We start from the raw sequence: 57,268 nt of genomic DNA on the forward strand, positions 1-57,268 counted from the left end.
CACCAGGTCGCCGCGCAGGTAGGTGTCCGCGGGCGTGGCGCCCGGCAGTCGTATCGCGCTGTCGGCCACGCGCGTGTGGAGCGCGTTCTCGTCGGCGTCCGAGTGCACGGCGACGGTCTTGATGCCGAGTTCGGCACAGGTGCGGAAGATCCGGCAGGCGATCTCGCCCCGGTTGGCGACCAGCAGAGTCGAAATCATGTGATCCCTCACATCCGGAAGACGCCGAAGCCGCCCCGCGCGCCCTCGTAGGGGGCGGTGTGGATGGCGGACAGGCACAGGCCGAGGACGGTGCGGGTGTCGCGCGGGTCGATGACGCCGTCGTCGTACAGCCGCCCGGACAGGAACATCGGCAGCGACTCGGACTCGATCTGCTGCTCGACCATGGCGCGCAGGGCGGCGTCGCCGTCCTCGTCGTACGGCTGTCCCTTCGCGACGGCCGACTGGCGGGCGACGATCGAGAGCACGCCGGCGAGCTGCTGCGGGCCCATGACGGCGGACTTGGCGCTGGGCCAGGCGAACAGGAAACGGGGGTCGTAGGCGCGCCCGCACATGCCGTAGTGGCCGGCGCCGTAGGAGGCGCCCATGAGGACGGAGAGGTGCGGTACGCGGCTGTTGCTGACCGCGTTGATCATCATCGCGCCGTGCTTGATGATGCCGCCCTGCTCGTACTCCTTGCCGACCATGTAGCCGGTGGTGTTGTGCAGGAAGAGGAGCGGGATGTCGCGCTGGTTGGCGAGCTGGATGAACTGGGCCGCCTTCTGCGACTCCGCGGAGAACAGGACGCCCTGGGCGTTCGCGAGCACCCCCACGGGATAGCCGTGCAGGGTGGCCCAGCCCGTGGTCAGGCTGGTCCCGTACAGCGGCTTGAACTCGTCGAAGTCGGAGGCGTCGACGAGCCGGGCGATCACCTCGCGCGGGTCGAAGGGGATCTTGAGGTCGCCGGGGACGATGCCCAGGAGTTCGTCGGCTGCGTACTTGGGGGGCGCGGCCGGGCCCGGATCCTGGTGCGCCTTGCGGTGGTTGAGGCGGGCGACCACGCGGCGTGCCTGGCGCAGGGCGTCCGGTTCGTCGACGGCGAAGTAGTCGGCGAGACCCGACACGCGCGCGTGCATCTCCGCGCCGCCGAGCGACTCGTCGTCGCTCTCCTCGCCGGTGGCCATCTTCACCAGGGGCGGTCCGCCGAGGAAGACCTTCGCGCGCTCCTTGACCATGATCACGTGGTCGGACATGCCGGGGATGTAGGCGCCGCCGGCGGTGGAGTTGCCGAAGACGACGGCGACGGTCGGGATTCCGGCGGCCGAGAGCCGGGTCAGGTCGCGGAAGATGGCCCCGCCCGGGATGAAGATCTCCTTCTGCGAGGGCAGGTCGGCGCCGCCGGACTCGACCAGGCTGATGCAGGGCAGCCGGTTGGCGAGGGCGATGTCGTTGGCGCGCAGGGCCTTCTTCAGCGACCAGGGGTTGCTGGCGCCGCCGCGCACGGTGGGGTCGTTGGCGGTGATCAGGCACTCCACGCCTTCGACGACGCCGATCCCGGTGACGAGCGAGGCGCCGACGGCGTAGTCGCTGCCCCAGGCCGCCAGCGGCGACAGCTCCAGGAAGGGGGTGTCGGGGTCGAGGAGGAGTTCGATGCGCTCGCGGGCGAGGAGTTTGCCGCGCCCCCGGTGGCGTGCGACGTACTTCTCGCCGCCGCCCGCGAGGGCCTTGGCGTGCTCGGCCTCCAGGTCGGTGAGCTTGGCGAGCATGGTGTCGCGGTTCGCCCGGTAGCCGGGGTCGCGGGTGTCGAGCGTGGTCTCGATGACCGTCACAGCAGGGCCTCCGGGATGTCCAGGTGCCGGGAGCGAAGCCATTCGCCGAGGGCCTTGGCCTGGGGGTCGAAACGGTGTTGGGCGGCCACACCCCGGCCGAGGATGCCTTCGACGGTGAAGTTGACGGCGCGGAGGTTGGGCAGGAGGTGCCGGGTGACGGTCAACTCGCGGCTCTCGGGTATGAGGTGCCGGAAGGCGTCGACGGTCAGGGTGTGCGCGAGCCAGCGCCAGGCCTCGTCCGAGCGCACCCAGACGCCGACGTTGGCGTTCCCGCCCTTGTCGCCGCTGCGGGCCCCGGCCACCAGCCCGAGGGGGGCCCGCCGGGTGGGACCGGCCGGAAGCGGCTCGGGCAGCGGCGGCTCGGGCAGGTCCTGGAGTACGAGGGTGTCCTGGGCCGGGGGCACAGGGATCCGTCGCCCGTCGTGGAGGACGGCCCTATGGGGCACCTCGCCCTGGGGGACGTACACATCCTCGAAGACCCCATAGGGCGCGCCCTTCCCAGGTGGTGCGAGCACATGGAAGCCGGGGTAGCTGGCGAGCGCCAGTTCCACGGCGGCTCCGCTCAGCGCCCGCCCGACGGCCTCCTGGTCCCGGTCCCGTACGACGAGCCGGAGCAGCGCGCTGGCCGTCTCCTCGGTGGCCGCGTCGGCCCGGTCGGTGCGCACCAGCTCCCACCGCACCTCCTGCGGAGGCGACTTGGCGAGGGCGTCGGCCATCTGCTCGCGTACCAGTGCCGCCTTGGCCTCGATGTCGAGGCCGGTGAGGACGAAGACGACCTCGTTACGGAAGCCGCCGAGCCGGTTGCGGCCGACCTTGAGGGTCGGGGGCGGAGCCTCGCCCCGCACGCCCTCGATCCGTACCCGGTCCGGGCCGTCCTGGCTCAGCCGTACGGTGTCGAGGCGGGCGGTGACGTCGGGGCCCGCGTAGCGGGCGCCGCCGGTCTCGTACAGGAGCTGGGCGGTCACCGTGCCGACGTCGACGAAGCCGCCGGTGCCGGGGTGCTTGGTGATGACGCAGCCGCCGTCCTCGTGGAGTTCGGCGAGCGGGAAGCCGGGGCGGCGGACGTCGCGGCCGGCCCCCGCCTCGGCTCCGGCTCCGGCTCCGGCCTCGGCCTCGGCCTCGGCGAAGAAGGCGTAGTTGCCGCCGGTGGCCTGGGTCCCGCACTCCAGGACGTGCCCGGCGACGACGGCGCCCGCGAGCCGGTCGTACTCCCCCGGCTGCCAGCCGAAGTGGGCGGCGGCGGGTCCGGTGACGAGGGCGGCGTCGGTGACCCGGCCGGTGACCACGATGTCGGCGCCGGACCGCAGGCACTCGGCGATCCCGAAGCCGCCGAGGTAGGCGTGCGCGGCGAGGCTGCCGGGGTGGGCGGCGGTGAGGTCGTCGCCGTCCACATGTGCGACGCGCACAGGGATGCCGAGCCGGTCGGCCAACGTCCGTACCGCGTCGGCGAGTCCGGCCGGGTTGAGGCCGCCGGCGTTGGTGACGATCCGTACGCCGCGTTCGTGGGCGAGGCCCAGGCAGTCCTCCAGTTGGCGGAGGAAGGTGCGGGCGTATCCCGCGCCGGGGTCCTTCAGCCGGTCGCGGCCCAGGATGAGCATGGTCAGCTCGGCGAGGTAGTCGCCGGTGAGGACGTCGAGTTCGCCGCCGGTGAGCATCTCGCGCAGGGCGTCGAAACGGTCGCCGTAGAAGCCGGAGGCGTTGCCTATGCGCAGGGTCACGCGGCACCGCCCTTCGGGGCGCGGCCGGTGCCGGGCGGGCCCGCGAAGGCCTGGGCGATGTCGAGCCAGCGGTCGGCGCCGGGGCCGACGGCCCGCACGGCGAGGTCGGTGCGGTGGGCGCGCTGGGTGACCAGGAGACAGAAGTCGAGGGCCGGGCCGGTGACGCGGTCGTCGGCGTCCTCGGGGCCGTATGTCCACAGGTCGCCGGACGGGGCGGTCAGTTCGACGCGGAACTCCTCGAAGGGCACGGGCTGTCCGTGCACGCCGAAGGCGAAGTCGCGGGTGCGGACGCCGAGTCGGGCGATGTGCCGGAGCCGGTCGGTGGGGGTGCGGGTCACGCCCAGCGCGTCGGCGATGTCCAGGCCGTGTGCCCAGGTCTCCATCAGCCGGGCGGTGGCCATGGAGGCGACCGACATAGGGGGGCCGTACCAGGGGAACCGTGCCCGTACGGGCGCCGCGCGCAGCGCCTGGTCCAGGGCCTCGCGTCCGGCCCGCCAGTCCGCCAGCAACCGGGCGGGGGGCTTGGCGGCGCCTTCCTCCGCCCCGTTGTCCACGAAGTCCCCGGGCTGGGCCAGCGCCTTCTCGACCTCGCGGGAGAAGGCGTCCTGATCGGTCACGGCCAGCAGCGAGGAGTGGTCGGTCCAGGCGAGGTGGGCGATCTGGTGGGCGACGGTCCAGCGGGGCGCGGGGGTGGCGAGAGCCCACTGCTCGGCTCCCGACTCGGCTACCAGCCGGTCGAGTTCCGCACTCTCCTCACGCAGGTCGTCGATGACGGGCGTCGGATCGGACATGGGGGGAGCATGGCAGCGACCCCGGAAACAATCAAGCACGCTTGCATGAATTTGAGCCGTGGCCGGGTGCACAGGACCGTTGACGCTTCGGGCCGGCGCTCCTTGGCGACATCTGGAGTCACCCTGGGGCAATCCTTGGCACAAGCCGTCGCGGCGGGGGGACCGGCATGCCCTATGTTCGATGCGAACATCCGGCGATGGAGTGATGTGTGAGGCGTGCTGGGCGTGCGGAGGACAGATGAACTCGCTGTAGGGGCGCGGACGACCGCCGTCGTGACACCCCCGGCAGGCGGGACAGGCGGCTACCCGGTGGACACGGGCATCGAGGACCCGCCCCCGCGCGAACCTCCCCGCTTCTGGCCCCTCCTCCTCGTGGCCGCCGCCGTCCTGCCCGGTACCGCCCTCTTCCTCGTGGGTCAGGGCGTCAGCAAGGCCGCGCTGCAGGCCTGGCAGACGGTGTGTCTCGCCGTGATCGTGCAGGCGACGCCGTTCCTGCTGCTCGGTACGGCGCTGTCGGGGGCGATCAACGCGTTCGTGCCGGAGCGGGTGTTCACCCGGCTGCTGCCGAAGCGGCCCGCGCTGGCCGTGCCGGTCGCCGGGCTGGCCGGGGTGGTGCTGCCGGGCTGCGAGTGTGCGTCGGTGCCGGTGGCGAACAGCCTGATCGGGCGCGGGGTCACCCCGGCCGCCGCGTTCGCGTTCCTGCTCTCCGCGCCCGCCATCAACCCGGTGGTGCTGACCGCCACCGCCATCGCCTTCCCCGGCACCCCCCTCATGGTGCTGGCCCGGCTGCTCGCCTCGCTGGTGACCGCCGCCGTGATGGGCTGGCTGTGGCTCTGGCTTGGCCGCGAGGAGTGGCTGCGGCCCGCCGTACGGCACACCGGGCACCAGCCGGGGCACAACCGCTGGACGGAGTTCCGGCGCGGCTTCCAGCACGACTTCCTCCAGGCCGGCGGTTTCCTGGTGGTCGGCGCGATGGCCGCGGCCACCTTCAACGTCGCCGTACCGCGCTCGGTCCTCGACGCCTTCTCCGGTTCGCCCTGGCTGTCGGTGCTGTTCCTGGCCGCGCTGGCGATCATCCTCGCGGTGTGTTCGGAGGCGGACGCGTTCGTGGCGTCGTCGCTCACGGGCTTCTCGCCCACTGCCCGGCTGGCGTTCATGGTGGTCGGGCCCATGGTCGACCTCAAGCTGATCGCGTTGCAGACGGGCACGTTCGGCCGGGCCTTCGCGGCCCGCTTCTCGGCCGCCACGACGGTCGTCGCGATCCTGTGCAGTGTGCTGGTCGGAGGGGTGCTGCTGTGAGACGTCCGCTTCAGGTGACCCTGCTGGTCCTCAGCGGCCTCGGCCTGCTGCACGCCTCCCTCTTCACCGACGTGTGCCTGCGCTACGTCAAGCCCGGGATGCGCCCGCTGCTGATCGTGTCCGGGTTCGTGCTGCTGGTGCTGGGCATCGCGGAGGCGGCGACGCGGGAGGGACAGGAGGCACGCACCGGACGGAAGGGGCACGGCAGGCATGGTGACCACGCACATGGCGCCCACGCACATGTCGCCGGCCCACACGACGAGCCGGAACAGCATCACGGTCACGAACCACACCCCGGTGACAACGACGGCCACGGCGCCACCCACCACGGTCACGACCACTCGACCGTCCCCCGGGTCGCCTGGCTGCTCCTGCTCCCGGCTCTGAGCCTGCTCTTCTACGCCCCGCCGGCACTCGGCGCGTACACCGCGTCCCGGCAGCCCGCCAAGGTCGTGGCGGAGCAGGACGACTTCGACGCGCTGCCCAGGACCTCACCGCTGCCCATCACCCTCACCGACTTCACCACCCGCGTGCAGCAGGACCGCTCGCTGGCCATCAAGGGGCGGACCGTGGAGATGAGCGGGCTGGTCACGCCCGTTCCGGGGGGCGGGAGCTGGGACCTGACCCGGATCATCATCTCCTGCTGCGCGGCCGACGCGCAGTCCGTGAAGGTGCGGATCTACAGCGACAGCATCCCGCCCGCCAACACCTGGGTGTCCGTCACCGGGAACTGGCATCCCGGCGGAAAGCTGGGCACGAAGTCCGCGCCGGTCGCGCTGGACGCCCAGACCGTGAAGAAGATCCAGCGGCCCTCGAACGGCTATCAGGACGCGCTGCCGTTCCCCTCCGGCTGAGCGCCGACGACCGGCTCCGGCTGGGCCACGACCACCGGGTCCGGCTGCACACCAACCGCCGCCTGCCGGCCGCGTCCCACCTGGGAGCGGACCGCGCCGATGCTCGCCGCGATGACGAGGGCGACGGCGGCCGCCTGGGTGGCCGACAGGGCCTGGCCGAGGACGAGGAAGCCGGCGGTGGCGGCGATGGCAGGTTCCAGGCTCATGAGGACGGCGAAGGTGTGGGCCGGAAGGCGGCGCAGGGCGAGGAGTTCGAGGGTGTAGGGCAGGACCGAGGAGAGGACCGCGACCGACGAGCCCAGGGCGACGGTGGTCGGGTCCAGGAGCCTGCTGCCGGCTCCGGCGATGCCCAGCGGGAGGAACAACAGAGCGGCGACCGCCATGGCCAGGGCCAGACCGTCGGCCTGCGGGAAACGGCGGCCGGTGCGGGCGCTGAAGATGATGTAGGTGGCCCACATGGCACCGGCGCCCAGGGCCAGGCCGACACCCACGGGGTCGAGGCCGCTGAAGTCTCCGCCGCCGAGCAGGAACACACCGCCCAGCGCGAGTCCCGCCCAGAGGGCGTTGATCAGGCGCCGGGAGGCCAGTACGGACAGGGCGAGCGGTCCGAGCACTTCGAGGGTGACGGCGAGGCCCAGCGGGATGCGGTCGACGGCCTCGTAGAAGAGGCCGTTCATCGCGCCCATGGTGATACCGAAGACAATCACCGTGCCCCAGTCGCTGCGGGAGTGGCCGCGCAGCCGTGGCCGGCAGACGACGAGCAGGATCACCGCGGCCGCGAGCAGCCGCAGGGTCACCACGCCGAGCGCACCCGCCCTGGGCATTAGGGTCACCGCCAGGGCACCGCCGAACTGCACGGAGATCCCGCCGGCCAGGACCAGCCCGACGGGCCCGAGCGAGCCGAGCCGGCCCGGAGCGCCGGTGGCGGCAGGTGCGGCCACCGAAGCGACCGTGGGCGTCGACGTCGGCTGTGAGGTGCTGGGGGTGATCACGGGCGGTCCATGGGATTCGTCGTTCATTACGATGCACTAACCAGTCCAGGGTAGTGGACTCAGGCAGGCGCGTGAACCCTTTATGGAGCTGTCCTGGATGGTGAGATGTCGACTGCGCCTATGTCACGGCCGGGACAACGTGGAGATAGCCTTCCTCGACCAGGTCCGGGTAGCCGAACCGTTCGCCGACCGCGAGGAACGCCTGGTGCTCACGCGGGCCGATGGGCAGCGCCGAGGACTTCAGCACCCGCAGAAAGAGCCGGAAACCCAGGTCCGCGTCGACCTTCTCGACCACCTCGGCCAGAGCGGGCACCAAGCCGGGGAGCTTGGGAGGCCAGACGCGGTTCTGCGTCGCGGCCGCCAGCCGGGCCGCCACGCCGTCGATGACTTCCAGCACCGCCGCGCGCAGACCTAGATCAGACGCCGACGCCGACGGAGGCGGGACGAAACCCGGGTCCGTCAGCCGTTCGGCGTCCAGCCAGGCCGCCTCGATCCCGGCCAGCCAGTCCCGCATGCTCTCCTAGTCCCATCGGGGATCGAAGGCATGGTCCGCGCCGCCGACCCACACCGTGCGCAGCACCGCGTCGTCGAGGGCGACTCCAGCAGGCGTCGTACGTCCCGGCCGAGCAGGGTGTGGCGCAGCGCGGGAACGTCGGTCACCGAACGCGCGGCGATCAGGTGCAGGGCGCTCTTGCTGCTGCTTGAAGCGAGCGGTACCGCCGTCCTCCCAGTGACCACGACGGCCAGCCCGCCCATCGGTCCCCTGTCGGCCTTCACCGTCTTCACCCTGCGCCACTGGCCCTCGTAACCGATCACGTCACCAAGAACGACCACAGCCGCGCGCTTCGTCGGAACGCCTAATCGGTCTCGACGCGCCGGACTTGATCCAAAGGGGTGTCCCAGGTGGTGACCTCCTCGCTGTCCGAGTCCCAGGCCCGGGCCGAGACCCGGCGCGGCGGCCCTTAGGAATGGTCTGGGGCCGCGAGCCACGGCGAGAGGAGGGTGGAGAACTCTTCGTCGGAGATGTTCCCTGCTCCCCAGCCGAACCGGTGCCATGCCTGAGCGCGCTGCAGGACAGTCACCGGGATGTGGAAGGCGAGGCGGAAGCAGGCGATGAAGGCTATCGCGCCGAACCCCGCACCCAGTCTCTCCCGGGCCAGCAACGCCAGCTCCACCGAATCTTGGCCTGCACTTTGTGCTGCCTTCAGCTCTTCCGCCACCTTTTCGATATTTTCCATTTTGTTCTGTCTTTCATCGTCCATCGTGAATGATCCTTCGGAGGGAGGTGGGCCCACCGGTACGTGTGGGCCCACCGTAGTACGCGCCGCAGTCATGGGACTTCGCGAGCCTGGCTGCTAGCGGAATAGCGCCGCAACATTGGTGTAGGCGCCGGGCATTCCGCGCAGCTCGGTGATTTCAACGGTCGAATATCCCGCCCTGGAGGCCATCTTCCCGGTGAACGTGGCCAGTGCCGCCTCCTCCACTGTGGCGCCGCCCCGTACGGCCGCGTTGAAGGAGTCCAGGTTGTCAATGAGGGTGCCGCCGTCCTGCCAGTACCCCTTGACTCCCTTGACCGCGTCGCCGAAGTGGGCGAGTGCGGCGTTGAACATCTCCCCGCCCCTGGGCGTGTCCGAGCCCGCCTCGATCGCGAGCGTCATGATTCCATCGCTGTCGAGGCTTGCGACGATGCCGCGCCCACTCGCGTAGACGTCGATGTAGTCGCTGCAGCCGACGTTGTGGACGAGTACCGGAGTCTCGTCGGCCAGCACGTAGAAGGTGTGCAGATTGGCAACGCTCAGGTCCCAGACGTTCTGACGTTTGGTCACCGGGCGAACGCTGGACACGTCCACCGCGCCGGACGAGGTGCGCAGAGAGTCGCTCACCCGAAGTACGGAGGCCTTGACCCAGCCCCGGTCCGGCACGAACACACGGTGGCCAGGTGTGGTCCGGATCTGTCCGCCGTCAGCGAGTGTGATCTCGAGGAGCTTGTCCGCCGCATGCTCGTACGTCGCAGTGACCGGTGCCGAGCGCGTGATGTCCGTGGCCGGGTCGGCGGCTAGGACCGCGTCGCCGACGCCGATCTCGTCGATGGGCTTCGTTGTGCCGTCTGCCAGCAGTACGGGCGTTCCGGCAGGGAAACTGTCCTTCAGGCAGAGCGCCTTCAGCTGCTGGAACGCCCTGCTGACAACACCCGTGACGGCGTCCTCGGACAGGCCGAGCGCCCGTAGTCCCTGCCACGCCTCGACGAAACCGATGCCGGTCCTGGCGGAGGCGTCCACCGCGCGGATCGCGTCCGCGATGGGGCGCAGGATCTTGCCGGCGAAGAGGCTCGCCACGTCTACGGCGGCCCAGGCGCAGCCGCCCAGACTTCCGCTCGCGCCGCCGGGGGTTACCTTCTGGGCGCATCGGATCCAGCTGCCGAAGAGAATGTCGATCGGGTCGACGTCCTCTTGGAACTCGGCGATCGTGATGGTGTGGCTGACCTCGGTGAACTGTTCATCGGTCGAGTACTCGCCGAGGTAGACCGTCGCGTCGGAAGGACACGTGTACTGCGAAGCGGTCGCGGCGTCGGAGGTGCACAGGTAGAGATCGAGGACGGCCTTGTACCCGATCTTTGCCTTGATGGTGCAGTCGCCGTCGTAGAAGAGCTGGTCGAACCAGCCCTCACAGCCGTCGGTCTCCGACAGGATCTGCGGTTCGCCGACCTTGTCGTAGTGATCGACGACGTAGAACATGCCGCCGATCAACGAACCGGTCTCGTCGGGAACGGTGCCCGTATCGATCTGCTGGGCGTTCGCCGCCTTTTCGGCCTCGTCCGCCGCCTGCTGGGCGGATTCGGCGTACTTCTGGGCGTTCTTGGCGGCTTCTTCGGCGGCGGTGGCCTGGGCCTCGGCGTCCTTGGCGGCGGCCCGGGCGTCCGCGGCTGCCTGTTCCGCCTGGCTGGCGGCAGTGCGGGCGGCTTCGGCATCGAGGGCGGCGGCGTCGGCGGAGTCGCGGGCCTGCGTGGCGTAGCCGTCGGCGCGGCCGGCGGCGTCGTCGGCGGCCTGGGCGTCGGCGGTGGCTTGGTTGTCGTAGGCGATGGTGCGGGCGACGGACTGGGAGGCCTGGGAGGCGTATCCGGCGGCTTCGGCGGAGTAGTCCAGGGCCTCCTTGGCGGAGGCGCGGGCGTCGGCGGCGTATCCGGCGGCTTCGGCGGCCAGGGTGTAGGCGGCCTTGGCGTCGCCGGTGGCCGCGTTGGCGGTGCTCGCTGCCTGGGCGGCGGCCTCCTGGGCGTTCTGGGCGTGGGCCTCGGCGACGGCCTGCTGCTGCTCGGCGATCGTCTTGGCCGACTGCCCGGTCAGTACGGCGAGGCCGGCGGCGGAATCGGTGGTGACGTAGGGGGCGCCGAGCTGGACGGCGTCGTTGGCGGGAGCGGCCACCTGGAGGGCGGCGTTGCCGGCGTCGACGGCGGCCTGGGCGGCGGCGTAGGCGTGGCCGGAAGCGACGTTGGCGCCGGCGATCGCGGTCTGGGCGGCCGTGCTGGCCGCGTCGGCCTGTGACTTGGCGTCGGCGGCGTGGGCCTCCGCCTCGTCGGCGAGTTTCACCGCGGCGCTCGCGGCGGTGGCGGCCGTCTTGGACGCGGCGATGGCATCGGCGGCGGCGCTGGTCGCGGTGGCGACGGCGGCGTCCGCGTCCTCCTTGGCGGCCTTTGCGGCGTCGGCGTCGGAGTGGGCCCGCTTGGCCGCGGACTCCGCACGGGTGGCGGCCGCGTCGGCGTCGGCCGCGGCCTGGGTGGCCGCGTCCGCCTCCGAGCGGGCCGAGGCGGCGGCGCTCTCCGCGTCGTCGGCGGCGGCGTCCGCGGTGTCGGCGGCGTCCCGGGCCGCCTGGGCGTCGTCCTCGCTTTCCTCGGCGTCGGCGTATGCGTCCTTGGCGTCGGCCTTGGCGCGCGAAGCGTCCGCTTTCTGCTTGGCGTCCCAGGCGTCGTCGCGCAGGTCCTTGGCCTTGTCGGAGGCGGTCTCGGCGGCCTGCCGCTTCTCGGTGGCGGTGGCGTCGGCCGCCTCCGCCCTGTCCTTGGCGTCCTCCGCCTGGCTCGCGTAGTCCTGGGCGTTGGTCTTGTGTTCGGCTGCCTCGGCCTGCTTCTGGGCGGCGGTCTCCTTCTCCGCCTTCGCGGTGGCCTCCTCGGCCTCCGCGTCCAGCCGACGGGCGTGCGCGGTGGCCGCGGCGGCCTTCGCGTCCGCCTCCGCCTGTACGGCCACGGCCAGCTTGGCCTTGGCGGTGTCCCGGGCGGCCTTGGCGTTGCCGGCCTGGACGGCGGCGGCGTCGGCGGCGGCCTTCGCCTGCTCCTTCGCCGCCTCAGCGGCCGCGTTACGGAACGCCGCCGTCGAGGCCGCGGCCTGGGTCACGGCGCGGGCGGCGATGGTCGCGCTGTCCGCCGCGGACGCCTTGGTCGCCGAGAGCGCGGTCTGGGCGGCGGCCTGCATCGCGTTGATCGCGGCCGCCGACGCCTTGGTCACCTGTGCCTTCTGCAGACCGACCAGCAGACCCCGGCCCCGGGACTCGCCCGCCTGGTCGGCGATCGCGTAGGCGGCGTTGAGAGAGGTGTCGGTGCTGGTGACGGCGGAGGTGGCGGCCTGTGCTTGCTTCTGGATCAGCGTCAGCTGGGTCTGCGCGGCGGACTGGGCGGTGGCGATGCCCTTGGATGCCTGGAGGAACTGGGCCGAGGTCGGGTAGCCGAGGTCGTCGGTGCCGTTGTGCCCGACAGGGACGATGTCCAGCTTCTGGAAGGCACCGCCGGAGCAGGCCGCCAGAGTGGCGTCCTGGCTGTTGGCGTAGGACGGCAGGTTCAGGCACTTGCCGTTGGCGAGGTTCATCAGCGGCGTGGTGGCGTGCGGGTTGTACTTCCACCGGTTGGCACTGGTGCTGCTGACGGTGCAGGAGCCCTGCACCAGCGCCGTGCCGTCCGCGCTCGCGGAGGCCTTCGGCACCAGGCACTTGCCGGAGTTGACGTTGACCAGCGTGTTGCCGGAGATCTGCCACTGCTGGCCGGCGCCGCCGTTGCAGGTGTAGATCTGCACGATGGCGGCGTTGGCGGTCGAGTTCCCGCCGACCTCCAGGCACTTGTCGGAGGACCCGTGGACGTGGATGGCCATCGGGCTGTCACCGATCCAGCCGGCGCCCCCCGCGGACCAGTAGTCCTGCCAGCGGGCCAGGTGGTCGGCGATCCAGGACTGGCCGAGCATCTCACCGAGCGCCTGCGCGGTCGTGGTGAGCGCCTTGGTGGCCGCGGTGTTGGCGTCGAGGATCTGGTTGCGCTGGACGGCCTGGGCGGCCAGTTCCTGCTGCCACTCCGCCGACGCGGTGGCGACCTCCTGCCCCAGGACCTTGTTCGGGTCGACCGGATTGCGCCAGGCACAGGCCGAGAACCGGGCCTTCAGGTCCTCAACAGCGATCCGGAAGTCCAGGCTGCCCGGTTCGGCAGCGGTACGCGGGAAACCACCGGAGGACAGGAACATCCGGGCGTCGTCCGCGCCCGTCGGCTGCGTGGACCAGTTCACCAGCCTGTCGAACGCCTGGTGCTCGGCATACGCCTGCTGCCACTCCTGCGTGGGCAGCGACGGGTCAACGCTCCCGTACAGGGGTGTCCCCAGATCCTTCACCGCCTGGACGGTGGCGTCGTCGGCCTGCGCGGTGGGGTCCTTGTAGAGGTCGCCCTCGGACTTCCACCACTGCTCGCCGAGCCACTTCCCGTAGCCCACCTGGTTGAAGAAGTCGTCGGTGGTGTCGGGGACCCCCGGCGGCCAGTAGAACTCGGCGTCGGTGGCGAAGTTGCCGGGGAAGGACAGGCCGCTGAGCGGTGCCTGCCAGGCCGCGAGCCGGGTGGGCAGCACATCGCTCGCCCCGTCGATGGCGTCCCGGTCCTGCTGGAACGCGGTCGACAGCGGCGTGCCGTCCCAGTAGTCCCGGTCGGCGGCGGTGTGCAGTTGATCGGCGTTCTGGTTCAGCGCGTTCTGCGCCAGCGGCACCGTGGAGGTGCCGCCGATCCGCAGCGCGTCGGCCATCAGGCACTGGTCCTGGCGCAGTTGCTCGGCCGCCGCGGCGTCGAAGCCGTCGTAGCTGTCCGCCACCTCCGACAGGGCGGACACCTTCGGTGCGGGGCTGCCGCCCAGCAGTCCCCCGAGAACCGCGGTGATGACGACCAGCGGAACGAGAGAGCTGTTGACGCGGCGGCGGCGCGCGCGCCGGCTACCGGGTGAGGCGCCCGAAGTCGGCTCCGGCTCCGCTGCCGGAGAGCGGTGAAAGGGTCTGTACGGACGTCTGAATCGCAAGGAAGTGCCCTTCTCCATGACGGAGGCGGACAAGAGGCCCGTGCGGGCGCGCGGCACGAGACCAACACGTGTCACGCAAGACGAAATCCCCCCACCTGCGGCAACAAGCCCCCCGTCGCCCACTTGGCAACCCAGGAGGGTTCTGCCGCAGCCGAACTCGAACCAAGGTTCTAATCATGGTCACGACAGAATGTGGAGTTCAGGTGAAAGAACGGCAACTGAGAGGAGTCCGGAAGACGGCTTGCAGGCGGTGGTCCCGCCCTGACCGGCCAGTTCGCGTCACCATGCCGCATTCAGGCCACGGCGCGCCGGACGACGTCTTCACTCACCAGAGTCGCGGGGTGTCCGGGGCGGCGGCTCAGATCCCCGGCCACGGCTCCTCGTCGCGGAACAGGGGGCGGCCGTCGGGGAGTGTGGTGGGCACGTTCGTCCCGTAGTCGGCCTCCGCGTACGTCTCCATGTGGGCCTCGTACATGGGTTGGGGCCATAGTCCCGCGGCCGCGTACACGTCGTGGTCGTACACGTTCCCGTACGGCTGCTGGTAGGCGTACCCGTCGCCTTGCGCGCCCGTGTAGGAGGCCTGGGGCGGCACCCCCACCCCCACTCCCACCCCCACGGCCCCTGCCGCCGGTGCGGCGCCGCCCTGTTCCGCGAACAGCGGCAGTCGTAGTTCGCCGGTGTCCATCACCGCGTTGTTCTGGGAGCGGTGCAGCCGGGAGTAGGCGCCGCCGCGGGCGAGGAGTTCGTCGTGGCGGCCGGTCTCGACGATGCGGCCGCGGTCGACGACGAGGATGCGGTCGGCGTCGGGGGCGAGGTTGAGGTCGTGGGTGATCATGATGGTCGTACGGCCGGTCATCAGGCGCCGCAGTGGCTTGACGACGCGGCGCGCGGCCATCGCGTCCAGGCCGGTGGTCGGCTCGTCGAGGACGAGGACGGGCGCGTCGCGCAGGATCGCCCGGGCGATGGCCAGGCGCTGGAGCTGACCGCCGGAGAGCCGGGCCGAGTTGGGGTCGACCTTGGTGTCGTAGCCGTCGGGGAGCCGGACGATGAAGTCGTGCGCGTCGGCGGCCCTGGCGGCCTCCTCGATGGCCTGCTCGCTGGCTCCGGGGCGGCCGCAGGCGATGTTGGCGCGGACGGTGTCGTGCAGGACGAGGGTCTCCTGCGGGAGCAGGGTGATGTACTCGCGCAGCCTGGCGAGGGGGAAGTCGCGGATCGGGACGCCGTCGAGGAGGATCTCGCCGCTGTCGGGGTCGTAGAAGCGGAGCAGCATCTTGGAGACGGTGGACTTGCCGGCGCCGCTGGGCCCGGTGATGATCACGAGTTCGCCGGGGCTGACCGTGCAGGAGAGGCCCTCCAGGGCGGCCTTGTCGGCTCCGGGGTAGCGGAAGCCGACGTCGCGGAGTTCGACGGTGCCGTCGGGGCGGCCGGTGTCGGTGCCGGTGCCGCGGCGGGGGTCGGTGACCGACGGCCGCACGTCGAGGATCTCGATCAGCCGTTCCGCGCCGGCCGTGGCGGCGGTGACGGTGAGGCCGAGCTGGGCGAGGCCGCGCACGGGCGGGTAGAGGTAGCCGAGGAAGGCGGAGAAGGCGAGGAGCTGACCGAGGGTCATCCGGCCGGTGGAGATCTCCCAGGCGCCGATGCCGATCACGGCGAGGACGCAGATCGTCTCGATGACCTGGACGAGCTGCTCGTAGGCCTCGTTGAGGCGGGTGGAGCGGACGGAGGCGCGGAACCAGGCGCTCGCCTCCTCGTTCAGGCGGCGGCGCTCGGCGTCACGGCGGTCGTACGCCTGGGTCAGCACGATGTTGCCGAGGGACTCCTCGACCACGGAGGTGATCGCGCCGTCGGCGACCCGGCCCTCCCGGGACACGTCCTTGATGGAGCCGGAGAACCGGCGGGCGGCCAGCCAGAACAGCGGGGCGAGGACGAAGGTGGCGGCGGCCAGGTCCCAGCGCAGCCAGAACGCGGCGGCCGCGTAGAACAGGGCGCTGAACAGGGCCGACGCGGCGCCGACGAGCCCGGACACCACCATGGTCTCGATGGCCTCGACGTCGCTGGTCAGGCGGGAGAGCAGGTCGCCCTGGCGGTGGCGCTGGAAGAAGTGCGGGGGCAGCTGCTGGACGTGGTCGAAGACGTGCTCGCGCAGCCGCATGACGAAACGTTCGGTGACCCAGGCGGCGATGGAGTTGCCGGCGTACGCGACGATCGCGCCGACGATCGCGATGCCCAGCCACTGTCCGGCCGGGCTCCAGAAGGCGCTCAGCGAACCCTTCTGCAGAGCGTGGTCGGTGAGGTCGCTGAAGAGCAGGATGGCCTCGGTCTCGGCGAGCGCGGCGATCACCGTGCACACCCAGACGATCACCAGCCAGCCGCGCAGGCCCCGGGTCAGCGGCCAGAAGCGGCGGAAGGCGGTGCGGGCCGGGATGACGGGCGTGTACTCGTCGTCCTCGTCGTACGCGTCCTCGTCGTACTCGCCTTCGCCCTCGTATTTCGAGGCGCCGGCTTCGTACTCGTATTCCGTGCCTTCACTCTCCTTTGCGCGCATTTCTCACTACTCCGCTCTCCGACGCTTGAATTACGGGAATTCAGGAGCGAAAAAGGACCGACGGCGAACCGTCGGTCCTCTTTACTGCTGACTCAGTCGTCCTGGCCGGGGATCGGCTTCGGAAGCGGCTTGTGGGCCTTCTTCTTCGGCTTCGGCGGGGGCGGCGGGGGCAGCTGCTTCTTGTGCTTGGGGGGCAGCGGGGCGAGCTTCTTGAGGCTCATTCCGACTCCTTGAGAGTTCGAAGTGCAAGTGGTGCAGGATGGCGCGAGAATTCTCTTGGGCAACGTACGGGGATTTCGGATCGTCATCCTCGGCAATCCCCGCCGCCCGACACCGATGAACTTACACGGCCCGGATCTCAAGGAACAGCAAAGTCGGCTTCCGAACGGCAAACAGGTGCTGTGAATACCTGGGTAACAGCTGTATAACGACCCCGAACCTGAGAGTTCTCTTATGAACCTGAGAGCCGGCTTATGAAGCGCGGCAGCCGCGCCGCCGCGGAGGCGTCACCGGCGGGCCATGTACACGTCGAACGCCTTGTGGAGCAGCTTGTTGAGCGGAAAGTCCCACTCGCCCAGGTACTCGACGGCCTCCCCGCCGGTGCCGACCTTGAAGCGGAGCAGCCCCAGCAGGTGGTCGGACTCCTCCAGGGTGTCGGTGATGCCCCTGAAGTCGTATACGGCGGCGCCGAGTTCGTGGGCGTCGCACATCATCCGCCACTGGATGGCGTTGTTGGGCTGGACCTCGCGCCTGCGGCCGGTGGAGGCGCCGTAGGAGTACCAGACGTGCCGGCCGACGGTGAGCATGGTCGCGGCGGCGAGGACCTCGCCCTCGTGGTGGGCGAGGTAGAGGCGCATACGGTCGGGGTGTTCGGCGGTGAGGGCGGTCCACATGCGCTGGAAGTAGGAGAGCGGGCGCGCGATGAAGCGGTCGCGCTCGGCGGTCTCGGCGTACAGCGTGTAGAAGGCGGGCAGGTCCTCGTAGCCGCCCCGGACCACCTTGACCCCCGCCTTCTCGGCCTTCTTCACATTGCGCCGCCACTGCTGGTTGAGCCCGCGCTGGATGTCCTCCAACGGCCGTCCGGCGAACGGCACCTGGAACACGTACCGGGGCTGCCCGGCCGCGAACCCCTCCTCCCCGCCGGCCTCCGCCTGCCGCCACCCCATCCGGCGCAGCCGGTCGCCGAGTTCGAGGGCGCGGGGTTCCTCCGAGGTCGCCCCGGCGTCCCGCAGCCGCCGGGCGGCGGGGTCGGCGATCGCCTCCTTCACCGCCTCCGCGCTCCACCGTCGTACGACGACCGGCGGCCCCATCTTCACCGTGAAGGCCCCGCGCCCCTTCAGGTACGCCGGCAGCGGATCGAGCCAGCGCTCCAGCGCCGGGTCGTGCCAGTCGATGACGGGCCCCTCCGGCAGATAGGCGAGATACCGCCTCACCTTGGGCAACGCCCGCAACAACACCAGCCCGGCCCCGACGATCCGCCCCTCCGCGTCGAACCAGCCCAGGCTCTCCGCCCGCCAGTCGGGCTTCACGTCCCCCCAGGACGGCACCTGCATATGGCTGACGGACGGCCGGGAACCCACGAAGGCGAGGTGTTCGGCACGGGTGATCGTCCGAAGGTGAAGGGCTGCTGTCATCGGCGGAAATCTCCTCGGACTGCGAAACCGGTCATTCCGTCAAGGACAACAGACGCACCCCGAGCGGTCGCTTTCCCCACGCCGCCCGGGGACCGCGTGTCGCGGAAACCCGCACCACCGCTCCGGCACGGGCGGCCCGGCCGCGCCCTGAGCCGCGCCCGCCGCTACGGTGCCCCGGTGGCCGCCGCCCTCCCGTCACCCGGCCCGAACACCGTGAGCGCCTCCGTGTCGGTCACCCGGGAGTTGAGGTAGCAGTCCGCCCACTCCTCGATGTCCGGGTACGCGCACTCGGCGCGCAGCCGGGCCACCGCCGCCGGGATGTCGTACGACGTCACGCGCAGGTCGGTCCCGGGGCCCAGGAGGCACCAGTGCGCGCCCGGACGGCCGTAGGGCATGCCCACGCTGCCGGGGTTGACGACCAGACGGCCGTGGGCGAGGCGGGTGTACGGCATGTGGGTGTGGCCGCAGACGACTGTGGTGACGGCGGGGTCGATGCCGGTGAACACCTCCGCCCAGCGGTCCGACGAGGAGTCGACCAGGACGATCTCCTCGTCGTCACGGGGCGTCGCGTGACAGAACAGGACCCGGCCCAGGCCTCGGACCGTGAGGGTGGCCGTCCTGGGGAGCGCGGCGAGGAAGTCGACCTGTTCGGAGGTGAGCGCGTTCGCCGCGAACGGGCCGATCGGGTCCGGGATTCCGGCGCGTTCGCCCCTGCGGTACTCCACCAGCTCCCGGTCCGCGTTTCCCGACACCCACACCACCCGGTCGCCCAGCTCGCGCAGTACCTCGATCACCCGGCCCGGTTGCGGGCCCGCCGTGATGTCGCCGGTGAGGACGATGCGGTCGGCCGCGCACACGTCCGGCTCCGCGAGGACCGCCTCCAGCGCCGGCAACACCCCGTGGATGTCGGAGAGGACCGCCACCCGGTTCAACTCGGCCTCACTCACGGTCACTTCCCGCCCCTCTCCTCGTCCTGCTTCCAGTCCTACGTCTCGTCCCACTTCTCGTGCCTCTTCCCGGCCCTCTTCCCGGTCCTCCTCCCAGTCCTCTTCTCCTCCCCTTCCGATTCCAGCCCCCCTTCCGATTCCAGCCCCTCAGCCAGCACCTCCGCCAGATGCCTCCCCCGCACCCCCGCCAGCTGTTCCAGCTGGGTGCGGCAGGAGTAGCCGTCCGCCAGGATCACCGTGTCCTTCGGCGCCTCGGCCACCGCCGGCAGCAGCTGCTCCTCCGCGCACGCCCTCGACACCTCGAAGTGGCCTTTCTCGAAGCCGAAGTTGCCCGCCAGGCCGCAGCAACCGCCAGCCAGCTCTCCGGTGAGGGCGGCGGCCTCGCGGAGCCGCCGGTCGGCGGTGTCGCCCAGTACCGCGTGCTGGTGGCAGTGGGTCTGGCCGGTGACCTGGCGGTTCAGGCGGGGAGGGGTCCAGCCGGGGGCCAGGCGGTCCAGGGCCTCCGCGAAGGTGATCACCGACCCCGCCAGACGGGCCGCGCGCGGGTCGTCCGGGAGGAGTTCCGGCAGGTCCGCGCGGAGGGCCGCGGCGCAGCTGGGTTCCAGGACGACGAAGAGGGGCGAGTCCTCCACGTCGGCCAGTTCCGGCAGTACGAAGGGGCCCAGCAGGTCGAGCGTGCGCCGCAACACCGCACGTGCCTCGTCCAGTTGGCCCGTCGAGATGTATGTCAACCCGCAGCACGCGCGGGAGGGCCGGCGGGGCCGGCGAGCGGACATGCCGACGCTCGCCACCTCACCGTCGGCCGACCGCCGCAGCCGCCACGGCCGCGCCGGGAGTTCCGCCACGCCCACTCCCGCCGCCTCCAGCACCCGAACGGCCGCCCGGCCCACGGACGGTGACAGGTGCTCCGTGAACGTGTCCGGCCAGAGGAAGACCATCCGCGCCGGGAAGTCCGGCCGGCGCCCCGCCCGCGCGTCCGCCATCCAGCCCCGCAGGCGCCTGCGCTGCCGTCGCCGCAGCCACCGGCTGAACGGCTCCCTCGCCAGGCGCGGGATCCGCCGCTCCGGTGCGATACCGCCGACACGTTTGGCCAGCGCGGCCAGCGGGCGTACCGCGGCGAGCGCGTTGACCAGCCCCGCCGTGCGCGTGCGGGCCACCAGGCGCAGCCAGCGCGGCAGCCGGCCCATGCTGTAGTGCGACGAAGGACGGCGGCGGCCCGCGTAGTGGTGGTGCAGGAACTCCGCCTTGTACGTGGCCATGTCCACCCCCACCGGGCAGTCCGACCGGCAGCCCTTGCAGGACAGACACAGGTCCAGCGCGTCCCGGACCTGCGTCGACTGCCAGCCGTCCGTCACCAGTTCGCCCGCCAGCATCTCGTGCAGCAGCCGGGCCCGGCCGCGCGTCGAGTGCTCCTCCTCGCCGGTCGCCCGGAAGGACGGGCACATCACGGACGCGCCGGACACCTCGGTCGTACGGCACTTCGCGACGCCCACGCAGCGGCGGACGGCCGCGGAGAAGTCGCCGTGGTCGGAGGGGTAGCCGAAGGCCACCGGCAGCGGCTCGCGGGGGAGGACGGCGAAGCGGAGGTTGGTGTCCAGAGGGGCGGGCCTGACCAGCATGCCGGGGTTGAGGAGGTCGTCGGGGTCCCAGATCCCCTTCGCACGCTCGAACAGGGCCACCATCTCCGCGCCGTACATCCTCGGCAGCAGTTCCGCCCTCGCCTGGCCGTCCCCGTGCTCCCCGGAGAGCGAGCCGCCGTGGGTGACGACGAGGTCGGCGAGCTCCTGCGAGAAGCGGCGGAAGCGGGCCACGCCGGCCGCGCTGAGCAGGTCGAAGTCGATACGGACGTGGATGCAGCCGTCGCCGAAGTGGCCGTAGGGGGTGCCCCGCAGGCCATGGGCGGACAGCAGGCCTCTGAAGTCCCGCAGGTAGCCGCCCAGCCGGGCCGGCGGTACCGCGCAGTCCTCCCAGCCGGGCCAGGCCTCGCTGCCGTCGGGCATCCGGGTCGCCGTACCGGAGGCGTCCTCGCGGATGCGCCAGAGCGCGCGCTGCCCGGCCGGGTCGGTGACGACCAGCGCGTCGAGGACGTCCGCCGCGCGGACGACCGCCTCCGCACGCGCGCGAGCCTGCGCGGCCGACTCCCCGCCCGTCTCCACGAACAGCCAGGCGCCACCGCGTGGCAGTCCGGCCGGGGACCGCACCAGGTCGGCGGCCATGCCCTCCACCGTCAGCGGGGCGGCGGCGAGCAGCCCGGCCGCCGCCTCCGCGGCCGCGCTCTCGTCGGCGTACCCGAGCACCGCCAGCGCACGCGCGCGGGGTGACTCGACGAGGCGGACGGTCGCCTCCGTGAGGATCCCCAGCGTGCCCTCGCTGCCGCAGAAGGCGCGGGCCACGTCGGCGCCCCGCTCGGGGAGCAGCGCGTCCAGGGCGTACCCGGAGATACGGCGGGGCAGGTCGGGGAAGCCGGTGCGCAGGCGGGCCAGCTCCCCGGCCACCAGCTCGCGCAGGCCCTCCGGCGCCCCGGCCCAGTCCTGCCCCAGCCGCAGCCGCCCGCCCCGCGCGGTGAGCACGTCCAGCTCCAGGACGCTGTCCGCCGTGGTGCCCCAGGCCACGCTGTGCGCGCCGCACGAGTTGTTGCCGATCATTCCACCGAGCGTGCAGCGGCTGTGTGTGGAGGGGTCCGGGCCGAACCGCAGACCGTGCGGGGCGGCGGCCTCCTGGAGCCGGTCCAGGACCAGACCCGGCTGGACGACGGCCGTACGGGTGGCCGGATCCAGGTCGAGCAGACGGTTCATGTGGCGGGTGAAGTCCAGCACCACGCCGGTGCCGGTGGCCTGCCCGGCGATCGACGTGCCGCCGCCCCGGGCGACCACCGGCACCCCGTGGGCGCGGCACACCTCCAGTACGGCCGCCACGTCGGCCGAGTCCCGAGGGGCCACCACCCCCGTCGGGACCCGCCGGTAGTTGGACGCGTCCATGGTGACCAGCGCCCGCGACGTGACGTCGAACCCCACCTCGCCCCGGACGGCCCTGCGCAGCTCAGCCTCCAGATCGACCATGCCTCCCAGTCTGCCCGCCGGCACCGACGGTGACGCGGGACGACGGCCGCGGAACCGCCTCGGACGGCCGCCACTTGGCGGCGCCGGGGCAGGAACCGGTCCGTCACCCGGCCGCCGCACGCCCGCACACCCGCCCGTCTCACCCGCCCGTCTCACCCGCCCGTCTCACCCGACGGACTACATTTCGACCACGTTTCCTCCAACGACTACGCTCGCCCCGTGGCTGACATCCAGATCCCCGCTGACATCAAGCCCGCCGACGGACGCTTCGGCGCGGGCCCCTCCAAGGTGCGGACGGAGGCACTGGACGCGCTCGCCGCCACCGGTACCTCTCTCATGGGCACCTCCCACCGCCAGGCCCCGGTGAAGAACCTGGTCGGCCAGGTCCGCGAGGGCATCAGCTCCCTGTTCTCCCTCCCGGACGGCTACGAGGTCGTCCTCGGCAACGGCGGATCCACCGCCTTCTGGGACGTCGCCACCCACGGTCTGATCGACGCCAAGTCGCAGCACCTGAACTTCGGCGAGTTCTCGTCCAAGTTCGCCAAGGCCGCGGGGCTCGCCCCCTGGCTGGCCGAACCCACCGTCATCGCCTCCGACCCGGGCACCCACCCGCAGCCGCGGGCCGAGGCCGGCGTCGACGTCTACGCCTTCACGCACAACGAGACCTCGACCGGTGTCGCCATGCCCATCGAGCGGGTCGCCGGGGCCGACGAGGGCGCGCTCGTGCTCGTCGACGCCACCTCCGGCGCGGGCGGCCTCCCCGTCGACGTCAGCGAGACCGACGTCTACTACTTCGCCCCGCAGAAGTCCTTCGCCTCCGACGGCGGCCTGTGGATCGGCGTCTTCTCCCCGGCCGCGATCGAGCGCGCCGAGCGCATCCACGCGTCCGGCCGCCATGTGCCGGAGTTCTTCAGCCTCCCCACGGCGATCGACAACTCCCGCAAGAACCAGACGTACAACACCCCCGCCCTCGCCACTCTCTTCCTGCTCAACCAGCAGCTGGAGTGGCTGAACGGCCAGGGCGGCCTCGCCTTCTCCACCGGCCGCACGAAGGACTCCTCGACCCGCCTCTACACCTGGGCCGAGGAGAGCAAGTACGCCACCCCGTTCGTCGCCGACCCGGCCCAGCGCTCGCAGGTCATCGGCACGATCGACTTCGCCGACGAGATCGACGCGGCCGCCGTCGCCAAGGTGCTGCGCGCCAACGGCATCGTGGACACCGAGCCCTACCGCAAGCTCGGTCGCAACCAGCTCCGCATCGCGATGTTCCCGGCGATCGACCCGGCCGACGTCGAGGCGCTGACGAAGTGCGTCGACTACGTGATCGAGAAGCTGTAGCGCGTACGACGGCGGAGGGCGCCCGGTGGCCGGACAGGCACCGGGCGCCCTTGCTCATCCGGCCGTACAGCTCACGCTCGGAACGGCCCCGCCGCCCGGCGCGCCCCCGAAGCCGAAGCTCGCCGAACCGCCCGCCGGGACAGTCCCGTTGTGCGCGGCGTTCACGGCGGTGACCATCCCGCCGCTCTGGGTGTACGACGCGTTCCACATGTTGGTCACCTGCTGCGCGCCGCTCCACGTCCAGGTCACCGTCCACGAACCGATCGCGGTCGTACCGGTGTCGGTGACCGTGACAGCGGCGTTGAAGCCGCTCCCCCAGTCGCTGCTGACGGCGTAGGAGGCGGCACAGGTGGCCGTCGTACCCCCGCCACCCCCGCCCCCGCTGCCCGGGAACAGCGGCGCCTTCACGCTCGCCAGATAGCCGTCCTTCACCGTGTCCACGGTCACCCAGTCGTCCTTCAGGATCCCGCCGGTGTCACCGGAGTCGGGGTTCCAGGACCAGAAGGTCCACTGGAAGGAGTCCGCGCCGTACGTCGCGGTCGGCCGCAGATAACTCACCAGCGCGGCCAGCCACTTCTGGTCCACGGTCGAGGCGAGCGTCGTACCGAACTCGCCCACCCACACCGGCGCGATGTTCTGCTTGAAGAGGTAGCCCCAGTACTTGTCCCAGATCCCGGGCATGTTGGCGGGGAACGTGGGATCGCTGAACCAGCTCTGCTGGGCCACGCTGGTGGCGTAGTCGTGGGCGGAGTACACCACTCTTCCGGCGACGCTCAGCTGCACCGGGTACTGCCCGGCCCCCATCAGGTTGCCGCCCCACCAGCCGGAGACGCCGTTGTACGTCTGCACGCCCTCGACGAAGATCAGCAGGTCGGGGTTGACGGACAGCACGGCGTTCCCGGCGCGCTGGGCGGCGAGCCGCCAGTCGATCGTGGTGTCCCCGCAGCCCCAGCAGGCCGGATCGTGGGGCTCGTTGTGGAGGTCGATGCCGACGACGGTGGGATCGGCCGCGTAACGCGCCGCCAGGGCCTTCAGGTCGGTGATCCAGGTCGACTCGGGGACCGAGGACGTGTACCAGAGCGCCGACTGGCCGCCGGCGTCCGGGCGGTGCCGGTCCAGGATGACCTTGAGGCCGTCCCGTCCTGCGTAGGCCACGATCCTGTCCATGATCTGGAGCGGGTCGAGCCCCTGGAGGTCGGCGTTCTTGCCGTTGCTGAAGTCGATGCTGTTGGGGACGGTCGTGCTCTTGAAGATGTCGTCGCTGTAGGGCAGCCGGATGGTGTTGTAGCCCAGCGACCTCATCTGGTCGATCATGCTCTTGTAGTCGCGTGACCAGAGGCCGTGCACCACGTAGTTGGCGGTCTCGAACCCGAACCAGTTGATCCCGGCGATCCGGACCGGCTGCCCGGCCGCGTCCAGGATCTGCCGGCCGCTGGTGTGCCAGTAGCCGGCCCCGGGGGTGGTCGCCGCGTGCGCGGAGTGCACACCGGCGAGGGGAAGGAGGAGCGCGGCGGCGGCAGCACAGAGCGCTCTTCGCAGGGTGCGTAAGCGGAACATGTGCCTGTTCCTCTCGGAGTTCCACTGGGGAAGCGCGGCCCGGAACGGAGTGGGAGCGCTCCCATGTGCCGCGCACCTCCCAGGAAACTGACACACCGTCATCACGTCAAGACGTACGACGCCCCTCCGCGATCCTCCTCGGCCGGTCCCTGATACGGATGTTCTCGCCGGGACCGGCGAAGGTGCCGCTGATCGGCGGGCGGACCGAGCGGAACCGCGGGAGGGCGGCGGCAAGGGTGACGCCGGCGCGGGGTCAGTGCCGGCGGGTGGGTGTGCGCCGCAGCCGGCGCAGCCCGAAGAGGGCGAGCACGACGACGCCGACGGCGATGGCGCCGACCTTGACCTTGCCGCTCGCGGGACTGCCGCTGTCCCCGGCGGCGGCCGAACTCCCGCTGCCGGACGGCGACGTGCCGGCCGCCCCGCCCGGCACGTCCTCGGCCTGCACCGGGCTGTCGGAGCCCTCGCTGCCGTACATCAGCCTGGTCCCGTCGGCGGAGTAGCTGACCGACTCGCCCTGCTTCTGGAGGGGCACGTCGAGCCGCCCCGCGCGTTTGATCTTCCCGCCGTTCCAGTCGTAGTAGATGCCGCCGAGGTAGCCGCGTACGGCGAGCTGCTTGCCGTCGGGCGAGAAGGCGGCGTCGGTGGCCCAGAGGTCGACGGTGGCGACGGGCTTGAAGATGTTGGTGCCGGAGGAGGACAGGGTCGCCGGGCCCTCGTAGAGGTGCCCGCCGTCCTCCTTCTTGTCGATGATGTACACGCGCCCGGTCTTGGGGTGGACGACGAGCGACTCGGCGTTCCGGGCGCCGTTCGCGTACTTGACGATGTACTGCGTGGCCCTGATCGTCTGGTTCTCCAGGGCCTTCGGCTCGGGCAACCGGTAGATCCACACGTACGGCCAGCTGCCGTCGAGGTTGTCGCCGATGTCACCGACGTAGATCTGGTTGTCCGGGCCGATGGAGATGGCCTCGACGTCACGGGGCCTGCCGATACCACTGAGCGTGACGGTCGCCACGGTCTTCCCGGTCGCACTGTCGACGGCGTAGATGTACGGGCCGTCGTCGCTGTCGTTGTGGGTCCAGTAGATGCCGGGGTGCAGATGGGAGGCGGCGAGACCGCTGGACTCGGTGATGCGCGGGTCCGTGATCGTGAACCCCTTGTCACCTGCGCCGTCGGCGGCGGAGGCGGGTGCGGCGGCGAGGGCCCCGGTGAGCAGGACCCCGGCGAGAAGGGCGAACGATCGTCGGCGCATGGGCCCAAGCCTGCCATCCCGCACTGTGTTTCACGGCCCGGGGCCCCTGGGTGACGTGGCGGTCCTCACACCCCACCGCTCCCGCTGATCGTCCATCATGAGCGGATGCTCAGGTTCATGCCCGTCGGGGACTCGATGACCATCGGCAGCACGGGCGAACACACCTGGCGGTACCGCATGTGGCAGCACCTGTGCGCGACCTACGGCGGCCCCTTCACCCTGGTCGGCCCGCGCGAGACGCTGTACGACAAGCTCGCCGACGGGCCCGTGTCCTACACCTACGCCGATCCCGACTTCCCCCACGCCCACCTGGCCGGCTGGGGCGAGGGCTGGCTGCACATGGCCCCGCTGGTCGGGGAGGCGGTGCGGTCCTACCGCGCCGACGTCCTGCTGGTCTCCCTCGGCCTGATCGACCTGGGCTTCTACACCAACGCGGAGCAGACGGCGGCGAACGCACGGTCCTTCGTCGCGGCCGCGCGGGAGGCCAACCCGCGCATCCGCATGGTGGTGCTGCCGGTGATCCCGAACATCCGGGCCGCGTCGGACCCGCAGTTCGCGGAGCAGGTGAACCTCTTCAACGAGCTGCTGGCGAAGACGGTCGCCGACCTGGACGAGCCCCGCTCCCCGCTGCTGCTGGCCTCGCCCCCGCCGTCGTACGACATCGACACGGACACCTACGACGGCACCCACCCCAACGCGAACGGCGAACACCGCATCGCCGAGGCGTTCGCGGAGGCGATGTGGCAGGGGTGGGACCTGGGCGAGGAGTACGAGGCCGGAACGGACTGACCGAATTCCGCCGTTGCCCGGTCACCGTGCGTATCGTTGAACCGCGCGGCCGCACTCGCACGAAGGCGGCCGGGGAGGAGCGCCAGGATGACCGTCCTCGAAGACAGGATCGCGATGGCCCAGAGCGACGACGAGATCACGCTCGACGAGCTGTTCGAGCGGATCGAGAAGATGCCCGCCCCCGAGGGATACAAGGTCGAGATCGTCGAGGGGATCGTCTTCATGGCACCGCAGCGGGACACCCACTGGGAGATCATCCTGGACATCGTCGAGCAGTTGCGGACCAAGTACCCCCGGAAGCGGGTCAAGTCCGACGTCCGTGTCGACTACCCGGGGCATCTGAACGGGTTCGCGTCCGACGTGACGGTGATGGCCGAGGAGGCGGTGAAGAACGGGAAGGGGCTCTGGCGTTACCAGGACGTCGAGTTCGTCGCCGAGGTCATCTCGCGGGGCACGGCGGCCAACGACTACGGCCTGAAGAAGACCGCCTACGCCCAGGCCGAGGTCCCCGTCTACCTGATCGCCGACCCCTACCAGCGCCGCTGCCACATCTACACCAACCCCAAGGGCGACGACTACGCGACCGAGACGAAGGTCGACTTCGGCGACGAGGCGGACCTCACGGCCACCGTCGTCGGTCTCACCCTGAAGACCGCCGAGTTCCCGACCGACTGACCCTCCACGCACCGGAGTTGAGCCGTTGCCGCAGGTACGTTCGGCTCGGGTCGGGCGTGGATCGGCTCCCCTCGGCTGTGCCTGCCGTCAACGCGTGCGAAGGTGATTGCGGATGCTGAACTACGGCCTCGACATCTCCGTTCTGGAGGGCGACCTCGCGGTCCCCGACCTGGTGGCCGAAGGGGATGAGCTCGACGCCCTGGTGTCGGCGCATCCGGACTGGACCAGACCCACACCGGCCGCGGGGTGGACGATCGCCCACCAGATAGCACATCTCGCTGCAGCCGACGCCAACGTGGTCATCGCCATACGGACCCCGGAGGCGTTCGGCGCCGTACTGAAGCAGGCCGAAGCCGCGGGCGCCCGGTACGCCGATCTCGACGCCGCCGCGGGTGCGGCCGAACCACGGTCGGCACTGCTGGCCCGCTGGCGCGCGGGCCGGACCGAGGTGGCGGCGGCGCTCCGTGACGTACCCCGGGATCAGGGGTTTCCCTGGTACGGCTCGCAGCTGACCGCGGCGCTCATGACACCGCTTCGGCTGATGGAGACGTGGGCCCACGGGCAGGACGTCTTCGATTCGCTCGGTGTGTCACGTCGCCCGACGGACCGGCTCAGGCAGGTGGCCGCCCTGGGCGTGACCGGACGGGAGCTGTCCTTCCACGCCGCACAGCTGCCCGGTCCGGCGGAGCCGTTCCGCGTCGAGCTGACCGGTCCCGGCGGTCAGACCTGGGCCTGGGGCCCGGAGAACGCGACGCAACGGGTGCAGGGCCCTGCCCTCGACTTCTGCCTCCGGGTCACCCGACGCAGGTCCCGAGCCGAGACCGACCTCAGGGCGGTCGGCGAGGACGCGGACAAGTGGCTCGACATCGCGCGCGTCTTCCTCTGAAGAACCCCGGGCCGACCGACCCGAAAGTCCTTGCCTAGAGCGCACTCCACGCCGTTGGCTGGGTGACCATGAAGTACACGCAGCTCGGACGTACCGGACTCAAGGTCAGCCGACTCGTCCTCGGCACCATGAACTTCGGCCCGCAGACAGACGAGGCCGGCAGTCACGCGATCATGGACGCGGCGCTGGACGCCGGCATCAACTTCTTCGACACCGCCAACGTGTATGGCTGGGGTGACAACAAGGGGCGGACCGAGGAGATCATCGGCAGTTGGTTCGCCAAGAGCGCCGCGCACCGCGACAAGGTCGTGCTCGCCACCAAGGTGTACGGCAACATGGCCGCCGACGGTGACGCCTGGCCCAACCACGACAAGCTGTCCGCCGTCAACATCCGGCGGGCCGTCGACGCCAGCCTGAAGCGGCTGGGGACCGACTACATCGACGTCTACCAGTTCCACCACATCGACCGCCGGACCCCCTTCGAGGAGATCTGGCAGGCGATCGACACCCTCATCGCGCAGGGCAAGATCCTGTACGTCGGGTCCTCCAACTTCCCCGGCTACAAGATCGCCCAGGCCAACGAGATCGCCGCCCGGCGCGGCGGCACCATCGGCCTCGTGAGCGAGCAGTGCCTCTACAACCTCGCCGAGCGGCGCGCCGAGATGGAGGTCATCCCGGCCGCGCAGGACTACGGCCTCGGGGTCATCCCCTGGTCGCCGCTGCAGGGCGGGCTGCTCGGCGGTGTGCTCAAGAAGGAGGTGACGGGCGGGCGCCGGGCCAGTGGCCGGGCCGCCGACTCCCTCGCCAACACCACCGTTCGCGCCCAGATCCAGGCGTACGAGGACCTGCTCGACAAGCACGGCGTGGAGCCGGGCGAGGCCGCGCTGGCCTGGCTGCTCACGCGTCCGGGGGTGACGGGTCCGATCGTCGGCCCGCGCACCGGCGAGCAGCTGGAGTCGGCGCTGAGGGCCGTCGAGCTGGAGCTGAGCGAGGAACTGCTGGCGGGGCTGGACGAGATCTTCCCGGGTCCGGGTCCTTCTCCGGAGGCCTTCGCCTGGTAGCCGACGTCAGGGGCAACGCCCCGGTAGGGGCCAGCGCCCCGCAGAGGGCAACGCCCCATAGGGGCCAGCGCCCCGCAGGGGCGCGGGGAACTGCGCGACCGGCCACGGACGGCCCGCAGCCGACACCACACCGTCGGCCGCAGTTCCCCGGCCGCCCCTCACCTCATGGCCGACGCCACCGCGACCACCACGAACAACAGCACAAGCGCACCGGCCATGATCCGGTTCCGGGTCTTCGGGTCCACGGCAACGAGCCTAACCGCCCGCCCCGAGCCCCCAGCGGGCGACCACCTCGTACCGCGGCTGCTCCCCCGGCACCCCCGACGTCGGCAGGTTGCTGCGCACCAGCGTCAGCTCCGCCACCGTCCAGGTCCGGCCGGCGAACTCCGCGAGCAGCTCGACGTACGGCCGTACCTCCATCGCGTCCCGGCTGCGCGCCACCGTCAGGTGCGCCTTGTAACGGCGGTGCTCCCCCATCGGTACGCCCGCCTTCCGGGCCGCCGCCTCCGCGCGGTCGGCCAGCAGGCGCAGGGTCTCCAGGTCGCCGTCGGCGCCCGCCCACAGGGCCCGGCCGTGGCCGAACTGGCCGCCTCCGGCGACGGACAGCCGGAAGGGCGGCGTGCGGTGGGCCGCGCGGGCCAGCCGGTCCGACAGGTCCGGTACGACGCCGTCCTCGACCTCGCCGTAGAACGCGAGGGTGAAGTGCCAATCAGTGGCTCCGCCACGGGGCCAACCGGGCCGGCCGGTCCAGCGCAGCGCGTCCGCGCCCGGCAGCCGCTTCAACCGGTCGACTTCGGTGGCGAGTTCGGCGGCCACCTCGGGCGGGGGCAGCACGGCGGCGAAGAGTCTCATGCGGACCACCCTGCCATCATGAGGAGATGCAGATCACCATCAGAGAAGGCGGCCCGGACGACGTTCCCGCGATACTCGGGATGCTCGACAGCTGTGTGGAGTGGCTGGTGAGTCAGGGGCGGACCGAGCAGTGGGGGACGACGCCGCTGTCGGAGAACCAGAAGACGGTGGAGTCGGTCGTCCACTACATGGACGAGGGCGTGACCTACATCGCCGAGACCGGCGGGGTGCCGGCCGCCACGCTCACGGTCACCGACGCGCCCGGCGCCTACCTGGCGCATCTCCCGCCGCCCGGTGAGCCCGAACGGTACATCCACTGGCTGGCCTCCGACCGCCGGTTCAAGGGCCACGGCGCGGGCAGCGCGCTGCTGGCGCATGCCGCCGAGGAGACCCGGCGGGCCGGGGTCTCGCTGCTGCGGGTGGACTGCTACGCGGGCGCCGACGGCAAGCTGGTCCGCTACTACGAGGGCAACGGCTTCGTCCGCACGGAGACCTACACCGCCGGGAACGGCTGGGCGGGACAGGTGCTGGCCCGGAGGCTGTAGTACGCCCTCCTGGCCGGCATCTGTACGTGTCTCACGCGGCCGCGGCCAGTTCCTCCCGCTCCTCCCGCGGGACGAACCGCACCCGCGGGTGGCCGCCGTGCCAGCCGACCGACAGGCGCAGGTTGCCGACGCGGGCCAGGACCAGACCGATCACCACGGCCGCCGCGGCGGCTATGGCACCGCCCACCGCCAGGCCGGCGCGGACGCCGTAGACGTCCGTGATCCAGCCGGCGATGGGTGCGCCGATGGGGGAGCCGCCCATGAACACCATCATGTACAGGGCCATCACCCGGCCGCGCATGGCCGGGTCGGTGCCCATCTGGACGGTGGTGTTGGCGGTGACGTTGACCGTCATGCCGAACATGCCGATCGGGACCATGAAGAGGGCGAACAGCCACAGGGAGGGGGCGGTCGCGGCCACCAGCTCCAGTGCGCCGAAGACGACCGCCGCCGCGATCATCACCCGCAGCTTGGCCGTGCCGCGTCTGGCCGCGAGCAGGGCGCCGGCCAGGGAGCCGACCGCCATCAGGGTGTTGAAGAGGCTGTAGGAGCCGGCGCCCGCGTGGAAGACGTCGTCCGCGAAGGCGGAGAGGTAGACGGGGAAGTTGAAGCCGAAGGTGCCGATGAAGCCGACCAGGATGATCGTCCACGTCAGGTCGGGGCGGCCGGCCACATAGTGCAGGCCCTCCCGCAGCTGCCCCTTTCCTCTCGGTGCCCGCCGCACGGCGTGCAGGTCACGCGCGCGCATCAGCAGCAGGCCGACGATGGGGGCGACGAAGGACAGGCCGTTGAAGAGGAAGGCATAGCCGGTGCCGACGCCGGTGATCATCAGGCCGGCGACGGCGGGGCCGACCAGGCGGGCCGACTGGAAGTTCGCGGAGTTGAGGCTGACCGCGTTCTGCAGCTGGTCGGGGCCGACCATCTCGGAGACGAAGGACTGGCGGGCCGGGTTGTCGACGACCGTGGCGAGACCGACGACGAAGGCGGCGAGGTAGACGTGCCAGACGTGGACATGGCCGGAGAGGGTCAGCAGCGCGAGCGCGATGCCGGTGAGGGCCATGGACGTCTGGGTGACGAAGAGTGCGCGCCGCTTGTTCAGCCGGTCGACGAGGACCCCGCCGTAGAGGCCGAAGAGCAGCATCGGCAGGAACTGCAGGGCGGTGGTGACGCCGACGGCCGTCGCGGAGCCGGTGAGGCTGAGGACCAGCCAGTCCTGGGCGATGCGCTGCATCCAGGTGCCGATGTTGGAGACGACCTGGCCCGCGAAGAACAGGCGGTAGTTCCTGACCTTCAGCGAGCCGAACATCGAGGACCTGCGGGATGCGGGGGTAGTAGGGGCGGTCGGTGCGGGGGCGGAAGGTGCTCCGGATCCCGTACTCAAAGTGGGTTCGCCTCCTCGTGAAGGGGTTTACAGGTGTGCGAGCTTCTCCAGGACGGGGGCGGCCGCACGGAGCTTTGCCCACTCGTCCTCGTCGAGGCCGTCGACCAGGCCGGCCAGGAACGCGTTGCGCTTGCGGCGGCTCTCTTCGAGCATCGCCTCGGCCTGCTCGGTCTTGGTGACGACCTTCTGGCGCCGGTCCTCGGGGTGCGGCTCCAGACGGACCAGTCCCTTGGCTTCGAGCAGCGCCACGATGCGGGTCATCGAGGGCGGCTGCACATGCTCCTTGCGGGCCAGCTCACCGGGGGTGGCCTGGCCGCAGTTGGAGAGGGTGCCCAGCACCGACATCTCGGTTGGGCTCAGTGACTCGTCGACCCGCTGGTGCTTCAGCCGTCGCGAGAGTCGCATCACGGCGGAGCGGAGGGAGTTCACGGCGGCCACGTCGTCGCCATGGGTAAGGTCCGGCATGTCCTTAGAGTAACTCATTACCCTTTCTAAGGACCACCCGAGCGCACCGGTATGCCCGTGACCTCGGCCACTGAGCCTGGGGCCTGGGGGTATCCCCCGAAAACATCGCGTCACCCTTACGGGTGAGCCGCATCCGGAAAGTGACGCATCGGGCGCTCGGATGTGGCGCCCTCGTATGCATGGGGACCAGTGTGCTCAGCCTGCGGATAGACAAAGAGCTGCTCGACCGGCTCCGGCACCATGCGGCGAAAAGGGGAATGAGCGTCCAGGACTACGTGGTCCGGACGCTCATTCGCAACGACTTCGACGAGCGGTTCTCGGCCGCCGTCGAGGAGACGGAGAGGTTCTACGGCGATCAGGTCAAGATCACATGAGACCCCGGCCCGACCGGCACCGGAATCGGGATCAGGAGCGGGATCAGGTGAGACCCAGGGCCGGCATCAGGTAGTAGAAGGCGAACACGGCCGCCACCACGTACATCGCGACCGGGATCTCCTTGGCCCGGCCGGCGGTCAGCCGCAGCACCACGAAGGTGACGAAGCCCATGCCGATGCCGTTCGTGATCGAGTAGGTGAACGGCATCATCACCATGGTCACGAAGGCCGGGATCGCGATGGTGTAGTCGGCCCAGTCGATCTCCTTGATCGAACCGGCCAGGATCAGGAAGCCCACCGCCAGCAGCGCCGGGGTGGCGGCCTGGGACGGGACCATCGTGGCGACCGGGGTCAGGAACAGCGCCACGGCGAACAGCGCGCCGGTGACGACGTTGGCGAAGCCGGTGCGCGCGCCCTCGCCGACACCCGCCGTCGACTCCACGAAGCAGGTGGTGGCCGAGGAGGAGCTGGCACCGCCGGCGGCGACCGCGACACCGTCGATGAAAAGGACCTTGTTGATGCCCGGCATGTAGCCCTGGGCGTCGGTCAGCTTGGCCTCGTCGCTGACGCCCATGATCGTGCCCATGGCGTCGAAGAAGCAGGACAGCAGGACGGTGAAGACGAAGAGGACGCCGGTCAGCGCGCCGACCTTGTCGAAGCCGCCGAAGAGGCTGACCTTGCCGAGCAGGCCGAAGTCCGGGGTGGCGACGGGGTTGCCGGGCCACTTCGGGACGGTCAGGCCCCAGGTCGTCACATGGGCGACGGAGTTGATGATCAGCGCGAGCACGGTCATCGCGACGATGGAGATCAGGATCGCGCCGGAGACCTTGCGGACGATCAGCCCGAGGGTCAGCAGCACGCCGAGCACGAAGACCAGGACCGGCCAGCCGCCCAGGTGACCGTCGACGCCGAGCTGGAGCGGGACCGTGGTCTGGGCGACGTCCGGGATCCGGGTGACGAAGCCGGAGTCCACCAGACCGATCAGCATGATGAACAGGCCGATACCGATCGAGATCGCCTTGCGCAGGCTGTAGGGCACCGCGTTCATCACGCGCTCGCGCAGACCGCTGGCGACCAGCAGCATCACGACGAGGCCGGCCAGCACCACCATGCCCATCGCGTCCGGCCAGGACATCCGGGGCGCCAGCTGGAGGGCGACGACGGAGTTCACGCCGAGACCGGCGGCGAGCGCGATCGGGACGTTGCCGATGACACCCATGAGCAGCGTGGTGAAGGCGGCGGTGACGACGGTGGCGGTGACCAGCTGACCGTTGTCGAGCTGGTGGCCGTACATGTCCTTCGCGCTGCCGAGGATGATCGGGTTCAGCACGATGATGTACGCCATCGCGAAGAACGTGGCGAAGCCGCCGCGCACCTCGCGGGCGAGGGTGCTGCCCCGCTCGGAGATCTTGAAGTAACGGTCGAGCGCGCCGTACGCGGGGGTCGCACCCGGCTGTTCGGGGGCGGGGGCCTGAGTGGAAGCCGGGGTCGACATTGGAGGTTCCTACGATCAGAAGTAGCCAGACACAAACGGTTTCAGTATGAACGTATGAGTTCCAGACCGCTATCTCCGCGCGTAGACCCCGGGGATGCGTAAGCTGAGCACCATGGCGAAGTGGACCCCCAAGCACGAAGCACCGGAGCCCCTGGAAGGCCCCGTCGTCCCGACCATCGTCGGCGGCACGATCGTCTGGTTCGTCCTCTTCCTGGTGCAGCTGCCCTTCTACGGCTGGTACGCCGACCACGGCCGCACCTGGTGGGTGTGGACCTGCCTGGCCGGCGGCGGTCTCGGGCTGATCGGCGTCTGGTACGTGAAGAAGCGGGACGCGGCCATCAAGCGGGCGGCAGCGGCCCGCACCCTGTAAGGGAAGCCGTAAGGGCCGCTCTACAACCAGGGCACGACTTCACTCCTCCCCTGGTCGGATCTTCCGGGCACTCGGCAGGTGAACGCGCAAATCCGCACGTACCGTCGAACGTATGACGCACATCGACGCGGGCGCGGAACTCGACCCTGTGCATCCGATCCCGCTGCCGGCCCCGGCCCGGCCGAGCGGTCTGACCGCCGCCGAGGTCGCGGAGCGGATCGCGCGCGGCCAGGTGAACGACGTTCCGGTGCGCAGCAGCCGCTCGTTCGGCGAGATCGTGCGTGCGAACGTCTTCACCCGGTTCAACGCCATCATCGGTGTGCTGTGGGTGATCATGCTCGTGGTGGCGCCGATCCAGGACAGCCTGTTCGGCTTCGTGATCCTCGCCAACACGGGCATCGGCATCGTGCAGGAGTGGCGGGCGAAGAAGACCCTGGACTCGCTCGCGGTGATCGGCGAGGCGCGGCCCACCGTGCGCCGCGACGGGGCCGCGGTGGCCGTGGGCACGAGCGAGATCGTGCTCGACGACCTCATAGAGGTCGGCCCCGGCGACAAGATCGTGGTGGACGGGGTGTGTGCCGAGGCCGACGGCCTGGAGATCGACGAGTCGCTGCTCACCGGCGAGGCCGACCCGGTGGTCAAACACCGCAGCGACCAGGTGATGTCGGGGAGTTTCGTGGTGGCCGGCGGCGGCGCGTTCGCGGCCACGAGGGTCGGCCGGGAGGCCTACGCGGCCCAGCTGGCCGAAGAGGCCTCCCGCTTCACACTCGTCCACTCCGAGCTGCGCACCGGTATCTCGACCATCCTCAAGTACGTGACCTGGATGATGGTCCCGGCCGCGATCGGCCTGGTCGCCACCCAGCTCGTCGTCAAGAACAACGGCCTCAAGGACGCCGTCGCCCGCACGGTCGGCGGCATCGTCCCGATGGTCCCCGAGGGTCTCGTCCTGCTCACCTCCGTCGCCTTCGCGATCGGCGTGATCCGGCTGGGCCGCCAGCAGTGCCTGGTCCAGGAGCTCCCCGCGATCGAGGGCCTCGCCCGCGTCGACACCGTCTGCCTCGACAAGACCGGCACGCTCACCGAGGGCGGCATGGACGTCACCGAGCTGCGGTCGCTGGACGGGGTGGACGAAACGTACGTACGCAAGGTGCTGGGCTCGCTCGGCGAGTCGGACCCGCGTCCGAACGCCTCCCTCCAGGCGATCATCGACGCCTATCCCGACAGCGAGGACTGGCGGTGCGTGGAGTCGCTGCCCTTCTCCTCCGCCCGCAAGTACAGCGGCGCCACCTTCAGCGAGGGCGACGGGGAGCTGAGCACCTGGCTGCTGGGGGCGCCGGACGTGCTGCTCGCCGACGGCACCCCGGCGTTGGCCGAAACCGTACGCCTCAACGAGCAGGGCCTGCGGGTGCTGCTGCTGGCCCGCGCCACCCGGGACCTCGACCACGCGAAGGTGGCCGAGGGCGCCCGCCCCACCGCCCTGGTGGTCCTGGAGCAGCGGCTGCGCCCCGACGCCGCCGACACGCTCCGCTACTTCGCCGACCAGGAGGTCCGGGCGAAGGTGATCTCCGGCGACAACGCGGTGTCGGTCGGTGCGGTGGCCGCCAAGCTCGGTCTGAGCGGTACGACGGTGGACGCACGCCGGCTGCCCGCGGAGCCCGGCGAGATGGCCGAGGCCCTGGACGAGGGCACCGTCTTCGGCCGGGTCACCCCGCAGCAGAAGCGGGACATGGTGGGGGCGTTGCAGTCACGCGGGCACACGGTGGCGATGACCGGGGACGGCGTGAACGACGTACTCGCCCTGAAGGACGCCGACATCGGTGTCTCGATGGGCTCGGGCTCCGAGGCCACCCGGGCGGTCGCGCAGATCGTCCTCCTCAACAACAGCTTCGCCACGCTGCCTTCGGTGGTGGCCGAGGGGCGCCGGGTGATCGGCAACATCACCCGGGTCGCCACCCTGTTCCTGGTCAAGACGGTCTACTCGGTCCTGCTCGCGGTGCTCGTGGTCTGCTGGCGGGTCGAATACCCCTTCCTGCCCCGGCACCTGACCCTGCTGTCCACCCTCACCATCGGCATCCCGGCCTTCTTCCTGGCCCTCGCCCCCAACAAGGAACGGGCCAGACCGCACTTCGTCCGCCGCGTGATGCGCTACTCGATCCCGGGCGGAGTGCTGGCCGGTGTCGCGACCTTCGTGACGTACCTGCTCGCCCGCCACTACTACACGGGACCGGGCTCCCTGGACGCGGAGACCAGCGCGGCCACGCTCACGCTGTTCCTGATCTCGATGTGGGTCCTGGCGATCATCGCGCGCCCGTACACCTGGTGGCGGGTCGCCCTGGTGGTCTCGATGGGCGTGGCGTTCGTGTTCGTACTCGCGGTACCCGCCCTGCAGAGCTTCTTCGCGCTGAAGCTGGTGGGGGTGGTGATGCCGTGGACTGCCGTCGGTATCGCCGTGGTGGGGTCGGCCTTGCTGGAGTTCTCCTGGAGGTGGGTGGAGCGCCGCTTCCCCGACCAGGACAGTGCGGCTCCGCCGCGAGGGCTGGGTGCCCACGCGGCGGAGCCGCACTGACAGGGTTTACTTCACGTCGACGTAGTCGCCCGTGGCGCTGACCGCCGGGGTGGTCGAGGTGCCGGCGAAGCTGAAGCGCCAGTAGCCGTCGTAGTTGGCGGTGGTGGTGGTCTTCAGGTTGCCGGACGAGTCCGTGGACACCGTCTTGACGGTGGTGTAGGTGCTCGTACCCGCCTTGCGGAACTGGAGCTTGACCGGCTGGCCGGCGTAGCCGTGGTACAGGTTGTCATCCCAGTTGGCGCGGGAGAGCTTGCCGGTGACCGTGAGGGTCTTGCCCTTCGCGACCGGCTCAGGGCCCGCGTTGGCCGTCAGCGTCGAGTTGCGCTGGACCAGGGTGGTGGCGAGGCCGCTCTGGTCCTTGTAGCCGACCTTGCTCAGGTCGGGGTTGGTCGTGCTCTGGCCGTTGAAGGCGACGGCCTCGGCGGCGACGCTCCAGCTGCCGGCCCAGACGCTCTTCAGGTCGCCGTCGGCCGGGTAGATGTCGACGGAACCCGTGCAGGTGGCGGTGGTCGACGAGGTGGCGGTGCAGGTCGCCGAGTCGGCGTCGCCGTACAGCTCGGGGGCCGAGTCACTGTACGAGCCCTTGTAGAGGAAGGCGTCCGTGTAGAAGTCCTTCGCGGTGATGTCCACGTCGGTGCCGTGGGTCAGCGTGTACGTGTACTTGACGCTGACCTCGTTGGTGGTGCCGACCTTGACCGCCTTGGCGATCGACAGGTTCGAGAAGCCGGCGTTCAGCGTGTACGGGGTGCCCGAGTCGCCGACGGCCTGTGCGGCCGGGACTGCGAGGGCGGAGAGGGCCAGGGCGCCGGAGACGGCGGCCACAGTGGCACGAATGCGCATGGATTCCCCAGGTGGAGAACAGTGGGCGCGAGGCCCAAGTGATCTAGGGAGTCTGTTGACTCAGTGATCAGATCCACGAGGGGCGGGACTGGTTGTACCGGGAAGACGTAATCCGGCCGGATTTTACGAGTTTTACGACCGGATTACGTCCCCATGGGACTGCTACTGCTTACTACTGCACGTCGACGTAGTCGCCCGTGGCGCTGACCGCCGGGGTGGTGGAGGTGCCCGCGAAGGAGTAGCGGTAGTAGCCGTCGACCGTCGCCGTGGTCGTCGTCTTCAGGGCGCCCGTCGAGGAGGACTTGATGGTCTTCAGCGTGGTGTAGGTGCTGGAGCCCTTCTTGCGGAACTGGAGCTTGACCGACTGGCTGCCGTAGCCGGAGTACTTGGCCGCGTCCCAGTTGGCGCGGGTCAGGGAGCCGGTGACCGTGATGGTCTTGCCCTTCTTCACCGGTTCCGGGGCGGCGTTCACCGTCAGCTTGGACAGGCGCTGGACCGAGACCTTGCCCAGGCTGTTCCCGAAGGTGGGGTTGCCGTCCTTGTCGAAGGCGATGGCGCCCGCCTGCCAGGTACCGGCGATGCTGTTGACCATGTCCTTGTGGCTGGCGCTGAGGGTGGCCTTGCAGCTCTCGACGGTCGAGGAGGTGTCCGTGCAGGTCGGCAGGTCGGAGGGGGCGACGCCGTACTCGGACGACTTGATGTCGGAGCCGTGGTAGATGACCGGGATGGTGTCGAAGTCGCTGCTCTTCAGGCTGGCGGCGTGGGTCACCTTGTAGGTGATCGAGAACTTCACGGATCCCGTGGCGGGCACGACAACGGCCTTGCCGCTGTTGACCTTCACGCTGGAGAAGGTGACGTCCAGCGTGGTGCTGCCGGCGGCGTGCGCGGCCGGGGCGACGAACGCGGAGATGGCCAGGGCGCCGGAGACGGCGGCCACAGTGGCACGAATGCGCATGGATTCCCCAAGTGGAGAACAGTGGGCGCGAGGCCCAAGTGATCTAGGGAGTCTGTTGACTCAGTGATCAGATCCACGAGGGGCGGGAGTGGTTGTACCGCGGGACGTAATCCGATCAGATTTTGATTCCTTTGCGACCGGATTACGTCCCCATGGGGCTACTTCACGTCGACGTAGTCACCCGCCGCGTTGACCGCCGGCGTCGTGGAGGTGCCCACGAAGGAGAAGCGGTAGTAGCCGTCCACCGTCGCCTTGGTGGTCGTCTTCAGCGTGCCGGTCGAGGACGACTTGATGCCCTTGACGTTCGTGTAGGTGCTGGAGTTCTTCTTGCGGAACTGCAGTCGCACGGACTGGCCGGCGTAGCCGTGGTACTTGCCGTCGTCCCAGTTGGCGCGGGACAGCTTGCCGGTGACCGTGACGGTCTTGCCCTTCTTCACCGGCTCCGGGGCGGCGTTCACCGTCAGCTTCGACAGGCGCTGGAGCCTGGTGGTGGCCAGTTTGTCCTGCTCGGCGTAGCCGATCTTGCTCCAGTCGTCGCCGGTCGGGTCCTGCCCGTTGAGGGCGAGCGCGAAGCCGAACGCCTTCCAGGTGGTGGCGTCGGAGTTGGAGAGCTCCTCGTCCGCGTAGACGTCGATGGTGCCCTTGCAGCTGGCGGTGGTCGTCGAGGTGTCCGTGCAGGACGGCCAGTCGACGCCGAACAGCTCGTTCGTCGGGTTGTCGATGGTGGTGCCGCGGTAGATCTCGACGTCCATCAGGAAGTCGTCCGCGTGGATGTCGACGTCGGCGCCGTGCGTCACCGTGTAGGTGACCGGGAACGTGCCGTGGGTGGTGGTGCCCGCGACGATCGGCTTGCCCTTGTTGACCTTCACGTCGGAGAAGGACAGGTCCAGCGCGTAGGGGTCGGCCGCGGTCGAGGCGGTGTATGCCGACCGGCCGGCGGTGCCCTGGTGCGCCTGGGCGAGCTTCGCCAGGCCGGAAGGGCTGTAGGAAGAACCGCCGGCGGCCTGTGCGGCCGGCACGGCGAGGGCGGAGAGGGCCAGGACGCCGGAGACGGCGACCACGGTGGCGCGTATGCGCATAGGTTCCCCTGCATGGAAGTGACCGGGGAGTCTGTTGACTCGCCCGATCAGATCCGCACCGGAGGGGAAAGGTTGTGCGATAGATCAAAAGTTGCGTGAGAGATTCCCTCCGACGGTTGCTCAGGCCGTCGGCCACATGCTCTCACCGGCCCGGAAGGTACCCCCATGAGATACCTCGTCACGCGGTACGCCAAGGACGAGGACACCCCCGAGTCGGTCACCGACGTCTCGTCCGTGGGTGCGGACGCGTTCGCGGGGCTGCTGGCGATGCCGGCGGACCGGCTCACCGACGTGTATCCACTGGGGCCGGAGCACGTCGCCGGTTTCCACCGGCTGACCGGCATGGCGCTCGACCTGGACCGCTTCGAGTACTTCCTGGAAGTGGAAGCCTGACCGGTCGGAACGGTCGGACGGGTCGGACCGGTCTGGCCTGACATGGCCCGGGCCCCCAGCCCGCCGAGGGGCTGGGGGCCCGGGCCATCGCCTTTCGGCCCTCAGTCGAACCAGCGGTCCCGCGCCAGTTCCTCCGTCCGGGACGGGTCCTCCAGCAGGGCGGCCACCTCGAAGCGGCGCGGCCACTGGCCGGCCGCCCAGGCGAGTCCGGCGGCGACACCCTCCAGGGTGGCGGCGTGCAGGACGCCGTCCCCGGTGAGCCGCCAGTCGATCTCGACGCCGTCGACCAGTAGCTCCTCGTGTTCGACGTAGGTCTCCGGGGTGCGCGGGCCGAGCAGGACGCGCACCGGCTCGGGGGCGTCGTGTTCGGTGCCCTCCGAGTCGACCGACCCCGTCACCGACTCGCTCAGCCGCCGCACCTGGAACAGTTCGGCGAGTTCGGCGGCGCGTGCGGGCCGTACCGGGAGCAGCGGGACGCCGGTCGTGAACGGCAGCAGGTCCGGGGAGTCGACGACCACCGCGTCCGCCGCGTCCACCACCTCCACCCGGCCGTCGATCACCGCCCGCAGCTCGTCGGGGAGGGTCACCTGCTCGGGGTCCAGGTCCGCCAGCGCGCCGTACAGGGCGTGCAGTTGGGCGCCGGTGACGGAGCGGTCCGGGTCGGCGAGGCGGTCCAGGAGTTCGGCGGCGCCGCCCGGCTCGTCGAGGAGGGCGGCGACCGAGGTCCGTACCCCCAGCGCCCGCAGCACCTGCTCGTCCTCGAAGCCGGTCGCGTCGGCCTCCTCGTAGAGGCCGCGCAGCAGCGGGTCGCCGCCGGAGGCCAGCAGACCGGCGGGGCGGCGGCCGTCGAGCACCGGGTGACCGCGCAGCCACCACGCCGTGTACGGCCGTACGACCTCGTGGGTGCCGTCCGGCAGCAGGATGCGGACCGGCTGGGTGAGGGCGTCCCGCAGCGGCGGCCGGGCGAGCAGGGCGAGGGCCTCGGGCCAGTGGTCCTCGTCGACGAGGTCGAGGTCGCGGACGGCGACCAGCTCGGTGGCGACCGGGGGCACGGGCGTGTCCGGGAAGCGGTCGAGGATGTCCTCGCACCAGACGTCGACGGCGTCAAGCAGACCGGCGTCGTCGGGTTCGGCGAAGTCCCCTTCGCGGGGCTCCAGTTCGTCCGGGTCCAGGACGACGTCGGTGGCGCGGACGAGGGCGAAGTTCGCGAGCACCCCGCAGGCGGCCAACGGCTGTTCGCCCCACTTCTCCGCCAGCTCGGCATCCACGGCGGCGAGTTCGCCCTCCCTGATCACCCGGGCGAACGGGCTGCCGGGGAGGAAGAGTTCACCGGCCGGGGCCAGTTCGCCGTCCTCGTCGGGCAGCGCGAGGGCGCCCAGCCAGGGCTCGTCGCCGGGTTCCAGGCCGGCGTCCCGGACCAGGGCGAGGACCGTGTCCGCGAGCTCCTCCACGTCCGGGGTGTCCTCCTCCCAGTTCACGCCTCCTTCGTCGTCCAGGGAGGCGGCCACGGCGGTCCGTACCTGCGGGGTGGTGAGGACCGCGCGCGGGGTCGCGGGCAGCGCGCCGAGCTTCTCCAGGAGGGGGTGGGCGGCGTCCTGGTGGGCGACCTTGAGGCCGAGCCGGGCCAGGACCTCGGGGTCGATGACCGCGTCCGGGGTGGGGAGCAGGACCTGGCGGGGGCCGATGGTGGTCCGCCCGTCGGCCAGCGGCACCGGGAGCCCGGACAGCCGCTCCGGGTCGACGCCCGCGAGGCTGTCGTAGAGCCGCCACCACCAGTCCGGGTCCTTCTCGAGCCCGGCCAGGCGGTCGACGGCGTCGGCGAGCGGGAGGCGGCTGACGGACAACGTCCGCAGTTCCACCCGGCGTTCGAGACCGGCGGGCAGGAGCGTGGGGAGCACCTCGGCGAGGACCCGGACCGTGTCCGCGCCCGCCCCCTCCACGATCTCGGCGTCCCGCGGCCGCAGCGCCTCGGGAAGCTCGCTGTCGTCGCCGGCCTCGACGGCGGGCGGCAGGAACGCGGTGCGCGGCAGCCGCTCCAGGATCGCCTGGCGCAGCGCGCCGTCCAGCTCGCCCTTGCCGAGCGGGCCGGGCACCAGATGGATGATCCCCTCCCCCACCGGCCGCCAGCCGGCGAGGAGTTCGGCGTACGCGTCGGCCGCGCGCTGCACCAGGAAGTCGGTGAGCGGGCCGGGGGCGGCGTGCCGGCGGGTGGTGTCGAGGGGGAAGGACGCGATGAGGAGGGCGGGGACGCCGAGGGGCTCGTCGCTGGGGGTGGGCGCGTGCAGCACGGCGGCGGTGCGCGGGCGGTCCGGAGCACCCGCGCCGTCCGTGGGCACGGCCCAGGTCAGCGACCAGTGCGGGCGCAGCCGCTCCTCCACCGGCCGGTCGGCGAGCAGCTCCGGGGTGAGCGGGCCGTGCGCGGAGACGGTACGCCAGCGGGTCGTACCCTCCTGGGAGTCGGCTACGACGGTGAGCGGGCCGTCGGTGCCGCGGCGCAGGGTGCGCACGGTGTCGCCGGTCTCGACCACGACCTCTTCCAGCCCCGGCAGGGCGAGCAGGAGGGCGTCGTCGACGGCGGCGAGGAGGCGCTCGGCGAGATCGGTGGCCGCGGTGTCCCTGAGCGGCAGGATCACGACCGTGTCGTACGGGTCCGGGGCGGTGCCCTCGGCGGCGAACGGGAGCCGGAGCAGCGGCACATGGCCGTCCCGGCGACGGATCTCGTCGCCGAGCCCGCCGCTCTGCCGGGCGGTCTCCTCGGCCAGTTCCCGGGCCTCGGCGAGCGACCACCGCACCCCGCCGTGCCGCCCCACGACCGCCGGCTCGTCGGTGACGGCCAGCACGGCGGCGAAGCCGACCCCGAACCGCCCGACGGCACTCTCGGTCTCCTCCCGCTTCGCGGAGGCGCGCAGGGTGGAGAGGGACTCGACGCCGGCCGCGTCCAGCGGGGCGCCGGTGTTGGCGGCGAACAGGACGCCGTCGCGGAGGGTGAGCCGGAACCGGCCGGGGACACCGGCGCGGGCGGCCGCGTCGGCGGCGTTCTGGGCGAGCTCCACGACGAGCCGGTCCCGGTAGCCGCCGAGGACCAGGTCCTCCTCGGCGTTGGCGTCCTCACGGAACCGGGCGGGGCTGGTGGCCCACGCGTCGAGGACACCGCGGCGCAGGCGGGAGGTGCCGAAGGGGTCGGCGCCCTCGGCGGCCGGCCGCACGAACTTGCTCACGTTTTCTCTCCTCGTCGACGTGAGGACGAAGGTACCGCGCGCCGGGGATCCCCCACCCGCCCACCCGACCCGATCAGCCGACAGGCGCACGCCCGGGCCCCGGCCCGATTGTCGGCCGGATCCCCCTGCCGTACCTTGGCGGCAGAATCGGGCTTGTCGGCGCGTTGGTGGCTGGGTGGCGCGTCTCCTCGACATGCCCGATGGAGACATCAGTGCCGTACCGCTCCCTGCTGCGCGTCGCGGGCGTGGGCTTCTTCCCACTGGGATTCCTGGCCCGCCTGCCGTACGCCTCCGCGGCCCTCGCCACCCTCCTCCTGCTGCAGTCCTCGACCCACAGTTACGCCTTCGCCGGTCTCGCGAGCGCCACGCTGAGCAGCGCGACCGCCGTGGGCGGCCCCCTCCTCGGGACCCTCGCCGACCGGCACGGCCACCGCCGCGTCGGCGTCGTCGCCGCGCTCGCCAACATCGCCGCGTGGGCAGGCCTGTTGGCCGCGAGCCACGGCGCCCGGGCCGGCATGCTCGCGGCCGCCGGTCTCGTCGGCCTGACCCAGCCCCAGGTCGGCCCGCTCGTCCGCGTGTACTGGTCACGCCTGATCCACCGGCACGGCGAGCACCGTCTCCTCCCCGCGGCCCTCTCCTACGAGGCGGCCGCCGACGAGTTGAGCTTCGTGGCCGGCCCGGCGCTGGTCGGCGTACTGGCGACGGTCACCCCCTACGCCCCGGCCACGGCGGCCATGCTCCTGCTCACGACGACCACGCTTCCCTTCGCCCTCCGCCCCACCGACGGCACCACCGCACGCCCTGCCGCGGGTGCGGGTGAACGGTCCCTGCCGTACCGCCCGCTGGCCGTGCTGTTCCTGGCGATGGCGGCCATGGGGGCGGTCTTCGGCGCGGTACAGACGGCGGTCACGGTGTACGCCGACGCGATCGGCGAGACGGGCGCCGCCGGGCTGGTGTACGCCGAGTTCGGCATCGGCAGCGCCCTGGCCGGCGCGGCCTGCGCCTGGCTGCCGCGACGGTTCTCCCTGCGGGCGCGGTACGTCACGTTCGCCGGGGCGCTCTTCGTCGGCATGCTGCTGCTGTTCGCGGGCGCCCGCGTGATGCCCCTGCCCGCCGCCGTGCCGGTGGCGAGCGTCACCGTGGCGCCGTACATGATCACGCTCTACGCCCTCACCGAACGGCTCGCCCCGGCGGAACGGGCCGCGACCGCGATGACCGTACTGTGCGCTGGGGGCCCCTTGGGCACGGCCGCCGGCCAGGCCGTCTCCGGCGCCCTCGCCGAACCGTACGGCACCGAGGGCCCCCTTCTGGTCGCCCTCACGGCGGCGACCGGCGCGCTCGCACTGGCGCTCGCCGTCACCGCTCGGAAGAAGCGCCGAGCTGAGGCCGCCTCACCCGCCCCCGCCGAGAAGTAAGTGGCGGATTTGTGCCAGGCGGCGAGGGTGACGCCGCATGTCGGACGAGGGGAGCACTCCGATGAGTGGCACAGATCCTCCACTCATCAACTCCTTCGACTGGCCGGCGGTGTACGACACGAACTCCGCCCAGGTCGTGGGGCCGACGGTGACCTTGGAGTCGCGGATGTGGATGGTGGCGGGGGTGGTGGCGACCTCGACGCAGGAGTCATCCTCGCTGCTACTGCTGTAGCTGCTCTTGAACCACGCCAGGTCGGAAGCGCCCCTTGCCGGGGTGTTGCGGATCATGTTTCCCCCAGCAGTTGCTCGATGAACGCCATGGACTCACGCGGGCTGAGCATGTTCAGGTACCAGGTCGTCGTACGCAGCGAGCGTGTCCACGTCGTCCAGATCACGTGTCTGGGTTTCTGAGCCGCCCGCACAGCGCGGGCGGCTCACCCGAAGCCACGTTGCCTACGAGTGACCCAGTTCCGCCGACGTCTCGTCCTCCGTCGCCGGTACCGAGCCGGAGTCGGAGGCGGGGCGGAGCGGGAAGGGGTCGACGCGGGTCTCGTCGATCACCGGGGGTGCCACCACCGGCGGCTTCGGCATGACCGCGGCCTCCGAGTGGCCGCCGCAGCCGTAGGCGAAGGAGACGACCCGGCCGTCGGCCGGGGAGAACTCGTTGGCGCAGACGCCGAAGGCCTGGCCCAGGGAGCCGCCGATGGGGGTGAGGAAGCCGCAGCTGACGCACGTCGCGGGGGCCGCCTGGGCCATCGGGGTCTTGGCGCCGAACGACTCCTCCCAGCGGTCGGCGGCGATGTGCAGGCCGTAGCGGGACAGGACGCGGGCGCGGCGCATGCCCAGTTCCTCGGCGACCGACGCGATCGTGCCACGGGAGGGGACGGTGGGCAGATGCGCGGGCGTGCCCGCGGTGACCTCGGCGTCCTCCGCCTCCGCCAGCTCCTCCATCTCCGCCGAGACCGGGGAGTTCGGCTCCGGTCCGTCCTCGCCGGTGTAGCCGGGCTCCAGACGGAGGTCCTCGGCCTCGGTGGGAAGCAGGTCGCCGGGGCCCATGTCGCCGGGGCGCAGCCGCTCGCTCCAGGGCACCCACTCGGGGGCGAGGAGGGCGTCGGAGCCGGGCAGGAGGACCACCTCGTCCAGCGTGACGAGCTTGGCGCGGGAGGCGCGGGCCACCGTCACCGCCCAGCGCCAGCCGCGGTACCCGAGTTCCTTGCACTCGAAGTAGTGCGTGACGACGCGGTCGCCCTCCGCCACCGCTCCGGCGTGCTCGCCCACCACTCCGGGTGCGGCGGCCTCCTCGGCGGCGGTCCGGGCGAGGTCGACCGCCTCGGCGCACAGACGGTCGGGGGTGCGGCTTCGCGTTGTCGCTGCGCTCACAGGTATCGCTTCTCTCCTACGCCGTCTCACGAGTGCGGCTGCCTCCGGCGGTGGGGCGGACGGAGCGGACCTGTGGGCCGCATCGACGTCCGCGTCCGATCGCTCTCGGGCGCACCTCTGCCATCCATTGTGCTTTATGGCTGAGATAGGCACGCTACCCCGTCGCCGGTAGTGGGGGACAGTCCGCCGCGATGCCTGCGCGGCGGCGGGGGGCCGACGGCGGGCGAGGTGCCGGGTCGGGTCCGCCGGGCGGTGCAGGTGAGCGGGGGCCGAGCGCGCCCACGCGGCGGAGCCGCGAATCGATACAGCACCGCTGACAGCCCCGCGCCTCTCAGCGGTGCCGTAGCCGCTGGGGGCGCTGTAGCCGAGGGCAGTCGTACCCCGCGCCGACTCCGACTCGCTTGGTCACAAAGTGCACTAGGAACTGTCGTCTCAGGGCACTATGAACGACGTGGCAACCGCGAAGTCCCCCCAACACACCGTCGGGGTCGGTAGCGGTGCGGGCCGGGTGCGCGGTGCCGTCCGCTCCGTCGGGCGTGCCCTGCATCTCCCGGTGACCGGTACCGCCCGGGGTATCCGCAAGGCCACGCACGCGCATGGCGCCGGTGAGTCCGGTCTGGGCAAGCTGATCGAGCTGCACGCGGTCAACGGCGCGGGCGATGTCATGATCACCGTCGCGCTGGCCTCCACCGTGTTCTTCTCCGTGCCGACCGACGAGGCCCGGGGGCGGGTAGCGCTCTATCTGGCCATCACCATGGCGCCCTTCACCGTTCTCGCCCCGGTCATCGGTCCCCTCCTCGACCGCCTTCCGCACGGCCGCCGCGCCGCGATGGCCGGCGCGATGCTCGCCCGGGCGCTGCTCGCGCTGATCATCTCGGGGGCGGTGGCCAGCGGCAGCCTGGAGCTGTATCCGGCCGCGCTCGGGGTGCTGGTCGCGTCGAAGGCGTACGGCGTGGTGCGCAGTGCCGTCGTGCCCCGGCTGCTGCCGCCCCGGTTCTCCCTCGTGAAGGCCAACTCACGCGTCACCCTCGCCGGGCTGCTCGCCACCGGTGTCGCCGCCCCGATCGGGGCCGGGCTGCACGCCATCGGTGACCCCTGGCCGCTCTACGGCGCCTTCGTGATCTTCGCTGCCGGGACGTTCCTCTCCTTCACCCTCCCCGCGAAGGTCGACTCGGCCAAGGGTGAGGACGTGGCGCTGCTCGCCGCCGACGAGGAGCATCTGCACGGCCCGCTCCGGAAGGAGGCGAAGCGGCCGGGGCTGCGGACGGTGGGGCCCGCCGTCACGCACGCGCTCGGTGCGAACGCGGCCCTGCGCTGCCTCTCCGGTTTCCTGATCTTCTTCCTGGCGTTCCTGCTCCGCGAGCACCCGCTGACCGGCGAGAGCGCGGCGGTGTCGCTGGGGATAGTGGGTGTGTCGGCGGGCGCGGGCAACGCGCTCGGTACGGCGGTGGGGGCCTGGCTGCGCTCCCGGGCGCCGGAGATCATCATCGTGACGGTGGTCGCCGTGGTGCTGGGGACGGCCATCGTCGCGGCCCTGTTCTTCGGCGCCTTCCTGGTGGCCGTCCTGGCCTCGGTGGCCGGATTCGCGCAAGCTCTGGCGAAGCTGTGCCTGGACGCGCTGATCCAGCGGGACGTGCCGGAGCAGGTGCGCACCTCGGCGTTCGCGCGCTCGGAGACGCTGCTCCAGATGGCGTGGGTGTTCGGCGGCGCGGTGGGCATCGTGATGCCGCTGAACGGCACCCTGGGCCTGGTGGTGGCCGCCGTGATCGTGGCGGCCGGCTGGCTGGCCACCCTGCGCGGCCTGCTCAGCTCGGCCCGGCACGGTACCCGTACCCGGGCGAGGGTGGCCTGAGAAACGCACCTGGCGTAACGAACCGGGCACGCCGCACCCCGCTTGGGGGGAGGGCCGGGAGCTCCCGATAGCCTTTGGCCATGACCACGCTGCAATCCCGCTCGCGACGCCGCCGCGTCGTCGCCGCCGCCGGCGCCGTTTCCGCCGGACTGCTCGTTCTGTCGGCCTGTGACAAGCCGACGCCGATCGCCACGATCACCGTCGGCACGAACTCGGTCAACTCCGAAGCCACCTGCTACAACGACGGCAAGGCCCTGAACACGGCCGCCCTCGCCGACTGTCTGAAGGACACCGGGATCAAGTCCATCAAGGTGGACCCGGACGACACCGTCCGCTTCGGCGTCGACCCGAAGATCGCGGACAACGGCTGGACGATCCTGATGAACGGTCAGGCGCTCACCGAGTCCAGCACCAAGACCTACCGCACCATCCCGGGCAGCGTGTTCTTCAACGCCCAGTACGGCGCCTCCGGCAACTCGACCCTCGTCTCCATCAAGGAGGGCGACAAGTCGGTGCTGGGCCTTTGGTCCTTCAAGCTCAAGAAGGACGCCTGACCACGTCCGCCGTACGCATCCTCGTGGCCACCGCGGTCCCGGCCGAACGGGACGCGGTGGCAGGTGCGTTCGCGGGCGGGACGACCGAGGTACGGCTGCCCGGCTCGGCCCTGCTGCACCGCACGCGCGCGGGGTACGACCTGCTGGCCGCCGGGGTCGGCCCCGCCCTGGCCGCCGCGGGCACCGCGACCGCCCTCACCGCCGCCGCCCTCGACGGCCGGCCCTACGCCCTGGTGGTCTCCGCCGGGATCGCCGGCGGTTTCCGGCCGGCGGCACCCGTGGGCTCCCTGGTCGTCGCCGACGAGATCATCGCGGCGGACCTGGGCGCCGAGACGGCCGACGGGTTCGTGCCGGTGACCGAACTGGGATTCGGGACCGTCAGCCACCGTCCGCCGGATCCACTCGTACGAGCCACCGCCGAGGCGACCGGAGCACGCCCCGGAGCGGTACTCACCGTGTCCACAGTGACCGGCTCGGCCGCCCGCGCGGCCGAACTGCGCGCCCGGCACCCGCACGCCCTGGCCGAGGCCATGGAGGGCTTCGGCGTGGCCGAGGCGGCCGCCGCGCACGGCGTGCCCGTGCTGGAGATACGCGCGGTCTCCAACCCCGTCGGCCCCCGCGACCGAGCCGCCTGGCGCATCGCGGACGCCCTGGCCGCCCTGACCGAGGCCTTCGGGAAGCTCGCGCCCGCTTTGGAGAGTTGGAACCCACATGACCAGTGAGCCCCTGCAGATCGCCTACTCGCCCTGCCCGAACGACACCTTCGTGTTCGACGCCCTCGCCCACGATCGCATCCCGGGCGCACCCGCCCTGGACGTGACCTTCGCGGACATCGACATCACCAACGGCATGGCCGAGCGCGGCGAGTCCGACGTGCTGAAGGTGTCGTACGCCGTGCTGCCGTACGTCCTCGACGAGTACGCGCTGCTGCCCTGCGGGGGTGCGCTGGGGCGGGGCTGCGGGCCGCTGGTGCTGACGAGGGAGGCCGGGACCGGGGGCACCTCCCACGCTCTCGGCAGTGGGGGACTCACGGGAAGCACGGTCGCCGTACCGAGCGAGCGGTCGACGGCGTACCTGCTGTTCCGCCTCTGGGCGGCGGACACGATCCCCGGTGGGGTCGGCGAGATCGTGGTCATGCCCTTCCACGAGATCATGCCGGCCGTACGGGACGGGAAGGTCGACGCGGGGCTGGTGATCCACGAGGCGCGCTTCACCTACCAGAACTACGGGCTGCACAAGCTCGCCGACATGGGCGAGCACTGGGAGAACACGACCGGCCTGCCCATCCCGCTCGGCGCGATCATCGCCAAGCGCTCGCTGGGCTCGGAGGCGCTCACGCGGCTCGCCGAGTCGATCCGTACGTCCGTCCACGCGGCCTGGGACGACCCCGAGGCCTCCCGGCCGTACGTCATGGCGCACGCCCAGGAGATGGACCCGGCCGTCGCCGACCAGCACATCGGGCTCTACGTCAACGAGTTCACCTCGGAACTCGGCGAGGACGGCTACGCGGCGGTACGCGGCCTGCTCACCCGGGCGGCGGCCGAGGGGCTCGTGCCGCCCCTCGGCCCGCACGCACTCGATTTCCCGTAAAAACACTTACGGGACTTGCACACTTACGCGATTTGCCTGTCTCTTACACGTTTACACGTCGAGCTGGTCCGCGACCGCGCGCAGCAGCCCGGCGATCTTCGCGCCGGCCGCCTTGTCGGGGTAACGGCCGCGCTCCAGCATCGGCGTGATGTTTTCGAGCAGGGTCGTCAGGTCCTGCACGATCGAAGCCAGCTCGTCCGGCTTCTTGCGCTGGGCGGCCGCGACCGACGGGGTGGGGTCGAGCAGGACCACCGAGAGTGCCTGGTCACCGCGTTGACCGGCGACGACACCGAACTCCACACGCTGTCCGGGCTTGAGCACGTCGACCCCGTCGGGGAGAACCGAGGAATGGACGAAGACGTCACCGCCGTCGTCGCGGGAGAGAAAGCCGAAGCCCTTCTCACTGTTGAACCACTTGACCTTGCCGGTAGGCACGTCTGTCCTCGTCCTCGTATCTCGTCGGAAACTGCTCGGGAAACTTCTGAATGCAACAACTCTGGAACGGGCCTTGATAGCACTCGGGCGGGTCGACCATGACCCGCCGGTACCAAGGCTAATGGTCTTCGGGCGCGTGACAAGACGTCGCCCGGTTGTTCCTTCGGGCAGGGAACTACCCTGGTCGAGTGCGTGACAAAACCCAAGCGAATTCCGCCGGGCCCGGTGACCGACTGATCCGCGCCGGTGCCGTGCTCTTCTTCATCGGTACGGTGGCCACTCTCGTCACCGTGATACCGCTGTTCCTCGGTGCGAAGCCTTTTCCGACCTACATGTACCTGCTGAGCATGCTCATGGGCGTCGGCTTCCTGGTCGCCGGTGCCGGAGTGCTCCAGTCGATCGCGGCGGGGCGCCGTCAGGCCCGGGAGGCGTCCTCGCGGTAGGCCGACAGCCAGGCCGGGAGTTCGGTGAGGTCCCCGAGCACCACGTCGGCGCCCGCCGCGAGCAGTTCGTCCGCGTCGCACGGCCCGGTGGCCACGGCGACGGACAGCGCTCCGGCGGTACGTGCCCCGCGCACGTCGCCGACGTGGTCGCCGACGTACACGCCCGCTCCGTGCTCGCGCAGCGCGACGGCCTTCTGCTCGGCCCAGAGGTCACCGACCACCGCGTCGGGGACTATGCCGAGGTGGCTGAGGTGCAGCTTCGCATTGGGCTCGTACTTCGCGGTGACCACGACGGCCCTGCCCCCCGCGCCCTGCACCGCCTCGACCGCCTCCCGCGCGCCCGGCATGGCGGGCGTCGCGGTGATCGCGATCTCCGGATACATGGCCCGATACAGATCACTGATCTCCGCGACCCGTTCGGCCGGAAACCAGTGCACCAACTCGTCGGCGAGCGGCGGCCCCAGCCGCGTGATCGCCAGATCGGCGTCGATGAAGGTCCCCGTCCGCTCGGCCAGGGCCGTGTAGCAGGCGTGGATCCCGGGCCGGGAGTCGATGAGGGTCATGTCGAGGTCGAAGCCGACGGTGAGGGCGCGAGAAGTCATATGGGCCATTGTGCCTGGGCGGCGTCGGCCCTCGGGCGGCCGCGGACCGGTGGGGCCGTTCGCGCCCACGCGGCGGCAGCCGCACAGCGAACACAGCCCCGCACCCCTTCACGCCGGACCAGCGCACCCACCTCCCTGGGGGCGCGGGGAACTGCGCGACAAGCCCCCACGCGCCCGCAGTCGCCCGACCAACCGGACCCGGCACCCCTACCGCGCTCTCTGCGACCGCCACACCAGGTACAGCGCCGAGGCCACCGCCGCCCCACGGACCACCCACGGCCAGGTCTCCCCCACCGCGTCGCTCATGTGGCCTTCGGCGATCGGCGCGCCCCAGCGCCCCGCGCTGCGGCCCCAGAGCCAGACCAGCCCCGCCGTGAGGGCCAGCCCGGGCACCCACATCACGGCCAGCTTCGTCTCCATGGGGCTGAGCCGTCGGGAGCCGTAGGCGATGAGCCAGCCGAGGAGCAGCGCGAACCAGTTGCCGAGCACCGCGCCCACGACCAGCGCGGCGGCGGCGAGCAGCAGCAGGGGGTTGCTCCAGCCGACCGCGGGCCGGGGGACCACGCGGAGGCGACGGCGGGCGGGCGGCACGGCTTCGACCACCTCGGCCTTCGGAGCCGGCTCGGCGGTCTCCGCCGGCTCCCCGGCCGCCTCCTCCGGCTCCTGCGGCCCCTCCTTCCGCGGCCGCGGCTTCCTGAGCAGCTCCGGGATCTCCACACCGCCCACGAACCCGGGCACGCTGTCGCCGTCGCCGAACGGGCTGCTGTCCACCCGCCACCAGTCGCGCGGCATCGGACCGTCTTCCGGCTCGGCGGGCCGCGGCCGCGGTACGACGCGGCGCAGGTCCTCGCCCCCGGCGGGCGCCCCGGCCTCCCGCTGGGCGGGAACCGCGGCCGGCGGCGGTGGCGGCGCGGTCTCCGTCGTACCGCCCGCCGCCTCGACGACCTCGTCGGGCGAGCCCAGCCGGTCCAGGATGCGCCGCACGGCGGCGGGACTGTCGACGGTCGCCTTCGCCCGGTGCCGGTCGATCTCGTTGCGCAGCCCCGACACCAGCCGCATACGGTCGGCCGACGACAGCTGGCGCTGGTGCGCGATGTCCCCGACACGGCTCAGATACTCGTAGACGACCTGATCACTCTCGATACCCACGAAGTCCCCTCCGGGGCCGCTGCGTTGAATAACCCGTCGGAACGACGGTAGCGCAGGTCACGGTTCACGTCGGCCGGCACACCAGCGGGTAACGCGTCTCCGAGCAGGGGCGGTTGCCGTACTCGCGGAGGACGTCCTTGCCGCCCTGGTCGGTGAGGTAGCGCAGGAAGGCCGCGGCGATGGACCCGGCGGGCGGTTCACCGTAGGTGTAGGCGTACTCGGTCTGCCAGTACGGGTACGTGCCGTGCTCGACGCCTTCGAGGGTGGGCGGCATGTCGCCGATGTTCAGTTTGACCAGGTCGGCGGAGGTGACGCCGGACGCCTCGCTGTAGCCGAGGGCGCCGCGCTGCGCGGCCGTGGTGTCCAGCATGGTGTCGGTGCTGTCGACCTCGCAGACGCCGGGCCTGGCCGGGTCCAGGGAGGCGCAGTCGCCGTTCGCGGCACCCGGCACCGGCCTGCCCGCGAGGACGCGTTCTTCGAGGGCGTTGCGGGTCCCGGAGTCGGAGTAGCGGTTGACCAGGTGGATGGCGAGGTCGGCGCCGCCCACCGCGGACCAGTTGGTGATCTTCCTGGCGTAGATGTCGCGGATCTGCTGGAGGGAGAGGTTGCTGACGTGCGCGTCCTTGTTCACGACGAGGGTGAACAGGGAGTAGACCACCGGCCGTGGCAGATCCTCGGGGTGGCCCTTGCCGGCCGGGCCGTCGGTGAAGGCGATGTGGTCGCCGAGCCCCTCGTCGCCGGAGATACCGGCGTCCTTGCCGGCCTTCTCCAGCGTGCCGAGCCCCGCCCCGCTGCCGCGGAACACCCCGTCACCGACCGGGATGTGGGCGCCCTTGGCCGAGCACAGCCGGGTGTACTCCTTGGCCGCCGCCGTCACCGCCGGTTCGAAGGCGGTCGAGCCCGACAGGTGCAGGGTGCCGCCGACGCAGTCCAGCGGCGCGGGCCTGGCGGGGAAGAACAGGGTCAGGCTCGCCTGGAGCACGACCGCCGCCGCCAGCAGGGCCATGCCGGCCAGCGCCGCCCCGGAGGCGAAGGTGTGGCTCTCGGTGTGGGCCAGCTTGAGCCGGGACAGCCAGCGCAGCCAGGGGAAGGAGTGGTCCATGCCCCCGGTGACCGCGGCCTGGAACTCCGGCTGCGGGAAGGGCGCGTGCGGGCTGCCGCCCCGGCGCTCCAGCACCGCGAGGACCTTGTAGTGGGCGCCGGGGTTCAGCGTCACCTTGGGCAGCCGGATGACACCGGTGCCGTCCTCCCAGTCCTTCCCGAAGCCGTCGGTCTCGTGGGTTGTGCCGTCCCGGGTGGTGACGAAGAAGTGGCGGAGGGTGGGCTGGCTGAGTTCGGTCACCGCCATGCCGACGACCCGGCGGTCCCGGAACGTCACCCGGATACCGGTCTTGTCGTCGGGCGGGGTCAGATAGTCGCCGGGGACGATCTCCCGCCAGCCGGCGTTCTCGATCCGCACCAGCACGAACGACGGCTCCACCAGTTCGTGGCCGTCGTCCCGCATCCGCGCCAGCACGTCGGCACTCGGCGCGTGCGCGGTGTCCGTGGCCAGGGTGTCCATCTGGAGCCGGTAGCCGAGCCGCTTGCGGCGGATGACGACGAACTCCCAGAAGAACGCCAGCACCGGGATCGCGACGCTGACGATCGCGACGGCGTTGTTGAAATCGAACTCGTCGCCGAACGCTCTCACGACCGTGTCCCCCGCATCTCCCCGAATCCCCGTGACCGGTCGCACAGTTGACTTCACGCCGCGACCAGCGAGCCAACGGTGACGAGTGCGCGGCGCGTGTTGCCGGAACTGCCGTGAACCGCCTGCGGAAGTTCATGTGGGGGCCATCTACGAAACGTCCCGTTCGCCCGGTGGCTGCCCTCTACGCAGAAGAGGCCGGGGGACAGGTGATCCCGGTCGCCGCCCCGCACCCGCTACCGTGGGTCGGATGAGCAACCCGGCCACCCCGCCGCGTTCCCTCGCGGAGGCGCTTCGCGCCAGGGACGACGCGTCCCTGGCGCTACTGCTGCGCGCCCGCCCCGACCTCATCACCCCCGTCCCCACCGACCTCACCCAGCTGGCCACCCGGGCCGGCACCCGCGCCTCGGTGCTGCGCGCCCTGGAACGCCTGGACCGCTTCGCCCTGCAGACCGCCGAGGCCCTCGCGGTGACCGGCGACCCGGCGTCGTACGGGGAGCTGCTGGGCCTGATGGCCGGCGACGGCGGGGACCCGTCGGTCGCCGCCGCTCTGCCGCGCGCCCTCGGCACGCTCCGCGACCAGGCACTGGTGTGGGGCGACGACGACCGGCTGCGGCTGGTGCGGACCGCGCGCGAGGTGCTCGCCCCGTCCCCGCAGTACCCCTCGCCGACCGGGCTGGGCCCGACCGTGCGGGAAGCCACCTCGGGCATGTCGCCGGGCCGGATCCAGGAGATCGTCACCACCGCCGGGCTGCCCTCGACCCACGACTCGGTGTCCGCGGCGGACGCGCTCGGCAGGCTGTTCGGCCACCGCAAGAAGATGGCGAAGCTGCTCGCCGCCGCGCCCGCCGAGTCCCGCGAGGTCCTCTCCCGGCTGGTCTGGGGACCGCCGTACGGCCAGGTCACCCCGGAACCGGCCGCCCATCTGCGCTGGCTCCTCGACCGCGGCCTGCTGCTGCCGACCGCGCCGGGCACGGTCGTCCTCCCCCGCGAGGTCGCCCTGCACCTGCGCGAGGGCCGGGCGCACCGCGAGCCGGAACCCGTGCCGCCCGCGGTCGAGCCGACGGCGACGCACCGCCCATCGGTGGTGGACGCGACGGCGGCCGGGCAGGCGTACACCGCGCTCGCCACCGTCGAGGAGCTGCTGAAGGACTGGGACGAGGGCGGGCCCACCGTGCTGCGGGCCGGCGGGCTCAGCGTCCGGGACCTCAAGCGGACGGCCGTGGCCCTGGACCTGCCGGAGCCGGTCGCGGCCTTCTGGGTCGAGCTGGCGTACGCGGCCGGGCTGCTCGCCTCCGACGGCGAGGCCGACGAACGCTACGCGGCCACCCCCGCCTACGACGAGTGGCTGGAGCGCCCTCCGGCCGAACGCTGGGCCCAGCTCGCCCAGGCCTGGCTCACCGCGACCCGCGCCTCCGGCCTGGTCGGCGGCCGGGACGCCAAGGACCGCGCGCTCTCGGCGCTCGGCCCCGGCCTCGACCGCTCGGCCGCGCCCGAGGTACGGCACCGGGTGCTCACCCTGCTGGCCGGGCTCCCGGAGGGCACCGCCCCGGTCACCGCCTCGGTGCTGGCCCGGCTGCGCTGGGAACGCCCGCTGCGCGGCCCCCAGCAGCAGGGCGACGACCTGCGCGGCCGCCTGGCGCGCTGGACCCTGTCGGAGGCCGAGCTGCTGGGCGTGACGGGACGCGGAGCGCTGTCGGCGCACGGCAGGACGCTCCTCGGGGCGCCACCGCTGGAGCCCTCGGTGGGCAAGGAGCAGGAGGCCGCCGGGCCCGGCGACAAGCTCCCCGTCGTGCACCACCACCGTCCCGCCGCCGTCCTCGAACCCCTCTCCCCGCCCGAGCAGGCCGTCGCCGCCGCGGCCGCCGGCCGTCTTCTCGCCCCGCTGCTGCCCGAGCCCCTCGACCACGTCCTGCTCCAGGCCGACCTGACGGCGGTCGCCCCGGGCCCGCTGCAACGCCCGCTCGCCGACGCGCTGGGCGTACTCGCCGACGTCGAGTCCAAGGGCGGCGCCACCGTCTACCGCTTCACGCCCGCCTCGGTCCGCCGCGCCCTGGACGCCGGCCGTACCGCCACCGACCTGCACGCCTTCCTCACCACCCACTCCCGCACACCGGTCCCGCA

General features: G+C 71.4%; 48 protein-coding genes and 1 pseudogene (2 of these 49 running past the window's edge). 20 read left to right on the top strand and 29 right to left on the bottom strand.

Annotation, left to right across the window (positions count from 1 at the left end; translation table 11 throughout):
* The 4 genes in view from AB0D59_RS05720 to AB0D59_RS05735 are tightly spaced (at most 8 nt apart) and all read right to left on the bottom strand, a layout consistent with a single transcriptional unit that may run on beyond the window.
* Positions 1-198, bottom strand: partial view of a biotin carboxylase N-terminal domain-containing protein gene (locus tag AB0D59_RS05720; protein ID WP_362561203.1) — the 5' portion only. Its footprint begins 1,647 nt before the window's first position; 198 of the gene's 1,845 nt are visible here — the first part of the coding sequence; the start codon lies at positions 196-198; the stop codon falls past the left edge of the window.
* A gap of 8 nt (positions 199-206) precedes the next feature.
* Positions 207-1,805 (bottom strand): carboxyl transferase domain-containing protein, encoded by a 1,599-nt coding sequence (locus AB0D59_RS05725; RefSeq protein WP_362561206.1) that lies wholly within the window; start codon positions 1,803-1,805, stop codon positions 207-209.
* Positions 1,802-3,523: an acyclic terpene utilization AtuA family protein gene (locus AB0D59_RS05730; protein ID WP_362561208.1), complete on the bottom strand. Its 1,722-nt coding sequence runs from the start codon at positions 3,521-3,523 to the stop codon at positions 1,802-1,804. Before AB0D59_RS05730 ends, AB0D59_RS05725 begins: the two co-directional genes overlap by 4 nt.
* Positions 3,520-4,314 carry a TIGR03084 family metal-binding protein gene (locus tag AB0D59_RS05735; RefSeq protein ID WP_362561210.1) on the bottom strand — a complete coding sequence of 265 codons (795 nt, stop codon included), beginning with the start codon at positions 4,312-4,314 and terminating at the stop codon, positions 3,520-3,522. Before AB0D59_RS05735 ends, AB0D59_RS05730 begins: the two co-directional genes overlap by 4 nt.
* A gap of 309 nt (positions 4,315-4,623) precedes the next feature.
* Between AB0D59_RS05735 and AB0D59_RS05740 the strand changes: the two genes are divergently transcribed.
* Both AB0D59_RS05740 and AB0D59_RS05745 read left to right on the top strand, forming a co-directional pair.
* Positions 4,624-5,613, top strand: coding sequence for a permease (locus AB0D59_RS05740; RefSeq protein ID WP_362561712.1), 990 nt, complete (start codon positions 4,624-4,626; stop codon positions 5,611-5,613).
* Positions 5,610-6,467 (top strand): TIGR03943 family protein, encoded by an 858-nt coding sequence (locus AB0D59_RS05745; RefSeq protein WP_362561213.1) that lies wholly within the window; start codon positions 5,610-5,612, stop codon positions 6,465-6,467. Before AB0D59_RS05740 ends, AB0D59_RS05745 begins: the two co-directional genes overlap by 4 nt.
* On the opposite strand, the gene AB0D59_RS05750 is transcribed toward AB0D59_RS05745, so the two are convergent.
* Complete coding sequence (locus tag AB0D59_RS05750) at positions 6,437-7,459, bottom strand: EamA family transporter (protein ID WP_362561215.1); 1,023 nt, start codon at positions 7,457-7,459, stop codon at positions 6,437-6,439. The genes AB0D59_RS05745 and AB0D59_RS05750 overlap by 31 nt on opposite strands.
* A gap of 118 nt (positions 7,460-7,577) precedes the next feature.
* Positions 7,578-7,973, bottom strand: a complete 396-nt coding sequence (locus tag AB0D59_RS05755; protein ID WP_362561216.1) for a hypothetical protein — start codon at positions 7,971-7,973, stop codon at positions 7,578-7,580.
* A 30-nt stretch (positions 7,974-8,003) separates the two neighbouring features.
* Between AB0D59_RS05755 and AB0D59_RS05760 the strand changes: the two genes are divergently transcribed.
* Positions 8,004-8,267 carry a hypothetical protein gene (locus AB0D59_RS05760; protein ID WP_362561218.1) on the top strand — a complete coding sequence of 88 codons (264 nt, stop codon included), beginning with the start codon at positions 8,004-8,006 and terminating at the stop codon, positions 8,265-8,267.
* A gap of 154 nt (positions 8,268-8,421) precedes the next feature.
* On the opposite strand, the gene AB0D59_RS05765 is transcribed toward AB0D59_RS05760, so the two are convergent.
* From AB0D59_RS05765 to AB0D59_RS05795, 7 genes are all read right to left on the bottom strand, one after another.
* Positions 8,422-8,721, bottom strand: a complete 300-nt coding sequence (locus AB0D59_RS05765) for a hypothetical protein (protein WP_362561220.1) — start codon at positions 8,719-8,721, stop codon at positions 8,422-8,424.
* A gap of 93 nt (positions 8,722-8,814) precedes the next feature.
* Positions 8,815-13,581, bottom strand: coding sequence for a ricin-type beta-trefoil lectin domain protein (locus AB0D59_RS05770; RefSeq protein ID WP_362561221.1), 4,767 nt, complete (start codon positions 13,579-13,581; stop codon positions 8,815-8,817).
* Between the two features lie 541 nt (positions 13,582-14,122).
* On the bottom strand, positions 14,123-16,309 hold the full coding sequence (locus AB0D59_RS05775) for an ABC transporter ATP-binding protein (RefSeq protein ID WP_362561222.1): 2,187 nt from the start codon (positions 16,307-16,309) through the stop codon (positions 14,123-14,125).
* Positions 16,310-16,401: 92 nt separating this feature from the next.
* On the bottom strand, positions 16,402-16,530 hold the full coding sequence (locus tag AB0D59_RS05780; protein ID WP_362561224.1) for a hypothetical protein: 129 nt from the start codon (positions 16,528-16,530) through the stop codon (positions 16,402-16,404).
* A 285-nt stretch (positions 16,531-16,815) separates the two neighbouring features.
* Positions 16,816-17,943 carry a peptidoglycan bridge formation glycyltransferase FemA/FemB family protein gene (locus tag AB0D59_RS05785; protein ID WP_362561226.1) on the bottom strand — a complete coding sequence of 376 codons (1,128 nt, stop codon included), beginning with the start codon at positions 17,941-17,943 and terminating at the stop codon, positions 16,816-16,818.
* Positions 17,944-18,107: 164 nt separating this feature from the next.
* Complete coding sequence (locus AB0D59_RS05790) at positions 18,108-18,896, bottom strand: metallophosphoesterase family protein (protein ID WP_362561228.1); 789 nt, start codon at positions 18,894-18,896, stop codon at positions 18,108-18,110.
* A gap of 32 nt (positions 18,897-18,928) precedes the next feature.
* Entirely contained in the window at positions 18,929-21,949 is a 3,021-nt protein-coding gene (locus AB0D59_RS05795) for an FAD-binding and (Fe-S)-binding domain-containing protein (protein WP_362561230.1), read from the bottom strand.
* A gap of 219 nt (positions 21,950-22,168) precedes the next feature.
* Here AB0D59_RS05795 and serC point away from each other — a divergent pair, with 219 nt between their 5' ends.
* On the top strand, positions 22,169-23,287 hold the full coding sequence (gene serC / locus AB0D59_RS05800; protein ID WP_362561231.1) for a phosphoserine transaminase: 1,119 nt from the start codon (positions 22,169-22,171) through the stop codon (positions 23,285-23,287).
* Positions 23,288-23,341: 54 nt separating this feature from the next.
* Here the strand turns inward: serC and AB0D59_RS05805 are convergent, their stop codons facing one another.
* Both AB0D59_RS05805 and AB0D59_RS05810 read right to left on the bottom strand, forming a co-directional pair.
* Complete coding sequence (locus AB0D59_RS05805) at positions 23,342-24,844, bottom strand: cellulase family glycosylhydrolase (RefSeq protein WP_362561233.1); 1,503 nt, start codon at positions 24,842-24,844, stop codon at positions 23,342-23,344.
* A 253-nt stretch (positions 24,845-25,097) separates the two neighbouring features.
* Entirely contained in the window at positions 25,098-26,093 is a 996-nt protein-coding gene (locus tag AB0D59_RS05810; RefSeq protein ID WP_362561234.1) for a WD40 repeat domain-containing protein, read from the bottom strand.
* A gap of 105 nt (positions 26,094-26,198) precedes the next feature.
* On the opposite strand from AB0D59_RS05810, the gene AB0D59_RS05815 reads away from it, so the two are divergent.
* The 4 genes from AB0D59_RS05815 to AB0D59_RS05830 all read left to right on the top strand — a co-directional run bounded on the left by AB0D59_RS05815 (position 26,199) and on the right by AB0D59_RS05830 (position 29,504).
* A complete protein-coding gene (locus AB0D59_RS05815; RefSeq protein WP_362561237.1) occupies positions 26,199-26,882 on the top strand; it encodes an SGNH/GDSL hydrolase family protein in 684 nt (227 codons plus the stop codon).
* 87 nt (positions 26,883-26,969) lie between these two features.
* Complete coding sequence (locus AB0D59_RS05820; protein ID WP_362561240.1) at positions 26,970-27,557, top strand: Uma2 family endonuclease; 588 nt, start codon at positions 26,970-26,972, stop codon at positions 27,555-27,557.
* Positions 27,558-27,669: 112 nt separating this feature from the next.
* Positions 27,670-28,443 (top strand): TIGR03084 family metal-binding protein, encoded by a 774-nt coding sequence (locus AB0D59_RS05825; protein ID WP_362561242.1) that lies wholly within the window; start codon positions 27,670-27,672, stop codon positions 28,441-28,443.
* A gap of 68 nt (positions 28,444-28,511) precedes the next feature.
* Positions 28,512-29,504, top strand: a complete 993-nt coding sequence (locus AB0D59_RS05830; protein ID WP_362561244.1) for an aldo/keto reductase — start codon at positions 28,512-28,514, stop codon at positions 29,502-29,504.
* Positions 29,505-29,759: 255 nt separating this feature from the next.
* On the opposite strand, the gene thpR is transcribed toward AB0D59_RS05830, so the two are convergent.
* Positions 29,760-30,356, bottom strand: a complete 597-nt coding sequence (gene thpR / locus AB0D59_RS05835; RefSeq protein ID WP_362561247.1) for an RNA 2',3'-cyclic phosphodiesterase — start codon at positions 30,354-30,356, stop codon at positions 29,760-29,762.
* 26 nt (positions 30,357-30,382) lie between these two features.
* Here thpR and AB0D59_RS05840 point away from each other — a divergent pair, with 26 nt between their 5' ends.
* Positions 30,383-30,901 carry a GNAT family N-acetyltransferase gene (locus tag AB0D59_RS05840; protein WP_362561249.1) on the top strand — a complete coding sequence of 173 codons (519 nt, stop codon included), beginning with the start codon at positions 30,383-30,385 and terminating at the stop codon, positions 30,899-30,901.
* Positions 30,902-30,932: 31 nt separating this feature from the next.
* Here AB0D59_RS05840 and AB0D59_RS05845 read toward each other — a convergent pair whose 3' ends face one another.
* On the bottom strand, positions 30,933-32,207 hold the full coding sequence (locus AB0D59_RS05845; protein ID WP_362561252.1) for an MFS transporter: 1,275 nt from the start codon (positions 32,205-32,207) through the stop codon (positions 30,933-30,935).
* Between the two features lie 102 nt (positions 32,208-32,309).
* Entirely contained in the window at positions 32,310-32,747 is a 438-nt protein-coding gene (locus AB0D59_RS05850; RefSeq protein ID WP_351711436.1) for a MarR family transcriptional regulator, read from the bottom strand.
* Positions 32,748-32,926: 179 nt separating this feature from the next.
* Between AB0D59_RS05850 and AB0D59_RS05855 the strand changes: the two genes are divergently transcribed.
* Complete coding sequence (locus AB0D59_RS05855; protein ID WP_362561253.1) at positions 32,927-33,121, top strand: ribbon-helix-helix protein, CopG family; 195 nt, start codon at positions 32,927-32,929, stop codon at positions 33,119-33,121.
* 43 nt (positions 33,122-33,164) lie between these two features.
* Here AB0D59_RS05855 and AB0D59_RS05860 read toward each other — a convergent pair whose 3' ends face one another.
* A complete protein-coding gene (locus tag AB0D59_RS05860) occupies positions 33,165-34,616 on the bottom strand; it encodes an NCS2 family permease (RefSeq protein ID WP_362561254.1) in 1,452 nt (483 codons plus the stop codon).
* A 112-nt stretch (positions 34,617-34,728) separates the two neighbouring features.
* Here AB0D59_RS05860 and AB0D59_RS05865 point away from each other — a divergent pair, with 112 nt between their 5' ends.
* Complete coding sequence (locus tag AB0D59_RS05865) at positions 34,729-34,986, top strand: DUF2530 domain-containing protein (protein WP_362561714.1); 258 nt, start codon at positions 34,729-34,731, stop codon at positions 34,984-34,986.
* Between the two features lie 112 nt (positions 34,987-35,098).
* On the top strand, positions 35,099-37,552 hold the full coding sequence (locus AB0D59_RS05870; protein ID WP_362561256.1) for a cation-translocating P-type ATPase: 2,454 nt from the start codon (positions 35,099-35,101) through the stop codon (positions 37,550-37,552).
* A gap of 6 nt (positions 37,553-37,558) precedes the next feature.
* Here AB0D59_RS05870 and AB0D59_RS05875 read toward each other — a convergent pair whose 3' ends face one another.
* From AB0D59_RS05875 to AB0D59_RS05885, 3 genes are all read right to left on the bottom strand, one after another.
* Positions 37,559-38,392 (bottom strand): hypothetical protein, encoded by an 834-nt coding sequence (locus AB0D59_RS05875; protein WP_362561257.1) that lies wholly within the window; start codon positions 38,390-38,392, stop codon positions 37,559-37,561.
* Positions 38,393-38,564: 172 nt separating this feature from the next.
* Positions 38,565-39,347, bottom strand: a complete 783-nt coding sequence (locus tag AB0D59_RS05880) for a hypothetical protein (RefSeq protein WP_362561259.1) — start codon at positions 39,345-39,347, stop codon at positions 38,565-38,567.
* 158 nt (positions 39,348-39,505) lie between these two features.
* The gene (locus tag AB0D59_RS05885; RefSeq protein ID WP_362561260.1) at positions 39,506-40,426 is read right to left on the bottom strand and encodes a hypothetical protein; all 921 of its coding nucleotides are present in this window, start codon (positions 40,424-40,426) and stop codon (positions 39,506-39,508) included.
* Between the two features lie 165 nt (positions 40,427-40,591).
* Between AB0D59_RS05885 and AB0D59_RS05890 the strand changes: the two genes are divergently transcribed.
* Complete coding sequence (locus tag AB0D59_RS05890) at positions 40,592-40,819, top strand: hypothetical protein (protein ID WP_362561261.1); 228 nt, start codon at positions 40,592-40,594, stop codon at positions 40,817-40,819.
* Between the two features lie 101 nt (positions 40,820-40,920).
* Here the strand turns inward: AB0D59_RS05890 and AB0D59_RS05895 are convergent, their stop codons facing one another.
* The gene (locus AB0D59_RS05895) at positions 40,921-44,037 is read right to left on the bottom strand and encodes a molecular chaperone Hsp90 (protein ID WP_362561263.1); all 3,117 of its coding nucleotides are present in this window, start codon (positions 44,035-44,037) and stop codon (positions 40,921-40,923) included.
* A gap of 200 nt (positions 44,038-44,237) precedes the next feature.
* Between AB0D59_RS05895 and AB0D59_RS05900 the strand changes: the two genes are divergently transcribed.
* Positions 44,238-45,452: an MFS transporter gene (locus AB0D59_RS05900; protein WP_362561265.1), complete on the top strand. Its 1,215-nt coding sequence runs from the start codon at positions 44,238-44,240 to the stop codon at positions 45,450-45,452.
* Positions 45,453-45,590: 138 nt separating this feature from the next.
* Here the strand turns inward: AB0D59_RS05900 and AB0D59_RS05905 are convergent.
* Positions 45,591-45,740, bottom strand: a pseudogene (locus AB0D59_RS05905) (DUF397 domain-containing protein); the annotation flags it as partial.
* A 165-nt stretch (positions 45,741-45,905) separates the two neighbouring features.
* Positions 45,906-46,832: a DUF3027 domain-containing protein gene (locus AB0D59_RS05910; protein ID WP_360485656.1), complete on the bottom strand. Its 927-nt coding sequence runs from the start codon at positions 46,830-46,832 to the stop codon at positions 45,906-45,908.
* A 508-nt stretch (positions 46,833-47,340) separates the two neighbouring features.
* On the opposite strand from AB0D59_RS05910, the gene AB0D59_RS05915 reads away from it, so the two are divergent.
* The 4 genes from AB0D59_RS05915 to AB0D59_RS05930 all read left to right on the top strand — a co-directional run bounded on the left by AB0D59_RS05915 (position 47,341) and on the right by AB0D59_RS05930 (position 50,828).
* Positions 47,341-48,684 carry an MFS transporter gene (locus AB0D59_RS05915; protein ID WP_362561716.1) on the top strand — a complete coding sequence of 448 codons (1,344 nt, stop codon included), beginning with the start codon at positions 47,341-47,343 and terminating at the stop codon, positions 48,682-48,684.
* Positions 48,685-48,764: 80 nt separating this feature from the next.
* Positions 48,765-49,238 (top strand): DUF2771 domain-containing protein, encoded by a 474-nt coding sequence (locus AB0D59_RS05920; RefSeq protein ID WP_362561268.1) that lies wholly within the window; start codon positions 48,765-48,767, stop codon positions 49,236-49,238.
* Complete coding sequence (locus AB0D59_RS05925; protein WP_362561271.1) at positions 49,208-49,960, top strand: futalosine hydrolase; 753 nt, start codon at positions 49,208-49,210, stop codon at positions 49,958-49,960. Before AB0D59_RS05920 ends, AB0D59_RS05925 begins: the two co-directional genes overlap by 31 nt.
* Complete coding sequence (locus AB0D59_RS05930) at positions 49,950-50,828, top strand: 1,4-dihydroxy-6-naphthoate synthase (RefSeq protein WP_362561272.1); 879 nt, start codon at positions 49,950-49,952, stop codon at positions 50,826-50,828. Before AB0D59_RS05925 ends, AB0D59_RS05930 begins: the two co-directional genes overlap by 11 nt.
* A gap of 51 nt (positions 50,829-50,879) precedes the next feature.
* Here the strand turns inward: AB0D59_RS05930 and AB0D59_RS05935 are convergent, their stop codons facing one another.
* The gene (locus tag AB0D59_RS05935; RefSeq protein WP_351711400.1) at positions 50,880-51,263 is read right to left on the bottom strand and encodes a cold-shock protein; all 384 of its coding nucleotides are present in this window, start codon (positions 51,261-51,263) and stop codon (positions 50,880-50,882) included.
* Between the two features lie 188 nt (positions 51,264-51,451).
* On the opposite strand from AB0D59_RS05935, the gene AB0D59_RS05940 reads away from it, so the two are divergent.
* Positions 51,452-51,706 (top strand): hypothetical protein, encoded by a 255-nt coding sequence (locus tag AB0D59_RS05940; RefSeq protein ID WP_351711398.1) that lies wholly within the window; start codon positions 51,452-51,454, stop codon positions 51,704-51,706.
* Here AB0D59_RS05940 and AB0D59_RS05945 read toward each other — a convergent pair.
* The 3 genes from AB0D59_RS05945 to AB0D59_RS05955 form a co-directional block, all read right to left on the bottom strand.
* Positions 51,679-52,317, bottom strand: coding sequence for an HAD family hydrolase (locus tag AB0D59_RS05945; RefSeq protein ID WP_362561275.1), 639 nt, complete (start codon positions 52,315-52,317; stop codon positions 51,679-51,681). The two genes, AB0D59_RS05940 and AB0D59_RS05945, sit on opposite strands and share 28 nt — an antisense overlap.
* Positions 52,318-52,515: 198 nt before the next feature.
* Positions 52,516-53,457: a hypothetical protein gene (locus AB0D59_RS05950; RefSeq protein ID WP_362561278.1), complete on the bottom strand. Its 942-nt coding sequence runs from the start codon at positions 53,455-53,457 to the stop codon at positions 52,516-52,518.
* Between the two features lie 64 nt (positions 53,458-53,521).
* Positions 53,522-55,147 (bottom strand): substrate-binding domain-containing protein, encoded by a 1,626-nt coding sequence (locus AB0D59_RS05955; protein WP_362561279.1) that lies wholly within the window; start codon positions 55,145-55,147, stop codon positions 53,522-53,524.
* 247 nt (positions 55,148-55,394) lie between these two features.
* On the opposite strand from AB0D59_RS05955, the gene AB0D59_RS05960 reads away from it, so the two are divergent.
* On the top strand, positions 55,395-57,268 hold the 5' portion of the coding sequence (locus AB0D59_RS05960) for a helicase-associated domain-containing protein (RefSeq protein WP_362561281.1). 664 nt of this gene lie beyond the right edge of the window; only the first 1,874 of its 2,538 coding nucleotides appear in the window; the start codon lies at positions 55,395-55,397; its stop codon lies off the right edge, out of view.

Origin of the sequence: Streptomyces sp. NPDC048417, assembly GCF_040651615.1 — a bacterium.
In the GTDB taxonomy this organism is placed as follows: Bacteria; Actinomycetota; Actinomycetes; order Streptomycetales; family Streptomycetaceae; genus Streptomyces.

Excerpts from the sequence above, each read along its gene's own strand:
- AB0D59_RS05805 (WP_362561233.1), bottom strand. The coding sequence starts at position 24,844 with ATGTTCCGCTTACGCACCCTGCGAAGAGCGCTCTGTGCTGCCGCCGCC.
- AB0D59_RS05865 (WP_362561714.1), top strand. The coding sequence starts at position 34,729 with ATGGCGAAGTGGACCCCCAAGCACGAAGCACCGGAGCCCCTGGAAGGC.
- AB0D59_RS05875 (WP_362561257.1), bottom strand. The coding sequence starts at position 38,392 with ATGCGCATTCGTGCCACTGTGGCCGCCGTCTCCGGCGCCCTGGCCCTC.
- AB0D59_RS05920 (WP_362561268.1), top strand. The coding sequence starts at position 48,765 with ATGACCACGCTGCAATCCCGCTCGCGACGCCGCCGCGTCGTCGCCGCC.
- AB0D59_RS05775 (WP_362561222.1), bottom strand. The coding sequence starts at position 16,309 with ATGCGCGCAAAGGAGAGTGAAGGCACGGAATACGAGTACGAAGCCGGC.
- AB0D59_RS05945 (WP_362561275.1), bottom strand. The coding sequence starts at position 52,317 with ATGGCCCATATGACTTCTCGCGCCCTCACCGTCGGCTTCGACCTCGAC.
- AB0D59_RS05855 (WP_362561253.1), top strand. The coding sequence starts at position 32,927 with ATGGGGACCAGTGTGCTCAGCCTGCGGATAGACAAAGAGCTGCTCGAC.
- AB0D59_RS05760 (WP_362561218.1), top strand. The coding sequence starts at position 8,004 with ATGGTCCGCGCCGCCGACCCACACCGTGCGCAGCACCGCGTCGTCGAG.
- AB0D59_RS05930 (WP_362561272.1), top strand. The coding sequence starts at position 49,950 with ATGACCAGTGAGCCCCTGCAGATCGCCTACTCGCCCTGCCCGAACGAC.
- AB0D59_RS05850 (WP_351711436.1), bottom strand. The coding sequence starts at position 32,747 with ATGCCGGACCTTACCCATGGCGACGACGTGGCCGCCGTGAACTCCCTC.
- AB0D59_RS05825 (WP_362561242.1), top strand. The coding sequence starts at position 27,670 with ATGCTGAACTACGGCCTCGACATCTCCGTTCTGGAGGGCGACCTCGCG.
- AB0D59_RS05735 (WP_362561210.1), bottom strand. The coding sequence starts at position 4,314 with ATGTCCGATCCGACGCCCGTCATCGACGACCTGCGTGAGGAGAGTGCG.
- thpR (WP_362561247.1), bottom strand. The coding sequence starts at position 30,356 with ATGAGACTCTTCGCCGCCGTGCTGCCCCCGCCCGAGGTGGCCGCCGAA.
- AB0D59_RS05780 (WP_362561224.1), bottom strand. The coding sequence starts at position 16,530 with ATGAGCCTCAAGAAGCTCGCCCCGCTGCCCCCCAAGCACAAGAAGCAG.
- AB0D59_RS05755 (WP_362561216.1), bottom strand. The coding sequence starts at position 7,973 with ATGCGGGACTGGCTGGCCGGGATCGAGGCGGCCTGGCTGGACGCCGAA.
- AB0D59_RS05785 (WP_362561226.1), bottom strand. The coding sequence starts at position 17,943 with ATGACAGCAGCCCTTCACCTTCGGACGATCACCCGTGCCGAACACCTC.
- AB0D59_RS05815 (WP_362561237.1), top strand. The coding sequence starts at position 26,199 with ATGCTCAGGTTCATGCCCGTCGGGGACTCGATGACCATCGGCAGCACG.
- AB0D59_RS05830 (WP_362561244.1), top strand. The coding sequence starts at position 28,512 with ATGAAGTACACGCAGCTCGGACGTACCGGACTCAAGGTCAGCCGACTC.
- AB0D59_RS05845 (WP_362561252.1), bottom strand. The coding sequence starts at position 32,207 with ATGTTCGGCTCGCTGAAGGTCAGGAACTACCGCCTGTTCTTCGCGGGC.
- AB0D59_RS05860 (WP_362561254.1), bottom strand. The coding sequence starts at position 34,616 with ATGTCGACCCCGGCTTCCACTCAGGCCCCCGCCCCCGAACAGCCGGGT.
- AB0D59_RS05890 (WP_362561261.1), top strand. The coding sequence starts at position 40,592 with ATGAGATACCTCGTCACGCGGTACGCCAAGGACGAGGACACCCCCGAG.
- AB0D59_RS05795 (WP_362561230.1), bottom strand. The coding sequence starts at position 21,949 with ATGGTCGATCTGGAGGCTGAGCTGCGCAGGGCCGTCCGGGGCGAGGTG.
- AB0D59_RS05810 (WP_362561234.1), bottom strand. The coding sequence starts at position 26,093 with ATGCGCCGACGATCGTTCGCCCTTCTCGCCGGGGTCCTGCTCACCGGG.
- AB0D59_RS05765 (WP_362561220.1), bottom strand. The coding sequence starts at position 8,721 with ATGGACGATGAAAGACAGAACAAAATGGAAAATATCGAAAAGGTGGCG.
- AB0D59_RS05870 (WP_362561256.1), top strand. The coding sequence starts at position 35,099 with ATGACGCACATCGACGCGGGCGCGGAACTCGACCCTGTGCATCCGATC.
- AB0D59_RS05900 (WP_362561265.1), top strand. The coding sequence starts at position 44,238 with ATGGAGACATCAGTGCCGTACCGCTCCCTGCTGCGCGTCGCGGGCGTG.
- AB0D59_RS05880 (WP_362561259.1), bottom strand. The coding sequence starts at position 39,347 with ATGCGCATTCGTGCCACTGTGGCCGCCGTCTCCGGCGCCCTGGCCATC.
- AB0D59_RS05840 (WP_362561249.1), top strand. The coding sequence starts at position 30,383 with ATGCAGATCACCATCAGAGAAGGCGGCCCGGACGACGTTCCCGCGATA.
- AB0D59_RS05820 (WP_362561240.1), top strand. The coding sequence starts at position 26,970 with ATGACCGTCCTCGAAGACAGGATCGCGATGGCCCAGAGCGACGACGAG.
- AB0D59_RS05885 (WP_362561260.1), bottom strand. The coding sequence starts at position 40,426 with ATGCGCATACGCGCCACCGTGGTCGCCGTCTCCGGCGTCCTGGCCCTC.